The organism is Saccharopolyspora sp. NPDC050389 (assembly GCF_040655595.1).
Taxonomy (GTDB): Bacteria; Actinomycetota; Actinomycetes; order Mycobacteriales; family Pseudonocardiaceae; genus Saccharopolyspora.
Genome location: NZ_JBFAKG010000009.1, coordinates 54995 through 110569, shown reverse-complemented (window position 1 = coordinate 110569; position 55575 = coordinate 54995). Strand labels below are relative to the sequence as shown.

Here is a 55575-nt window from a genome sequence, read left to right as displayed (position 1 = left end):
GTCGGCGCGCGGGGACCGCAGCACCGACCAGGTCTCCAGCGCCGTCCACGCCACCGGCGTGTGGCTGTAGTAGGTGTTGTCGGCGATGCCGCTGATGGTCAGCCGCTGCGTGCCCGCCAGCACGGTCTGCCCGACGGCCAGGTCGTTGTCTTCTGCGAGTTCGCGGCTGATGACCAGCGTGCCGGGCGCGACCGGGGCGGGCGCGAGGCCATCGGCGGAGCGCACGCCGAAGATGGTGGCCGCCGCGCCGCCGGTGGTGGTTTCCAGGCGGGTCTGGGTGATGCCCAGCGGCGCGGCGCGCTGCACGCCGGGCGCGCCGCGGTAGGCGTCGAGCTGGGCCTGGGTGACCGAGGAGTCGGCGAAGGACTGCTCGGGGGCTTCGGCGCTGGTGGTGCCGAAGGCGATGTGGGTGGCGGGCAGCTGCGCGATCGCCGAGGTGGACTGGTGGGCCAGGCCCGCGGTCAGTCCCGACAGCAACACGATCAACAGCGTGATCAGCCCGACCACCGAGCCCATGAGCGCGAACCGCCCCTTGGCGAAGCGGATGTCGCGGATGGCGAGGAACACGGTGCTCTGCTTTCCGGTCGTGGTGGATTCCGGCATCCAGCCTCGCCGCGATCGGGCCCGCCGCCATCGCCGCGCGGATTGATTCCGCACCGCCACGGGGTGCAGCCCGATCTCAACCGAACGATCGATGCCGCGCCCCGGCGGCGATGTCTAGAAAGGACCCTGGCGAGCGCCGTCCGCGCCCGTCCACGCGCAGGCCTTAAGGTGTCCACAGTGTCCGAAACGTCGTTGCCCGCCGGCCCCGGCCCGGTGGCGATCCTGCGGTTGATGCGGCTGGTGTTCCACGCGGGATTCCTGCTGTTGCTGGGCATCGCCACCGCACGGGTGTTCCTCACCCATCCCGCCGGCCCGACCGGCTGGCTGGCGGTGGGCGGCGCGGTGCTGCTGACCGCCGTGTACGCGGCGGGCGCGGTGGTGCGCCATGCCCTGCACCGGCGGTGGCTGGCGATGACGTGGCTGGCGGCGGTCACCGCGGTGTGGGCGGGCCTGCTGGTGGTCAGCCCGGACTTCTCGTGGCTGGCGTTCCCGCTGTTCTTCCTGCACCTGCACCTGCTTCGGGGCCGGCACGCGCTGGTCGCGGTCGTGGTGGTCACCGCCCTGGTCGTGACGGCCCAGGGCCGGCACGCCGGGGCCTGGAGCGTGGGCATGGTGCTGGGCCCGATCATCGGGGCCGGGGTGGCGGTGGTGATCACCTGGGGCTACTCGGCGATCTACGCCGAGAGCCAGCGCCGGCAAGCCCTGATCGACGACCTGACCCGCACCCGCGCGGAGCTGGCGTCCTCGCAGCACCAGGCCGGGGTGGCCGCCGAGCGGGAACGGCTGGCCAGGGAAATCCACGACACCCTCGCCCAGGGCCTGTCGAGCATCGTGCTGCTGCTGCGCGCGGCGGACTCGGCGCTGCCACCGCAGGCGGACAAGGCCCGCGCCCGCATCACCGAGGCGCAACGCACCGCGGCGGACAACCTCGACGAGGCCCGCCGCTTCGTGCGCGACCTGCGGCCACCGTCGCTGACCGGCACGGGACTGCCGCAGGCGCTGCGGCGGTTGTGCGAGGACACCGCGAGGGAATCAGGCATTCACTGCCGCTTCCAGACCGATGGCGCGCTCGTGCGGCTGCCCTCCGGCTACGAGGTGGCGCTGCTGCGCGCGGCGCAGGCCAGCCTCGGCAACGTCGTCCGCCACGCTCACGCCGGCACTGCGGTGGTCACGCTCGGGTTCCTCGACACGGAGGTAACCCTCGACATCTACGACGACGGTGCCGGTTTCGACCCGGCCGCGGTCCGGCCCGCACCGGATGGCAGCGGATACGGGCTGATCGCGCTGCGGGAACGCATCGGCGCGCTGGGCGGGCGGCTCGCGGTGGAATCCGCGCCCGGCGACGGCACCGCGGTGGCCATCCGGCTGCCGCTGACCGACGAGGAGATCCGGTGATGGCCGAAGCGTTGCGCATCCTGCTCGTCGACGATCATCCGGTGGTCCGGCGCGGGCTGCGGGCGATGTTCGACGACCGCCCGGACATGACGGTGGTCGCCGAGGCCGCCGACGGGCAGGCCGCGCTGCAGGTGCTGGCCGGCACCGAGGTGGACATCGTGCTGATGGACCTGCAAATGCCCACCGGCATGGACGGCGTCACCGCCACCCGCCGCATCACCGCCGAGGGCGGCCCGCCGGTGCTGGTGCTGACCACTTACGACTCCGACGCCGACATCCTCACCGCCGTGGAAGCCGGCGCCACCGGCTACATGCTCAAAGACGCCCCGCCGGAGGAGCTGTGCCAGGCGGTGTGGCTGGCCGCCCAGGGCCAGACGGCGCTGGCACCCGGTGTGGCGGCGCGGCTGCTCGGTCATCTGCGCCGCCCGCAGCCCGCGCTGAGCCCGCGCGAGGTGGAGATCCTGCAGTTGCTGGCGCAGGGCCTGTCCAACCGGGCGCTGTCGAAGGCGCTGTTCATCAGCGAGGCGACCGTGAAGACGCACCTGGTGCACATCTACGACAAGCTCGGCGTGGACAACCGCACCGCGGCGATCACCACGGCGTTGCAGCGCGGCATCATCCGGCCCCGGTGACCGCCTCGACCAGGAACGCCGGCCGCCACCAGTACTCGGCCAGCCACCGGGTGGTGATCCCGGCGAACCCGGCCTCGCGCAGCAGTGCCTCCCAGTCGTCGATGGCCAGCTCGTAGTTGGTGGGTGCGGCGGTGCCGAACTTGCCGAGGATCACCGGCAGGATGAACCCGGCGCCGACGAGATCGCGGTCGTCGCCGTATTCGCGCAGGCCGCGCTCCAGCCGGGCCAGGCAGTCGCGGAACCACGCGGGTTCCCACACCGAGGCGACCTCGGGGACGTCGAATTCCACCAGCACGAACCGGTCGGTGTGCGCGGCGATCCAGCGCAGCACCCGGATCTTGTCGGCCTCGGGCAGGGATTGCAGCGCGAAGGTGGACTGCACCAGGTCCCAGCTCTGGGTGTGGGTGGCGGTGAAGTCCTGGGCGGTGCACGGCCAGGCGAGGTGCGGGATGCCGCGACGGGTCAGCTCGGCGGTGGTCTCGGCCAGCAGCGCGGTGCTGGGCTCGACGACCCCGACGGTGGGAAGGTGCTCGGTGAGCGCGGGCAGCAGCGCCAGGCCGTCGCCGGTGCCGATGTCGAGCAGCCGCTGGGGCCGGTGCCGCCGGTAGAGCTCGCGCAGCGCGGCGGAGGTGGCCTCGTAGAGGCCGATGTTGCCGCCGCCGCGGATGAACGCCCGGAATGCCGCGGGCGAGTCGTAGACGCTGGCGGCGTCGCCGTCCGCGGTGATAACCGACAGCAGCCGGGCCAGTTCGCTGTTCGGGTCGAGGGCGCGGGCTTGTTCGGCGGCGCGGTGCGCGGTGACGGGATCACCGCTGCTGTAGGCCCGGATCGCCGTGCACAGCGCGGATTCGACGTCGTTGAGGATGCGCTCGCCGTGGTGGATCTGGTGGATCAGGACGTGCTCCTTGTTCAGGTGGGACCGTCGAGGTAGGACTGTCCGCGCGAGGACAGCCGGAAGCCCGCTTCCAGGGGCTCGACGAGGCCGAGCTCGCGCAGCTGCCACACATCGGATTTGCAGCGGGACACCGGCCGCCCCTGCTCGGCGGCGAGTTCGGCGGCGCGAAGCCCGGGCCGCTGCCGCAACACCTCCAGGACGGCCCTGGTCCACGGCCCGCGCGGGGAGGAGACGTCCAACCGCGCCAGTCGCCGGTCGATCTCGGTGCGCTCGCGCGGGCGCAGCTCCACCGGTTCCGGCGTCAGCTCGGGCGCGGGACCGTCGTAGCTGAGGGCGAGGCGGTAGACCGCGCCGCGGCCGTGCTTGTCCAAAGAGGACCGGAGCCCGGCGGCGGAGGCGAAGCCGGCGCGGTGGGCGTCGGCGTCGGTGAGCTGGCCCGGATCGACCACGGTGACCTCGTCGACGCCGATCGTCCCGACCGCGGTGTGCAGCCGCGAGCCGGCCCTCGCCAGCGGGCTGGGCCAGCGCTGGAACGCCAGAGTGATCTCGCCGGCGGCCACGCCCCGCAGGATCCGGTTGCTCAACACCACGGCACCACGCTAGTACAGGTGCCGCGATCACCGATCCGGGCGAGATGTGGCGCCCACGATGATCACGAAACGGGGTCGTCAGCTTCCGCGCGCGTGCCGGCGCGGGGGAGAATCGGCACATGTTGCAGGTTTGCCTCAACGGCGCGCGCTCGCCGCGCGAGCACTTCCACCTGCCCGTGCGCCCCGAGGAACTGGCCAAGGCCGCGGCGGACAGCATCGCCGCCGGCGCCACCGACATCCACCTGCACCCCAAAACGCCCGACGGGACCGACAGCCTCGATCCGCACGCGGTCGCCGCCGCGTTGCGCGCGGTGCGGGCCGCGGCACCCGGCGTCAGAGTCGGCGTCACCACCGGCGCCTGGACCGCCCCGGATCCGGCCGACCGGATCCGGGCCATCCGGGCGTGGACGGTGCTGCCCGATCACGCCTCGGTGAACTGGCACGAACCCGGCGCGGACGACGTCGCGGCCGTGCTGCTGGAGCGCGGTGTCGGCATCGAGGCGGGCATCTACTCCGGCACCGACGGCGACCGCCAGTTCCTGCGTTCGCCGCACCGCGGCCGGGTGTTGCGGGTGCTGGCCGAGGTCACCGACCGGACCGCGCGTGGCGCGGCGGCGACCGCCGAAGCGCTGCTGGAGCGGCTGAGTCCGGCGGCGACACCGATCCTGCTGCACGGCGAGGCCGCCGGGGCGTGGCCGGTGCTGGCCGTCGCCGCCCGCCGCGGCCTCGCGACCCGCATCGGCCTGGAGGACACCCTGCTGCTGCCCGACGGGCAGGTCGCCGCCGACAACGCCGAACTGGTCGCCGCCGCGACCCGGATCCTCGCCAAGGAGATTCCATGACGACCGTCGACCACCAGCAGCTCGTCGCGCTCATGCCGTTCGCGGTGTCGCTGGGTGTGGAGATCGACTCCGCGAGTACCGAGGAGGTCCGGGGGCACCTGGGCTGGGCGCCGCAGCGTTGCACGGCGGGGGGAGTGCTGCACGGGGGAGCGGTCATGGCGCTGGCCGATTCGATCGGGGCGATCTGCGCGTTCCTGAACCTGCCCGAGGGTGCGCACACCGCCACGATCGAATCGAAGACGAACTTCTTCCGCGCACTGCGTGAAGGAGCGCTGCACGCGGTCAGCCGCCCGCTGCACGTGGGCCGCACGAACATCGCGGTGCAGACAGAGCTGCTGGACGACTCCGGGCGCCGCATCGGGCACACCACCCAGACCCAGGCCGTGCTCACCGCCTGATCCCGCGCCACCGGCCGGCAACTCGCGATCATATTTCCGCTCGGCTATATTGACGGAGTGGCAAGTACCTTTGAAGTCTTGGCCGAACCACACCGCCGGGACATCCTCGACCTGCTGCGCACCGGCGAACGAGCCGTCGGCGACCTCGTCGACCACCTCCCGCTGAGCCAGCCCACGGTGTCCAAGCACCTCAAGGTGCTGCGCGAGGCCGGGCTGGTCGAAGTCCGCCAGGACGCCCAGCGCCGCTGGTACCGGCTGCGTCCCGAGCCACTGGCCGAGATCGACGCCTGGCTGGCGCCCTACCGGCAGATGTGGCACGACCGGCTCGACGCCCTGCAACGCCACCTCGACACCATGCCCGACCCGGAGGACACCCAGTCATGAACACCGACACATCCGTCACGATGATCGGCGACCGCCCGGTCCTGCGCCTGCAACGCCTGCTGCACCACCCGCCGGAGAAGGTGTGGCGCGCCATCACCGATCCCGCCGAGCTGGCCCACTGGTTCCCGGCCCGTATCGACTTCGACCAGCCCGTCCCCGGCTCCCCGATGCGCTTCACCTTCGAGGGTGCCGACGACGCCGACGAAGGGGAGATCCTCGAGGCCGACCCGCCGAAGCTCTTCGCGTTCCGCTGGGACACCGACGTCATCCGCTGCGAACTGCTCCCGCGCCCCGAAGGCTGCCTGCTGGTGTTCAGCCACGTCCTGCGTGGCCCTGACAGCGACCGCCCGTCGATCGCCCGCCACGGCGCCGGCTGGGACGCCTGCCTCGACGGCCTGGCCACCCGGCTCACCGGCACGACCGCCGAATTCTCCATGCAGACCTGGTTCGAACGAGCCGAGGCCTACATCGAGCAGTTCGGGCTCGGCGAAGGAGAGCTGCACGAGACCGAGAACGGCTACGAGATCCGCTTCGAACGCGACTTCGTCCAACCGCCCCACGAGGTCTGGGCGCTGATCACCGGCGACAGCGACCCCACCGCTGGCGCCGAACCGCCACTACAGAGCACCCACGGCTACGGGCAGGCCGGCGCGCTCACCGCCGCCGAAGCCCCCAACGCCCTGGAATACACCTGGCAACCAGGCGGCACGGTGCGATTCCAGCTCCGCGACCAGCACCCGATCGGCACCCGCCTCACGCTCACCCACACCCTGCCCGCCGCGCAGGCCGCCGAACGGACCACCCTCCTGGCGGCGTGGCAGGTCTACTTCGAGATCGTGTTCGCGGCCCTGCACGGCGACATCCGCTGCCCCTGGCCCGCCGACCGCACCGAGCAGCTGCGCGAGCACTACGCGCAACGCCTCAGCCTGGACTGAATCGACGCGGACCAGTCCGAATGGCTCCGCGCACGGTTCCTTAGGATCATCGGGCCCGGCGAAAGCCGAGCACCCACACGGTTCGAAGGAGTACCCGCGATGATCTTCATCACCGCCAAGTTCCGCATCCGGCCCGAACACGCCGACCGGTGGCCGGAGATCGCCGCCGAGTTCACCCAGGCGACCCGCGCCGAACCCGGCTGCCTGTGGTTCGACTGGTCCCGCAGCCTCGACGACCCGAACGAATACGTCCTGGTCGAAGCCTTCCGCGACGACCAGGCGGGCGCCGCGCACGTCCAGTCCGAACACTTCAAGAAGGCCCAGCAAACGCTGCCGCCGCACCTCGCCGAAACCCCGCGGATCGTCAGCACGACCGTGGAACAGCAGGACTGGTCGCAGCTCGGCGAGATGGCCGTGCCCGCACAGGGCTGACCCACCTGGTGTCGTGCGTGCCCCGACGCACGCACGACACCAGAACCGTCATCGCGGCGATCCCGCCAGATCGACCAGCAGGGCGGCGACCAGATCGGGCCGGGACCAGTTGGGGCAGTGCCCGGCCGGCAACTCCACGATCTCGACGCCGTCCCACTCGACCGAGCCCGATACGAGCTCGGGCATCCGGTCGGCCGAGCCCCGCACGAAGGTCGCCGGCACCTCCCGCCACGCCGCCGCCCGCACGCCCTGCCCGCCGATCACCGGATTGCTGGGCCGCAGCAACGAAATCGCCTCCTCGGCTCGCCCCGGGGAGCAGTCGTGGAACAACGCCTCCCGCGCGGACTCCGCGGTCAGCTCCAGCAAGCCGTCCGCGCGCCACCGCACCGCCTCCCGCGCCCCGGGCTCAACAGTGGGCGGGGGAGCGAGATCAGCCAGGCTCTGCCCGGCATCGGGCATGGCGCCGGCGAGGTACACCAACTTCCACACCGCGGGATGTGCCGCCGCGGCCTCGGTGATCACCGCACCGCCGTAAGAGTGTCCGCACAACACCACCGGTTCGGTCGCCGCATCCAGGAGCTCCCGCACCTGAGCGGCATCATCGTGCAGATCACCGGCGGCATCGCGAATGCCACCGTGCCCGCTGGGCAGATCCGCGACCACGCACTCGATCCCCGAGTCCGTCAGGTCCGCGACGACATCGCGCCACGACCACGGCCCCAGAAAACTGCCGTGCACCAGCACCACCGCCGCCATATCCGGAGCCTAGGCCGCGAGGCGGCCATCCTTTGACATGCAGCCGGTTGGCTGCCTATATTCAGGCAGCCAACCGGCTGCATTTTGGTAGGTGAAGATGGACGAGGTGTTCAAAGCACTCGCCGACCCCAACCGTCGCCAACTGCTGGACAACCTGAACGCCCACAACGGCCAAACCCTGCGCGAACTGTGCAGCGGCCTGGCCATGGCCCGGCAATCAGTGAGCAAGCACCTCGCAGTGCTGGAAGCCGCCAACCTGGTCACCGCCGTGCGACGCGGCCGGGAAAAGCTGCACTACCTCAACGCCGAACCGATCAACGCCATCGCCGACCGCTGGATCAACCAGTACGACCGACAACGCGTCCACGCACTCGCGGACCTGAAAACCGCATTGGAGCAACAACCCATGAACAACCCGGAATTCGTCTACACGACCTACATCAACACCACGCCACAACGACTCTGGCAAGCCCTAACCGCCCCCGCCTTCACTCGCCGCTACTGGGGCCTGGCCTTCGACACCGACTGGCAGGCCGGCTCCACCATGACCTGGCACGAACGCGGCAGCACGATCACCGACCCCGCCCAGGTCGTCCTCGAAGCCGAACCCCACCGCAAGCTCTCCTACACCTGGCACACCTTCACCCCGCAATGGGCCGAAGGCAGCGGCATCGACGACGAAACACTCACCAAGATCGCCGCCGAACCCCGCTCGAAGGTGACCTTCGAGATCGAACAGGTCGACGACATCGTCAAACTGACCGTCGTGCACGACGGCTTCGAACCGGACAGCACCGTGCTGGGCATGATCACCCAAGGCTGGCCCGCCCTGCTCTCCGGCCTCAAAACCCTGCTGGAAACCGGCGAAGCACTACCCGAACCCGCCGCGCACAACGACTAGCAACACCGCCACGGCCTCACGCATCGAACCGCAACGGCGTCAACTGCTCGATGTCATGACGCCGCCGCAACTCCGCCACCGCCGCATCATCCACGCCACCCGGAGCCTCCAGGATCTCCAACAACTCCTCGAAATACCGCTCGTGGTGCGACGGCGGCGAAGACTGGAAGAACATCCGCGCCGCGACATCACCACGATTGGCGAACGCATGCGGACAACCCGGCGGCACGAACATGACACTGCCCGGGCCGGCACGACAAACCCGCTGCCCCGATTCGCCCTCCCACTCCGACCAGCGATCCCCACCGCGCACGACCGGCTCGAACGCCAACAACTCCAGCTCGCCCTCCAGCACGTAGAACAACTCCTCGCTGTGGGCATGCACATGCGCACCCACATCGAAACCCGGCGGCACCACGACCTCGAAACTCGACGCCGCCACCGAATGCGCCCCGGTGACCTTGAACGTCACGTCCTGCGCACCCGTCACGATCCGCCTCCCGTGACCGGGCGGAACGACCAAACCCTCCATCAGCGCTGAACCTTCCCGAATCACCAGGTCACCGGCAGATCAACCGGACCACGGATCATGACGTCCTGCCGCCACCGAACCCCCTCCGGCGGCACCGCCAACCGAAGCCGGGGGAGCCGATCCAACAAGGTGCCCAGCAGCACCTGCGACTCCATCCGCGCCAACAACGGCCCCACGCAGTAATGCGGGCCATGCCCGAACGCCACATGCGGAATCTCCGCACGATCCAGATCGACCCGCTCCGGATCCGGGAAGACCTCCGCATCCCAGTTCGCCGTCACGTACGAGATGTGCACGACATCGCCGGCCCGAATCCGAACACCCCGGATCACCACATCCTCGGTGGCAACACGCGGCTGCCCGACACCACGCTTGTGCGGGATGAAACGCAACAGCTCCTCCACCGCATGCGGAACCAGCCCCGGATCGGCCACCAACCGATCCCGCAAACCCGGCTCCGTCAACAGCACGTACACCATGTTCGAACTGTTGTAGCGGACCGCGTGCCACCCGTTCAGCGACACCAGCACGATCAACGCGCCCAGTTCCTCATCATCGATCTCGCCACGATCACGCGCTTCGCCCAGCACCGTCACCAGATCATCACCCGACGACATGCGACGCCGCGCCACCAATTTGTGGAAGTACGCGTACAACTCAGATTTGATCCGGCCGTTGCGAGCCACCTCCGACTCGTCCCGCGCCATGCTGAACAACGTCTCCGCACACCACATCAACCACGGCCGGTCGGCCTCCGGAACACCCACGACCTCACCGATCATCGTCATCGGAAAAGGCGCCACCACGTGCTCCACCAGATCGGCCGGTGACCCCGCGCTCACCAACGCAGCAATCCGCTCGGCCACCACCTGCTCCGCACGAACCCGCAACCGCTCCACGTTGCGCTGCGCGAAAACCTTCGCCGCCACCCGCCGGATCCGCGCATGACCAGGCGGATCCGCATAGCTCACCGCCCGATCCAACGGGATGATGTGCTTGGTCATCCGAGGAAACGGCTGCCCCGCGATCGCAGCCCGGCTGAACCTCGGATCCGAGGTGACGAACTTGACGTCCTCATACCGCGTCACCAACCACGCCTCACCCGAACCGAACCGCATCCGGATCCGCGCCACCGGCTCATCCCGCAGGAACTCCGCAAGATCCGGATCGAACCCCACCCCGGCAATGTTCGGCGGCTCGTAGCACCGCACCGGACACCGATCCGACATCAGCGACCTCCCAACGGACGCACAACCGCCACCTGCTCAACCCGAGGGCGCACGATCGCCGGCTCCGGCCCCGAGACCCAACTGCCAACCGCCATCTCCGCACTGATGCCAGGCCCGAAACCGGCGATCAGCCCACGCGCCCGATCAGGCAGCGAACCCTCGTCGAACATCCGCAGCAACGCATCGAGCACCACACCGCTGGCGATGTTCCCGTACTCCGTTAGCGTCGCCCGGCTGTACCGGAACGCCACCGGCGGCACCCCCAAGAACTTCGTGAGGTCATCGAGAATCCGCGGCCCACCAGCATGGATGACGTAGAAGTCCAGCCCCGAGACATCCCACCGATGACGATCCGCCAACTCACGCAGCGCCGGCGCCAGCGGCTCCATCGTCGTCGGCACCCGCTTGTCCAGCCGGAAGTGGAAACCGGTGGCCTTGACCTGGTAGGAAATCCAGTCCTCGGTGTTCGGGATCATCGCCGCGGCATTGCGCTCCAGCAGAACCCCACTGCCGCCGGAGCCCCGCACCACAGCAGCGGCGACGGCATCGCCGAACAACCCGTTCGACAACAACGAACCGATGTCGTGGTCGTCGGGCTGATAGCACAGCGAGCAGAACTCGCAGGCCACGATCAACGCGTTCAAGTCCGGATAGGCGGTGCAGAAGTCGTGGGCGCGGTTGATCGCCGCACCACCGGCAGCGCACCCGAGCTGCGCGATCGGCAGCTGCCGCGTGTCGTGGCGGAACCCCATCGAGTTGATCAGCCACGACGTCATCGACGGCATCATGAACCCGGTGCACGAGACGTACACCAGCAGGTCGATGTCCTCCGCGCGCAGCCCGGAATTGGCCAGCGCCCGAGCGACGACGGCCGGCACGCGTTGCTTGGCCTGCTCCTCGTAGATCCTGTTGCGCACCTCGAAACCCGGGTGCTGCAGCGTTTCGGAGATGGGCCGGATGAGGTGGCGCTTGCGGACCCCGGTGTTGCTGATCAACCGCAGGGCGAGGGGGAGTTGCGGGTGATCGGCGTGAACTCGACGGGCGTGTTCGAGAGTTTCCTCCACGGTGATGACGTGTTCGGGAACCGCGACCGCCGGTCTGCACAGAACTGCCACCAATGCCTCCAGATGTACGAGCGCACGAACCAACCTGCTGTGAAGCGAATTGATTCGGCACTCATCATCCGGTGCGCCAGAGGGCATGGCGACCCGGCGGAGGGCCGTTTCCCCCGGCATAGCCACTGAAGGGAGGACACGACGGTGCCGCGTGACCAACTCACGCGAAAGTTGTTCGCAGCTAACGAGATTCCGGACGATGCAGCCCGATTGAACCCAAGCGCAAGGGGAGTAGGACAATTCCGGCACACGGGCCACCAGTCCGTCGCGATGTCGCGATGCGTCTAGCTCTCCAACGCGGCCGCGAGCCCGTCGAGGACGATCGCCAGACCCTGCTGGAACTCGTCGGCAGGGCGCACACCCCGCGCCGCCTCTTAACGAAGCGGCGACCTATCGATGGATGAGGATGGCCGACTACTTCCTGGACCAGCCCGCGTTCGATGCTTACGACGCCGTCGCGCTGGTCAGCGACACCAGCGGGAGCGAACGGACTCGCAAGTAACGCTATGCCGGCTCGCCCAGCGGCTTTTCGGCGACCACGTCGGTCTTGGACGGGTGCAGAGGGGGACAGGTGATCGATCCTGTTTCAGGCGATCCGGTGCAGATTCTTCGCCGATGCGACCGGCGAACCAGGTTCGCGGTGTGCGGCCATAACGTGCCCTCCACAGCAAGAGTCGTTTCCATCGCCCTGGAAACCGGCGTAGATGAACGCCGCGGACTCGGCGCACCTTTGGGTGGTGCTGACCCGACCGGGCTGCGGTCGGGTCCGGGGAACTGGTGGTGTCCTGTGCCAGCCAAAGTGGGGGATCCGACCTAGGCTCCGCCAGGTTCGTTGGCAAGGGGTGCTCGATACCGTGCCAACATAACTGGCGGAGACTTTGCTGGCCCAGTTGAGGGCGGTTTGGTCTGGTGGTCTGGTGGCGGGCGAGGACGGGATGTACTACGGGCCGTCGAGGTCGCGGGTGAAGTCGCTGGCGTACCGCATCGCGACGCGCTGCAGTGTGCCGTATTCGCTGGCTGCGTGTGGGCTGAGCACGGTGGTTCTGAGCCTGAGCCTGAGCCTGAGCCTGAGCCTGAGCCTGAGCCTGAGCCTGGGACCTTGTTCTGGATGGAGGCGCGCGCGGCGCATGCGTGTCCAGGCTGGGCTCGGGTGCCGACAGGTCGGGGCTGCCGGCACCCGGGCGGAGACCGCAAGTGTTAGTTGGCGGTGCTGTGATGGGTGTCTGGCACCTGGTTCATCCAGGACACCGCGTCGTCGCGGAAACTCTGATTGACCGGGATGAGGTCGGCCCCGTCGGGCTCGTCCAGAGCGGGGACGTTGACGCCCATCCAGCTATCGCCGTAGTCGAAGGCCGCGATGTGGGTGCCGCAGGTGGGACAGAATCCGCGCTTGGTCTCACCCGGGAAGGTGTCGTACCAGGTTGGCTCGCCGCCCTCGCCGGTCCACTCGAAGATGTCGAGGGGGGAAGGCCACCCACGTCATCATCGGGCAGCCGCCCCGCTTCTGGCAGTCCTTGCAGCTGCACGTGTGGGGGTAGTCCGGCTCGCCCTTCGCGGTGAACCGGATCCGCCCGCAGTGGCAGCCGCCGGTGCGGGCGGCAGCGACGATATCGGGGGTGGCGTTCATCAGTTCATCTCCCGTGCACGGTAAGCCAGTTGAGCCCACCAGTCTGTCATTCCCTCGGTGATCGTCAGGGAGCCGTCGAGGGCCTGCGGGAGGTCGATGTGGAAGAGTTCACGCTCCTTGATGAATCGGGCCAGGCCCTCGATGTGGGCGGGCCTCGTGTTCGTCGTCGAGATGGAGCTCGTAGTAGTGCAGGTGCTTGAGTTCGCTGCCGCTGACATATGCACAGGCGATCAGGCTGGGCATATGCGAGCCGACCATTCACTGATGGAGGTCGGCCAGCAACGCGGTCTCGGGTGCTGCGACGGCGGATTGCCAAGCCTCCGTCAACTACGTTGGCAATACACCAGATTGGCTGGCACAGGACAGGTGGTGGGTGGCTCGGGTCCGTCGCCGAACGAGTTACTTAACATAATGTACATTATCGGCGTTTTATCGACCTGCGGAGATGGCAGGCAGAAGGGCCTGTTGTCGAGTTCTCGCGCCTTGTCGAATCCGACTTCGACGACGTGCATGCCGACGAGCCGGACGGCGCGCCTGGCGATACGACGCCTGGCGGCTGGGCGGCCCGCTGGCTGATGTCGCGTTCGGCGCCAAGCCAGACATCAGCCTTTGGAGCCGCGTCGCGCGCCAAGTCGGCGGTCGACTTGGCGCGCTGAGTCGATCAGACGATGCGACGGTGGTCAGCTTGGGGCGCTCGAAGCCGTCGTGCGGCTCGTCAAGCTTGGCGGGCTGGCCCGATGAGGCAGCTTGCCGATGACGAAGCCTCTCGGTTGCCTATCGGGCTTGCTTCTCCATGTCCCGCCACTCCACCTATTAACGTCACAGTGACGAAAGAAGGTTGATGGAGCGGGACGCTGATCTGCGGCATCGATCAAAGCCAACCCGCCACATCATGATCCACATGGCACACGGTGGGCTGACCATGATCCGCCGAGCCTGCTGCGCGAAATGACCTGGCCGGAACGGCGCAGGTCATCGGCAGACGCATGGTGCACCGATGTGGGACCGTGGACTCGAATGCGTCGTGAAGGTGGTTGATCAACACGGGCGGGCGGTCCTCAATCCCCCGAGGAGAACCCGACCCACTCCCGGAGGTACTTCTCCATTTGATGGATAATCAACATTATCCATCAAATAGGCAAAGCTGATCAGATCCAAGGGCCTCCTTTGCGTTGCTCGGCGCGTTGGTACTCCGTGCACCTAGGTTCGTGGGTGGCGCACTCCCACTTCTTCTGGGAATCACCAAGTCTGCGTTGCCGTCTGCTGGGCATATTCCTCTCCCCTGCAACCCGCCGGGCTACGGTCCCCTCCCCTGATCGCCGTTTTCGCACTGCTGGTCGTTCTGGGCGCCCTACGACCAGCAACGCAACGGCAGTTCCCGAACTCGATCCAGCGCACGAGTCGTCAGATGATCGCTGCCAGCGCCGTCACAGTCCGAGCCCGGTGGCGAGGAACGGCCAGGACGTGTGCAGCTCGCGCTCCCAGTACTGCCAGCCATGGGTTTCGTTGCCGTAGTAGTTCACGGTGACCGGAATGCCGTGCAGCCAAAGCATGTCGGTGAACGTGCGCGAGGAGACCAACGCGGTCATCTCGATCGGATCTCCCGATGTGAGCGGATCCAGCGGGCCTTGCCGGCCGTTTCCTGCCGAGACGTAGAGCGCGGTGCCACGCAGGTCTTCGAGATGGTCGAACGGGTTGCTCGCGCTCCACACGTCGTGGTTCCAGCGGTCCGAGCCCCACAGGTCGAAGGGGCCGAAGCCCTCGCGTACCAGGATGCCCTGGATCCATTGGGCCACGCCCGGCGCGAGCGTGTTGGGCAGACCGCTGTAGGACGCGGCCGCCCTGAACATGCCCTCGTGTCGGAACGCGTAGGCCATCGCGCCGTACCCGCCGATGGACAGCCCGGCCACCGCGCGGGTCTGGCCGGCCCGGTAGTTGCGCTCGACGATCTGGCGCACCTCGACGGTGTGGAAGGTGTCCCAGTCCGGCTTGCCCGCCTGCCAGGCCGAGTAGAACCCGGCCTGTCCCCCGGACGGCATGATCACCATGACGTCCTTGTCCGCGGTGAACTGCGCGACGTCGGTGTTCGCCGCCCAGCCCAGGTAGTCCGGGCTGGGCGGGTTGTCCTGGTCGGAGCAGCAGCCGTGCAGCAGCCAGAGCTGCGGGAACAGCCGGGTGGGCTGACTGGTGTAGTTCGCGGGCAGCAACAGCCGCACCGACGCGGTGGTGCCCAGCGCGGGTGAGTCGATCACCAGGTCGATCGTGCGGTCGTCCACCTGGGTCTCGCTGATCACGCGGGCACCGTCGTCGGCGGTGCGGGTTGCAGTGGCCGACGCTGGAGCCAACGTGAGCGAGATCGACAGCATCGCGCCGACCACGGCCAGCGCGACACTCCGGGATCTCCTGCGAAGCGCGTGCTTCATCGAGGGTGTCTCCAGATCTGCGGGGCATGGTCCGGCCCGCCACGTTCGGCGCGGACGAGGTGCAACGCAGCTGCCAGCCGTGCGGCGAGCGTCGTGACGTGCGGTGGGTCGATCATGGAGACGTGGTCGCCGGGCATGCGGACCGCACGCAGATCCGTGCACAGTTCGTCCCAGCCCAGCGCGTCGTCGGTGCGCCGGTAGCGCGGGTCCAGCGAGGCGGTCAGCGGGTACGGCAGTTCGGCGCGCAGCAGCAGCACCGGGCCCGCCCACTAACGCGGCTGGTACCGCTCGGCCAATCGTGCGTCCACATAGGACGTGTATTGGTGGTGCAGCACGGCGTCGCCGATCCCGGGCACGGCTGCGCGCACCCGGTCCAGCACGATCCGGATCTGCTCGTCCTCGCCCACCGCGGCCAGTTCGGACAGCGGCAGGTCCAGCGTTGCGCCGTAGGTCCGTTCGATGTGCTCGGCGAACCGGCCGAACCGGTGGAGCAGCGCCTCGGCGCCGTCCGGTGTGTCCGATGTGGATAACGGGAGGATGGTGTCTATGAGGAACACGAGCTCCACCTGCTCGCCGCGGGCGGTGAGCACCTGCGCGACCTCGTAGGCCAGGTATCCACCGAACGACCAGCCGCCCAGCGCGTACGGCCCCACCGGCTGGTGTTCGCGGACCAGTTCGGCGTAGTGCTCCGCCTTGGCCTCCACGGTGTCGAGGTGGTCGACGCGTTCGTAGCCCAGGCACGGGCGGCCACCAGGCAGCTCGGCAACCAGCGGCTGGTACACGCTGGTGGGCCCACCCGCCGGGTGGAACAGGTGCAGCGGTTGCCCGTCGCCGGCGCGAAGCGTGCGCACAGTGCCTTCCGGGGAGTCCTCGAACGTCACGCGCACCAGGTCGGCCATGGCCGCGATCGTCGGAGTGGCGAACAGGTCGGTGGGCACCTCGCCCAGCCGCTCGGCCACGGCCGCGCGCACCTGATCGGCGTGCTCGGGCTTGCCGCCCAGCTCGGCGAACTCCTGGTGCACCCCCACTTCTCTGACGTCCAGCACGTCCTTCCAGACCAGTGCGAGCCATCGTTCGGTCGCGTCGCGTGGCCCGATCACGGCGGAGGGCTCCGATGGAGTGGCGTCGATGCCCAGGTCAACGGCTAGTGCGGCGGCCGCTTCGGCCGTGCTGGCCCCGCGCAGCAGTAGCGCGGCGGACGGTTGGGCACCGAAGTCGCGTTGCACGGTCGTGCGCAGCCGCATGGCCATCAGCGAGTCCAGGCCGAGCCCGGTGAGCGGTGCGTGTGCGTCCACGTGGTCGGGTGGGGTGCCCAGCAGTTCGGCGATGCGGGCGAGAAGCTGGTCCTGGACGGCGGCGAGCGCGTCGGCGGCGGGCAGCGTGCGCAGGGCGGCCAGTCCGGCCCAGCCTTTGGCCGGGGCGGGCCGGGTGGCCAGAGCTGGGAAGAGCTCGGTGGCGTGGCCGAGGTGCCTTGGGCAACTCCGGCCCATGCCCGTCCGTCGGCCAGTACTGCGCCCAGCGCGTCCAGTGCGGTGGCGGGTTCTACCGATGCCAGTGCGGCGTTGACCCTGTTCTCGGGGCCTTCGGCGCGGGTCCATGCGGCCCAGTTGATCGTGGTGGCGGGCAGTCCCGCGGCTCGCCGTCGGGCCACCAGTGCGTCCAGCCAGGCGTTGGCGGTGGCGTACGCGGCTTGGCCGGGCGAGCCGACCAGTCCGGCCAACGACGATTGCGCAAGCCACCAGTCCAGCGGTAATCCGGCCGTGGCTTGGTGCAGCTGCCATCCGCCGAGCACCTTGGGCCGCCACGCGCGAGCCAGCTCGTTCGCGCCCATCTCGGCGACCGTGCGGTCGGCGAGCACGCCGGCGCCGTGGACCACTCCGCGCAGCGGCATGCCGCCGTGCTGGGCGTGCTCGACGAGTTGGTCGGCCACGCCGGGCTCGGCCAGGTCGCCCAGCAGCACGTCCACCTCGACGCCTCGGGCGCGCAGGCCGTCGAGCACACGGGAGGCGGACTCGGTGGGTTCGGTGCGGCCGGAGAGCACGAGGCGGGTCGCGCCGTGCCCGGCCAGCCAGCTCGCGACCAGTAGGCCCAGTTCGCCCAGGCCACCGGTGATCAGGTAGGCGCCCGCGCGGACCGGCACCGCGCCGTCTGTCACTGTCACGCGGGCCAGCCGGGCGGTACGCCGTTGCCCGCCGCGCCAGGCGACCTCGTCGTCGGGCTGGTCGGCGCGGACCTCGGTGGCCAACTCGGTGCCCGAGGCCTCGGGATCCAGGTCGACCTGGGTGGCGTGCAGCTCGGGGTGTTCGAAGGCCAGCACTCGCACCAGGGCGCGCAGGCACGCCAGTCCCGGTTCCCCGGACTCCCCTTCCTCCACGGCGTGCGCACCTCTGCTGACCAACCACAACCGAGGTGGCGATGCCTGTTCAGCCAGCTCGGACGCCAGGCTGATGACGCGCAGCAGTAGGCGTTGGGCGCGATCCGGATCCGCGTAGCGGTCTGCGGGACCGGTTAGCAACACCACCCCGTTCGCTGGGCCGGCGGGGTCGGTGCGCACGGTGTCCCCTGCCGCGGTTAAGGCGGCGGTCAGGTCGGGTTCGTCCTCGTCGGACACCAGCACCCATGTGCGCGGATCGCGCGCGACGACCTCCGGTAGCGGGGCGGGCACCCAACGCGGCTCCAGGACGGTGGGCCTGGCTCGCAGTCGAGTGGCGCGCACACCTGCGAACTCCACCAGCACGGTGTCGTCGTCGGCGAGCAGCTGCACGTTCGCGGTCACGGTGTCCGATGTGGACTCCGTGACCGTGGCGGCGCATCGCGTGCCGCGCGCGGGATCGCCCAGCACGCGCACGGATCCGATCACGGAGTCCACGTACCGGCCGGGTGCGGTGTCGGTGCTGGCTGCGGCCAGGACGTGCAGGCACGCGTCCGCCAGTGCTGGATGCAGCACGTAGGCCGGGTGCGGACGGGCCTGTTCGGGCAGTGTGAGTGCGGCCGACGCTGAACCTTCGGCGGCGTGGGCCGTGCTCACTCCCCGGAACGCCGGTCCGTAGGCGTGCCCGGCGGCGGTGAACCGCGCGTGCACGTCGATTTCCGGCCCTGCGATCCGGCCCAATGGCGCGGGCGCGGGTGCGCCGTCAGGGATCAGGGTGGCGCTGGCGTGTTCGACCCACGCGTCGCCTTCGCGCGCCAGCACGGCCACCCGGTCGCCGGTGAGGCTGGTGGTGAGCGTGGCCGGAGCGGAGAGGTCCGACAGCGCGTCCAGACTCAGGTTCCGCACGGCTTTGCGGCCTCCCCCGGCAGCCAGCGCCAGTTCGAGGTAGTCGGTCGCGGGAAAGATCGGGGTGCCCTCCAGGGCGTGGTCGGTCAACCACGGCAGGGTTTCGGTGGACACCTCGGCCTGCCACAGGTGACGGCCGTCGTCGGGCACCTCGACGTGGTCGCCCAGCAGCGGGTGCCTTCGGTCGTCGCGGGGTGCGGAGGCGGTCACCCAGTGCTGGGTGTGCTGCCAGCGTGGGCCAGGCAGGTCCACGACCGGCGCTTGCGGATACCGCTCGCGGAGCGCGGTGGGATGCCCGGCGGCGTGCAGCGCGGCCAGCGCAGGCAGGCAGCCTTCGGCCTCGGCTTGGCGGCGCATGCTGGCCAGCGCGAGCACGTCTGCCCCGGCGGCGTGCGCGGTCTGCTCGATGGCGGCGACTGCCACCGGGTGCGGTGCGATCTCCAGGAATACGCGGTGTCCCCGGGGCAGGGCGGCGGTCACCGCTTGGGTGAAGCGGACTGGGCGGCGCAGGTTGTCCGCCCAGTAGTCCGGGCCGAATTTGGGCTCGGTGAACGGTTCGTCCAGCACGCTGGAAAACACCCGCACCGAGGGCGGTGCGGGTGCCAGCGTGCTGATCGCGGCGCGGAATTCGGCGAGCCCCGGGTCCACCGCGGCCGAGTGGCCGGCCGCGCCCAATGGGAGCAGGCGGGTGAACCGACCGCTACTGGACGCGAACGCCACGAGGTCGGCGACCGGTCCGGGCGGGTCGGTGACCGTGCATTGCGTGGGTGATCCGTGCACGGCGACTTCCACGCCGGGGAATCGTGGGGCGAGGTCGGCCAGTTCCTCCACCGACATCTCCACCACTGCCATCGCGCTGGTGTCGGCGGTGTCGATTCCGGCCAGCAGCCGGGCGCGCTCGCGCATCACCAGCAGGCCCTGATCGACGTCCAGCGCACCTGCCACGACAGCAGCGGCGATCTCGCCCATCGAGTGCCCGATCACCGCTGCTCGGTCGCGGTCGTGACAGCCCGATTCGGGAATGTGAAAGAAGAATCCGGGAGTGCGCTAGTCCTCAGTGGACACTTTTGCGCATCGGGTGCGGGCCTTTCCCGGCAGAACGCGCGCGGCCAGCAGTGCGGCCCCGGTCGTCACCACGGCGGCCACCACCAGCGCTCTGGTGTATCCGGCCACCATCGGACCGGCCGCCATGAGCGTGCCGACGAGGGCGACTCCCAGCGCGCCGGAAAGCTCGCGCGAGGCGGATAGCATTCCGGAGGCGGTTCCGGTGAGACGCTCCGGCACGACCTCCAGCGCGTACGTGGTCAGAGGTGCGGTGAACGCCGACCCGAACCCGATCACGGCCAGCGCGGACACCCGGGGCAGGAGCGCGGGAACGTCGCCCGCCACCGCCAGCACCGCCAATCCGCCGGTCACCAGCACCAGCCCGAACGTCACCGCCGGGCCCGGGCCAACCGCCACCACTGCCCTGCTCACCAGTGGGGTGGCGACGACCAGCGCGAGTGCCACGGTCAGCAGTGGCAGCGCGGCGGCGCTGGGGCCTGCCCGCAGCAACTGCTGGTGCACAACAGGTGTGAAGAACGCGACCCCGGTGACCCCGATGCCCCACAGGAGTTGTACGAGCAGGCCACCGCGCAGCGCTCGCGTTCTGAGCAGTGTCCGCGCGGATCTGCCGAGCGGCGGCGCCGTCTCCCCCAGCCTGGCCGGAAGCGCCGCGGTGAGCAGCACGACGGCCAGCACGAGCGGCACCGCCGACCAGAACACCCACCGCCAGTGCAGGTACTCGCTCAGCACTCCACCCAGCACCGGCCCGGCTGCCAGCGCGCCGGCCAGCGCTACGAGCCACACCGCTGCTCCCGCCGGTCGGCGTGCCGGGGGCAGTGCGGTGCGCACTAGAGTGAGCGCGGCGGGCACGATCGCAGCGGCGGCTACGCCTTGGGCCACGCGCCCGGTGATCAGCGGGGTTCCGGCCGAGGCGAACCCGCTCAACAAGGCGCCCGGGCCGAAGATGGCGCTGCCCCAGCGCAGGACGGCGCGTTCTCCGAGCCGGTCGATCAGCGGTCCGGCGGGCAACAACAGCACGGCGAACGGCAGCACGTATCCCAGCCCGAGCCACGACACCTGTTCAATGCCCAGGTTCAGTTCCGCGGCGACCAATCCGGCAGCCGCGGCGACGATCGTGTTGTCCACCGATGCCGTGAACGCAACCACCGCGATCAGCGCCAGTACCGGCGCGGCAGCGCCTTCCGGGTTCTTCCGCGCGTCCCGGTCGGCTACCTGCCGGTGGGCGGGGGAAACGATGGCGGGCGAATGCCGACTCCGTCCGCCGCCGACGGGTTCCGCTGGGCGATCGCCGGGGAAACCGCGCGGCCGGTGGCCCCTTCCGGTGCCGCGAGCTCGGCGCGAGATCGATCGCAGTCGCAGTCATTTCCACTCCACTCCGCATCGAGTCGGGCGGCACAGCCCCGTGGGACTGCGTTGTTGCGACGGTACGGACGGCCGCGGCGAGCTGGTGTCCAAGTTCCTGGACACCCACGGGACCGAGGGCTGGGCGATCGAGAGTCTGGTGGGTGTCCGTCCACATGAGACGCGCTCGTGCGGCGCGGCGGTCGGAGTTCGCCGGCGGGCCATGTCGCGGGTTGGTGCGTGGTGGCTCGGGAAGCCTCGAAGACGGAAATGGTGCGGAAGCCGCAAACCAGGCCGGCGCGCGAATGAAGTTCTGACGCATGTGCGGTGATGGCGCGTTTCGGGTCGGTAACCACCTCGTCGACCCATTGCATCGGCAACTACGCACGGGCTAGCTTGTACGCGATGCGAGCGTATGTACGTAGAGCGTACATGCGGAGTCTTCGCGAAAGGAGCCCAGGTGGCCGGAAGCGGAGCGAGACCGAGGCCGCGACGCCTCGCCGCTGTGGTGGTGACCCTGGCGCTGACCGCCACCACGGTCGGTGCATGCACGGCCGGGGGCCGGGCGGGCGCCACGGCGGGCAACGGGCGGAACATCGTCGTCGCCTACAACAACAAGATCAATTCGCTGGATCCGATCAACGTCGAATACCAGCAGGCCAATGTGGTGCTGCAGGGCCTCTACGACACGTTGGTCACCTACGACGCCGACCAGCGCCTGGTCGGCCGGCTCGCGTCGGGCTTCGTGCTGTCCCCCGACGCCACCTCGGTCGAGATCACGTTGCGCGACGGCGTCGCGTTCCACGACGGAACCCCGCTGACCGCGGCCGACGTCGCGTACACATTGGACCGGACCGCGCGGCTGGGCCGCGGCGCGGCGACCTACCTGACCGGGTACGCGGGCACCGAGGTCCGCGACGACAAGCACCTGACCATCCGGCTTTCCAAACCGAACTCGCTGATCCTGGGCGGGCTCAGCAAGATCTACATCCTCAACTCCGCACTGGTGCGGCGCAACGAGGGAACCGACGACGCGCAGAGCTGGCTGTCCGCCAACGACGCGGGCAGCGGCCCGTTCCGGCTCACCGAGGCGCGGCAGGGCGACACCTTCGGCATCCACCGCCACCCCGGCTACTGGGAGTTCGACCCGGCCCGCCCCGAGGAGCTCTCGTTCCGGCTGATCAACGAGAGCGCCACGCAACGCGACGAGCTGCGCGCGGGCAACCTGGACGTGGCCACCACCCTGACCGCGACCGACGCGGCCAGCCTCACCGGCATCGATGGGATCACGGTCCGCACCTCCCCGACCAACCTGGAATCGGTGGTGGTGTTCAACATGGTCGACGGGCCGACCACGAATCCCGCGGTGCGCAAGGCGATTCAGCTGGCCTACGACTACCAGGGCGCGTTGCGGGCCTTCCGCGGCGGCGCGGGAACCGTCGCCGCCGGGCCGTTGCCCAACACGATGTCGTGCCGCCCGAACCTGCCACCGGCGCATCGCGACCTCGCTGAGGCGCGGCGGATCCTCGACCAGGCGGGCATCGGCAAGCTGACGCTGACCATGAGCTTCCAGCCGTCGTCGACGGTGTGGAAGCAGGAGGCGACGCTGCTGCAGTCGAACCTGGCCGAGATCGGGGTGACGCTCAACCTCGAACCGATCGCCTTCGCCGACTACCTGAGCCGGTTGTCGGACCGGTCGAAGATCCCGCAGATGATGCTGCTGGAGGAGTTCGCCCAGTTCCCCGATCCGGGCGCGCTGCTGGTCCGGGGCTACCACTCCGAGTCGGTCGGCACGAACCGCTCCGGCTACGCCGATCCCGCGCTGGACGCGCTGCTGCGGCAGGCCCTGGCCAGCCCCGCCGCCGAGCAGGCCTGCCCGAGCTACCTGCGGGCGCAGGAGCTGATCGACCGCCAGGCGATCGCCCTGCCCATGTACACGTTGGACAAGTCGATCGGCTTCGCGAACCGGGTGTCCGGGGTGCGTCCGGCCACGGTCGGGTCCGGGGTGTCGGTGCCGGATCTGCGGCTGTCCGCGGGAGGCGCCCGATGAGCCGATCACGACAGGCGATCTGGTTCCTGGTGCGCCGGCTGGGCACCGCGCTGCTGACGGTGCTCGGGCTGGTCACGCTCGTGTTCGCGATGATCAAGCTGATCCCGGGCGACGAGGCGCAGGTGGCGGCCGGTGACGGCGCCACGCCGGCGCAGGTCGAGCGCACCCGCGCGCAGCTCGGTCTCGACGCCCCGGCGATCGTGCAGTACTTCCGCTACCTGGGCCGGCTCGTGCACGGCGATCTCGGCACGTCCACGGCGACCCGGCATCCGGTGCTCACCGATGTGCTCTCGGTGCTGCCCGCGACGGCCGAGCTGGTGGTGCTCGCGCTGCTGCTGGCGCTGCTGGTGGCCTTGCCCGCCGCCACGTTCGCGGCGCTGCGGCACGGGGCGGCCACCGACGCGGTCAGCCGGATCCTGGTCGTCATCACCGCCGGGCTGCCGACCTTCTGGCTGGGTCTGCTGCTGCAATGGCTGCTGGGCACCAAGCTGGAGATGCTGCCGATCTCCGGCCGGTTCTCCGCGGGCGTCGAAGTCCCGACACGCACGGGCATGGCCATGCCCGACGCACTGCTCGCCGGTGACCTCTACGCGTTCTACGACGCGCTCCAGCACTTCGTGCTGCCCGCCTCGGTGCTCGCCGTCCCGGTCGCCGCGCAGCTGTTCCGGTTGCTGCGCGCGGAACTGCTGACCGTGCTCTCCCGTGAACACATCACCGTCGCCAGAGCCAAGGGCGTGCCGATGCGACGGCTGGTGCGCGGCCACGCGGTGCCGAACGCGATGGGCCCGGTGCTCACGCTCACCGGCATCGAGGTCGGCATCCTGGTCGGCTCGGCCGTGCTGGTCGAATCGATCTTCGGGCTCTCCGGTGTCGGCGCCTACCTGCAGAACGCCGTGGAACAGCGGGACATCTTCGCGGTGCTGGGCACGGTGACGGCGATCGGTGTGCTGGTCGTGCTCGCCAACCTCGTGACCGACATAGTGCAGCTCGCCCGGGATCCGCGGCTGCGCTCGACCCGGATGGGCGGGTGAGGACCGTGCCGCATCCCATTCAAACCCCTCGGCTGATCCGGTCGACCAGGCGGAGCACGCTCGACGCGATCGTGATCGCGCTGGTCTGCCTGGTCGTGGCGACGGCGCTGCTGGGGCCGCTGCTCGCGCCCGAGTCGGTGTTCCGCTCGAACGTGTTGGAAGCCCTGCAGCCGCCCAGCGCCGCGCACTGGTTCGGCACCGACGACCAGGGCAGGGACGTGCTCTGGCGGCTGGTGGCCGGGGCCCGCGAAACGCTGCTGGCCGCGATGCTCGTGGTGGCGTGCTATTCGGCGATCGGTTGCCTGGTGGCGGTGCTGGCCACCGTCGGCGGCCGGTGGCTGGACGAGGTGCTGATGCGGGTCACCGACGTCGCGTTGGCACTGCCCGGGATGGTCGTGGCCCTCGGTTTCGCCGCCGCGATGGGGCCGAGCCTCAAGAGCGCGATCATCGCGATGATCCTGGCCGGCTGGCCGATGACCGCGCGGCTGCTGCGCGGCGTGATGCACGAGACGATGGCGATGCCGTTCGTCGCCGGGGCCCGCGTGCTCGGGGTTTCGCGGACCCGGCTGATGCTGCGCCACGTCCTGCCGAACTCGCTGGATGCGCTGCTGGTCAAGTGGGCCGGGGACATCGGTTTCACCGTCCTGCTGCTGGCCGGGCTGTCGTTCATCGGCGTCGGCGCCCAGCCGCCCAGCGCCGAGTGGGGCGCCATGATCTCGGGCGCGAAGGGCTACATCGCCACCGCCTGGTGGGTGGCTCTCGCCCCCGGCCTGGCCATCGCCGTCACCGCCGCGGCCTTCGGGCTGCTCGGCGATCTGCTGCAAGTCCGCCGCAATCCCGCGCTGAGGAAGAAATGAGGTCCGCGATGGTCGCGACCCCGCTGCTGGACATCCGCGGGCTGACGGTCGAGGTCGACGGGCCCGCGGGGCCGGTGACGCTGGTGGATTCCTTCGATCTCGGTATAGCCGCCGGTGACCGGGTGGCGCTGGTCGGCGAGTCCGGTTCCGGCAAGTCCGTCATGGCCCGGTCGGTGCTCCGGCTGGATCCCGATGTGGCGTTGTCCGGTTCGATCCGCCTCGGCGGCACCGAACTGCTGTCGTGCGGGGAGGCCGAGTTGACCCGGGTGCGGGGCGGCCGGGTCGGCATGGTGTTCCAGGATCCGATGGGCGCGCTGAACCCGCTGCAGACGATCGGCCGGCAGATCGCCGAACCGCTGCTGCTGAAGGGAGTCCCGCGGCGGACCGCGCTGAACCGGGCCCGGGACCTGCTCGACGAGCTCGGCGTCGATCGGGCCGCGGAGCGGCTGCGGGCCTACCCGCACGAGTTCTCCGGCGGGATGCGCCAACGCGTGGTGCTCGCGATGGCCTTGATCGGCGAGCCCGAGCTGCTGATCGCCGACGAGCCGACCACCGCGCTGGACGTGCGGGTGCAGCAGCAGGTGCTGGCGCTGCTGGATGACGTGTGCCGGCGCCGCGGCCTGGCGGTCCTGCTCATCACCCACGACCTGGGTTTGGTCGCGGGCTTCGCCGAGCGGGTCGTCGTGATGTACGCGGGCCGCAAGGTCGAGGAACGACCGGTGCGACCGCTCTACGCGCAGCCCGCCCATCCCTACACCTCGGGTCTGCTGAAAGCGGTGCCGCGGATCGATCGTGAGACGCAGCGGCTGGCGTCCATCCCGGGCGTCCCGCCCACGCCCTCGGCTCGCCCCGCTGGCTGCGCGTTCCACCCCCGCTGCGAGGTGCGCGTGGACCGGTGCAGCACCGAGATCCCGCTGCAGCGCACCTTGGAACAAGGTGTCGCCGCCTGCCACCTGCTCGGCGATGATGCGGAGGCCCGCCGATGAGCCTGCTCGACGTACGCGCGGTGACCAAGGACTTCCGCGGCACGCGCGCCCTGGACGCCGTCGACCTGGCCGTGGGCGAGGGCGAAACGGTCGGACTGGTCGGCGAATCCGGGTCCGGGAAGTCCACCTTGCTGAGGTGCGTGCTGCGGCTGGAACGCCCGGACAGCGGCGAGATCCGCTACGACGGCATCGACGTGATCCGCGCGGACCGGGCGCAGCGCAAGAGGTTTCGCCGGGAAGTGCAGATGGTGTTCCAGGATCCGCACGCCAGCCTCAACCCGCGGATGACCGTCGAACAGCTGGTTTCCGAAGGCATGCTCGTGCACGGGCTGGAGCGGTCCCGGGCCGGCCGCCGGGACCGCGTGGTGCAGCTGCTGTCGATGGTCGGGCTGGATCCCGCGGACATGGGCCGCCGCCCCGGCTCGTTCTCCGGCGGGCAGCGGCAGCGCATCGCCATCGCGCGGGCGCTGGCGGTGCGACCGCGGCTGCTGGTGTGCGACGAACCGGTGTCCGCCCTGGACGTTTCGGTGCAGGCGCAGGTGATCAACCTGCTCGCGGACATGCAGGCGGAGCTGGGGCTGACGGTGCTGTTCATCGCGCACGACCTCGCCGTGGTCGGCCACCTCTGCACCCGGATCGCGGTCATCTCGCGCGGCGAGATCGTCGAATCCGGGCCGCGCGAGCAGGTTTTCGGCGAGCCGCGCCACGAGTACGCCCGCGCACTGCTGGACGCGGTGCCCATTCCCGATCCCACGATCGCACGATGAGAGGACGCCGGATGCGAATCGGAGTAGACGGCCGAAAGATCCCCGAGAGCGCCAAGCGCGGGCCGGTCGCCAGCCTCGACCACGGCCACGAGCTCGGCATGGCCGGGCTGTTCTTCCGGACCGTGCTGGACATGAGCCCGACCCTCGACCCCGGCGAGCTCGCCGCGATCCGGCAGCGCGCCGACGAACTCGGCATGTACCTGGAGACCGGGCTCGGCAAGGTCAACCCCTACGCGCTCGCCGAAGCACCGGAGCTGCGCGCGATCGGCGACGGGGACGTGCTGCTGGGATTCCGGCGCATGATGGAGGCCTGCGCGGCGATCGGCTGCCGGGAGCTGTGGGTGGCGACGGCCAACTACAAGCCGGCGTATCGCGGCCGGTGGGCCTACGACCGCTTCCGCACGGACGTGACCTGGGACGAGCAGCTCGCCGCCACCGACCGGTTCCTGCACCGGCTCGCGCCGATCGCGCGGGATCTCGGCATCCACCTGAACCTGGAGACGCACGAGGAGATCACCACCTTCGAGCTGGTGCGGCTGGTGGAATCGGTCGGCGCCGACGTCACGGGAATCGTCTTCGACACGGCGAACGTCCTGCAACGCGTGGAGCATCCGGTGTGGGCGGCGCGGCGGGTCGCGCCGTACGTCCGCCAGACGCACATCAAGGACGCCCTGATCGCGCACGAGTCCGGTGAGCTCGCCTACCAGATGCGCCCGTGCGGCTCCGGCGTGGTGGACTTCGCCGCGCTGCTGCCGATCCTCGCCGCGGCCAACCCGGCCGTGCACCTGACGATCGAGAACGACGAGTCGCTGGACGACCGGCCGCGGCCGCGCAAGCCCATCCTCATCGAGATCTACTCCCCGGAATTCCTTGCCGGGCACCCGGACCTGACGGTCGAGGAGATGGCCGCCTACCTGGAGATGGTGCACGGCTACGAGCGGCGGATCCTCCGCGGCGAGTTGCCCACCCGTCAGGCCTACGCCGAACAACCTTACGGCTACGCCGAAACCGTGGCCTACATCCAGCGCAGCGCCGAGCACCTGCGATCGGTGTGCCAGGCCGCGGACCTGCCGGTGACCGCGTGATGATCGCCGCGCGGCGGCGCGTGGAGATCTGCGCGCGCGACCTGCCGGGCGCCCCGGCGGATCCGGCCGAGGCGGTCGGCAAGGCCCGCGAACTGGGCTTCGGCGGTGTCCACTTCCCCTCGGTGACAGCGATTTCCGCGCGGCATGAGGCTCGGCAGCTGGCGGAGTTCGCGGAATTCGCCGCCGAGCAGCAGGTCAACGTGTCACTGGCGGTGGGCATGCTCAACGCCTACCGCCTGGAGCGGGCCGCCGAGCTGCTCGCGGCGGGATCGGGCGATCTGCTGCGCGGATTCGACCGGACGCTGGCCTCGGCAGCCGCGCTCGGCGTGCACGAGCTGACCGTGATCGTGGGCACCGAGGCGGACCGCTTCGACCCCGCCATCCCCTGGCCGGAACAGCTGCGCGCCACCGGTGATCTGCTGGCACGCCTCGCGCCTGTGTTGCGCGACGCGGGCAGCAGGCTGCTGATCAAGACGCACGAGGAGATCACCACCTTCGAAATCGTCCGGCTCGTGGAGGCCGTCGGCCCGGACGTGCTGGGCGTCGCCTTCGACCCGGTGAACGTGCTGATCCGGCTGGAAGATCCGGTCGCCGCGGCCCGCCGCGTCGCGCCGCACACCCGCGCGATCCACCTCGACGACGCCTGGCTGTGCCAGACCCCGCGCGGCCTGGCACGCCGGATGTGCCCGCTGGGGCGGGGAATCCTCGACTGGCCGCCCCAGCTGCCGGAGGACACCCGGCTGGTCCTGGACTTCCACCGCGCAGAGCTGGAGCTGCCGTACTTCGACCAGACCTGGCTCGCCGCGCAACCCGACGCGACCTGCGCCGAACTCGCGGCGCTCGCAGCCCACGCCGCGGCCGACCGCGAGCCGGTCTCCGACCTCGGCGTTCGCCTCACGGCCGCACTCGACGCGCTGCCCCGATGACACCCGACCGGGAGAATCGCATGCCCAATCCCGACAAGACGCACCGCCGCGAGGGCAGCCACTGGGTCAGCCCGGTGAACTTCGACCCCGAGGTGCAGGGCCAGTTCCACTGGCCCCAGCCGTTCGCGCTGATCGACAGCACGTTGCGCAAGACGTTGTTCACCGCCGGCGCCACCACCACGATCGACGGTTTCCTGCGCATCGCCGAAGCGCTCGCCGACGCGGGCGTCGAGGACGAGAGCCTCAACATCAACTGGGGCGGCGGCAGCGCCCCGATCCCGCGCGAACTCGAACTCTGCCGGGCCATCGCGGGCCGCGACTTCGGTTTCCGGCTCAACGTCTACGCGGACACGCTGCTGTCGGACGGGGTGAACCGGCAGCCGGTCACGGCACGCGAAACGGCCCAGCTGCTGGCCGATCTCGGCGTTCGCGTGCTGGCACCGGGCATCGTGCAGGCGCCGTCGAAAGAGGCCCAGCGACGCCAGCTGGACGAGCTCGCCGACTTCTTCGAGCTGGCCCGCGAACTCGGGATGGACGTCACGATCACCCTCGCGCACGTGGGCAGGCGCGACTGGGACAGCCTCGTCGAGGTCTCCAACGTCGCGATCGCGCTCGGCGCGCGGCGGATCGACCTGATGGACTCCACCAGCAGCCTCGCGCCGGAGGCCATGAAGGTGTTCATCGCCCGCTACCGCGCCGCCCTGGTGCGCGACGTCCCGGTGACCATGCACGTGCACGACGACTTCGGCCTGGCCACGGCCGGGGCCATCGCCGCCGCCACCGCCGGGGCCTCCCCGGACGTCTCGGTCGCCGGGGTCTCCTACCGCGCCGGTTTCGCGCCGCTGGAGGAAGTGGTCACCAGCCTCGAATTCCTCTACGGCGTGGACACCGGCATCCGGCTGGACCGGCTCCAGCCGCTGGCCGACCTCGTCGCCGCCGAGATGGGGTTGCCGATCCCGCCGCTGAAACCGCTGGTCGGCGAGTACGCGTTCCTCCGGCACATGCCCGGTGACGTGCTGTCCTGCCTGCGCCAGGGAACCGACGCGTTCCCGCCGGTCTCCGCGTGCGTCGACCCGTCGGTCATCGGTTCCCGGATGAGCTGGGTCTGGGACAGCCTGAGCACCGACGCGATGGCCCGGGAACTCGGCAGATCGCTGGGCGAGACGCTCACCGACGAGGAAGTCCGTGCGGTGCACGCCGCCCTGGACTCGGCCGTGGAGCGGATCACCACCTACCCGCGCTGGCTCACCTCGGCCGAAGCCACCAACCTCTGCCGGCAGACCCTGTCCGGACTGCGATCGGCGAACGACCAATGAGCAGTATCGCGATCCTCAACGCATTGCCCGCCGATGCCGCCCGTGAAGCGCTGCACGCGTGCTGCCCGTCGGCGCGCTGGTCACGGGAAATGGCCGCCCGGCGCCCCTTTTCCTCCGCATCGGCGCTGATCGCCGCGGGCACGAGCCTGCTCGACGGCATGGCCGACGCCGAGCTAGTGGAGGTGATCTCCCGGCACGATCCGATCGGGGCCGACGCCGGCGACGGCCGGCTGACCAGTCGCTGGTCCCGCCGGGAGCAGTCGGGAGTGCTCGGTGAGGGTGTCGCGATCCGCGCCGAGTTCGCCGAGCTGAACCGGCAGTACCGGGAGCGCTTCGGCTACGTCTACCTGGTCTGCGCCACCGGGCGATCCGCCGCCGACATCAGGGACGACCTCGTCCACCGGCTGCACCAAGACGAGGCGGTCGAGCTGCGGACCGCTCGTGCGGAGCTGCGCAAGATCGTCGAGCTGCGGCTCGGCCGAATCCTCGAGGCGGTACGCTGAGCGTGCACATTGCACACGATGCGCCCGCGCGGGAGGTATTGGTGGACGAGCAGGACCAGGCGGCACCGTACTTCGTCACCGCCGTGGAGCGGGGAATGGCCGTCCTGCAGGCCTTCACCGCCGCTCGCCCCGAGCTGAACTTCACCGAGGCCGGCGAGCTGACCGGGCTGAGCCGCGCCACCACCCGGCGGCTGATGCTGACCCTGCGCGACCTCGGCTTCCTGACCTCCGAGGACGCGCGGACGTTCCGGCTCGCCCCCAAGGTGCTGCAACTCGGCTACAGCTACCTCTCCGGCATGCCGCTGCGCGACATCGCCCGGCCGCACCTGGAAACGCTCTCCGGTCAACTCGGCGAGACCGCCGGGCTCGCGGTGCTGGACGGCACGGAGATCCTCTACGTCGCGATAGCGATGTGCCCGCGGCTGACCGCGGTCCGGATCAACCTCGGCACCCGCTTCCCCGCGCCCGCGACCGCCGCCGGCCGGGCCCTGCTCGCCAACCTGCCGCCCGCCGCGCTGGACAAGGCCCTCGCCGAAACGACGCTGGACCGCGCCGCGGGCACCACGTCCGAGCGGGTGTTCCGCGATCGCCTGGCCGAAATCCGCGACCGGGGCTGGGCGCTGGCCGACAGCGAGCTCGACGACGAACTCCGCGGCGCCGCCGCCCCGGTCGCCGACCAGGACGGTCGCGTCACGGCGGCGGTGAGCGTCTCGCTGCACAGCGGCCGCCAGACCGCAGAGGCCATGCAGCGCGACGTGATCCCGCAGGTGACCCGCACGGCCGAGCTGATCCACGCCGACCTGACCGGAACCCCCCGAACCAGGCCCTGACGCTATTGCGGCTGCGCTATTGCGGGTCCAGCTCGGCGATGGTCCGGGTCAGCCAGTCGCGGTCCGCCCTGCTGGTCGCGCCGGCGAGGGTGAGCATTCCCCGGCGGAAGCGGTCGGGCATGTCGGCGGCGCGCAGCGGCCGGCCCTGGTCGTAGAAGTAGCTCGCCGGCTGGTCCATGAAGGCCAGTCGGCGGCGCAGCACCTGGGCCTGGTCGGCCGGGCTCGGCAGGAAGCGCAGGAACGCCAGCAGGATCAGGAACGAGTTGCGGTCGGTGATCTCGACCTCGGCCGGTTCGCGCAGCCGGCGCAGTAGTTCCGCCCGGCCGCCGTCGGTGAGGGTGAGGACGTTGCGCGGGGTGGCACCGGTGCCGCGTTCGGTGTGCTTCGTGAGGTACCCGGCGGCCTGCAGGCGATTGAGCGCCGGGTACAGCGCGCCGTCGCTGAGCGGGCGGATGTGCCCACTCAGACCGGAGATGCGTTGCCGCAGGTCGTAGGCGTGCAGGGGTTCCTCGTAGAGGAAGCCGAGGATGCACAACGTCAGCACGGGCCCGCCCTTCCTTGTGTCGATCGCCATGGTAATACCTCTAATCGAGAGCACTCGATTAGAGTGCCAGCGATCGAGCGAAAGGATCACGAGATGCCGACGGACCAGTCAGCGACGACGGAGTACCTGACCACGCCCGAGGGCCACCGGCTGTCCTATGTGGATTTCGGTGGCCCCGGCCGCCCCGTCCTCGCACTGCACGGCGCTTACGGGCGCGGCCGCGCCTTCCACGGGCTGGCCGAGCGCCTTGGCCCGCGGTACCGGGTGATCGCGGTGGACCAGCGCGGGCATGGACTGTCCGATCATCCACGCGACTACGGACGCGAGGCATTCATCGGCGATGCCGCGTCGGTGATCGAGCAGCTGGGCCTCGCGTCGGCGGTGGTGCTCGGGCACTCCCTGGGAGGGATCAACGCCTACCAGCTGGCCGCGCGCAGGCCGGAGCTGGTCGCGGCGGCGGCCGTGGTGGATGTCGGGGCCGAGATCTCCGTTCCCGAGGACACCGCGATCGCCGGCCTGCCGCAGCGCTTCGCCAGCCTGCAGGCGCTGCGCGAGGGCATTTGGCGTGCCATCGCACCGTTTGGCGTGGTCGAGCATTTCGACGAGAGCGCCGTCGAGGACGAGCATGGCTGGCGCTTCCTGTGGGACGCGGCGGATATGGCGCAGGTCAAGCGCGGCGCGTGCGGTGCATGGTGGGACGACTGGGCCGGGGGCGAGCAGCCGCTGCTGCTGATCCGGGGCGAGGACAGTCCGCTGATCCCGCCGGCGCACGGCGCGGACATGGTCCGACGGCGGGCCAACACCGAGCTGGTGACCATCGAGGGCGCGGGCCACGACCTGTACCTCAGTCATCCCGACCAGTTCGCCGCGGCGGTGCGGCGGTTCCTCGACGAACTCGGACGCTGATCACCGCCTGCCCGTCCCTTTCTGCCAGGCGGACGCTTCCTTTGCTCGGCTCGGCCGGGCGTCAAGAGCGCGTAAACAAGCCACCCCTGCCGCTTGCCCTCCCCGTGCGACAGGCGTAGCTTCTGCATTCATGACCGGATGAGTCAATTTGGTCAAACGTGTACGAGATGGTGGAGGCTTGGGTGGCGGATGGTGCTCGGGATCGTTCCCTCGAACGCATGCGGCGCGGGCAGCGCATTCTGGATGCCGCTGCCGAGCTGATCCTGCGCTGGGGTTACGACAAGACCACTTTGGACGACGTCGCCCGGTTGGCCGGGGTCTCGAAAGGGACGATCCACCTGCACTGGAAGAACCGGGAGCGGCTGTTCCTGGTTCTGCTGCGGCGGGAACGGGTCGGGCTGCTGACTGAGGTCCGGCGGCATGTGGTCGAGTCGCCGGAGGCGCCGTCGCTGCACAGCCTGCTGCGGCACACCGCGCTGGTCTACCAGCGGCATCCCCTGCTCATGGCCGCGCTGACGCGTGACATGGACGTGATCGGCAAGCTGGCGCGCACCGAGAAGGCCGCTCAGGCCGGGGAAGCTTTGCGGAGCGACTTCGTGCGGTACCTGGAGGTGCTGCACGGGCGGGGCCTGATCCGGACCGACCTGGGGCTGGCCGAGCTGGTGCAGCTGGTCAGCTCGATCTTCCTCGGGTTCTTCCTGGCGCCGCCGTTGGTTCCGGCGGAGTTCGCGGTCTCCGAGGAGGTGCGCGCGCAGTTGCTGGCCGAGGCGGTGTGCCGGGCGTTGGCGGCCGGGCGGGAGTCCACTTCGGAGGATGCGCAAGACCTCGCGGTGGCCACGGTGTCGTACCTGGACGAGTCGTTGAGCAACGCGGAAGCGAAGTATCGGGCCCTGCTGGGTTCTGGGGAATGAGGGGTGTGCCGGTGTCTGTTGTGGTGCCGTTGGATGCTGTCGGCGCGGACTTGGCGCTGGTCGGCGGTAAGGGCGCGTCGCTGGCGCGGCTGGCGGGCGCGGGGTTGCCCGTGCCGCCGGGGTTTGACGTCACGACGGTGGCGTACCGGGATTTCGTGGCCGCCGGCGGTTTGCAGGAACGGATCCTGGCGGCCGTGGCCGAGGTCGATCCGGACCGGCCGGAGACCGCGCAGGCGGCGTCCGACCGGATCCAGCGGTGGTTCGCCGAGTCGCCGGTGCCCGCGGTGATCGCGGAGGCCGTCGGCGAGGCGTATGCCGGGATGGGCGACGAGGTGCCGGTGGCGGTGCGGTCGTCGGCGACCGCCGAGGACCTGCCGGACATGTCGTTCGCGGGTCAGCAGGACACGTTCCTCAACATCCGCGGTGAGGCGGCGGTGCTGGATGCGGTGCGGCGCTGCTGGGCGTCGTTGTGGACCGCGCGGGCGATCGACTACCGGCTGCGCAACGGGGTGGCCGCCGACGACGTGGCGTTGGCGGTCGTGGTGCAGGAGCTGGTGCCCGCGGAGGCCGCCGGGGTGTTGTTCACCCGGGATCCGGTGACCGGAGCCGGCGAGGACGTCCTGGTGAACGCGGCGTGGGGGTTGGGCGAGTCGATCGTGGGCGGTCAGGTCACGCCGGACACCTATGTGGTGGCGCGTGACGGCCAGGTGCGCGAGCAGGTCGTCAGCGACAAAGCGGTGATGACGGTGCGCACCACCGAAGGCACCCGGGAGGAGCCGGTGCCCGCGGAGCGTCGCGACGTCGCGGTCCTCTCCACTGCCCAGGCCGGCGAGCTGTCGGCGTTGGGGGTGCGGATCGAGGAGTTGTACGGGTGCCCGATGGATGTGGAGTGGGCCGCTCGGGACGGGCGGTTCTGGGTCGTGCAGGCGCGGCCGATCACGGGGTTGCGGGACCGGCCGGTGGAGACGTGGAACGACAGCCTCGGCGGGGATTACCTGTGGACGTGCGCGAATCTGGGTGAGGCGATCCCGAGCGTGATGACGCCGTGCACCTGGTCGCTGGTGGAGATCTTCATGTCGGAGACGATGGCGCTGTCGCGGGTGGGGCCGCACCGGTTGTCGGGCAACATCGGCGGCCGGTTCTACCTGAATCTGAGCTTGACGTTCGCGGTGGGCAACGCGCTGGGGCTGGGTTCGCTGGTGCGCTCCGCCAGCGAGCAGGCTTTCGGGCGCATTCCCGAGGATGTGAAGGTTCCGGCGCTGCCGATGTCGCGGTGGCGGGTGGTGCGGTCGGCGGCGTCGAGCGCATTGCCGTTCTTGCGGCGGGTGGCGGCGTATCAGCGGCGGTTGCCGGAATTGCTGGCGTCCTCGCCTGATCGGTGTGCGCGGTTGCACGAGCGGATCGCCGCGGTCGGTGGCGCCGAGGAGTTGCGGGCGTTGTGGCGTTCAGATGTCGAGCCGCTGCTGCGGGACTCCAGCCGGATGCTGGCGGCCGGGGCGCGGTTGGACGGTGCCGGTCTGGTGCGGATTCGGCCGCGGCTGCTGAAGCTCGTCGGCGAAGCGGATGCGAATGCGCTGCTCACCGGGCTCAGCGCCGGCGGGGATGCGTTGGCGAGCCTGGGGCCGGTGATGGGGCTGGGTGAGCTGGCGCGCGGGGACATCGACCGGGAGACGTTCGCACGGTCGTGGGGGCATCGGTGCCCGGACGAGTTCGAGGTGTACGCGCCTCGGCCCGCCGAGGATCCGGAGTGGATCGACCGGCAGCTGGCGGGCTTGCGTTCGGCGGCGGATCCGGCGGAGCTGCTAGCACGGCAGGAACGCGCGCGGGATGCGGCGTGGGCGCGGCTGCGGTCGCGTCATCCGGGCAAGGAACGGCGGTTGCGGCGCCGGATCACCGGGGCCGCGCGGGCGGCTCGGGGCCGCGAGGCGGCGCGTTCGGAGTTGATCCGGGCGTTCTGGGTGCTGCGGGCTTTCGTGTTGCGCGCCGGTGAGCTGACCGGGGCTGGCGAGGACCTGTTCTTCTTGCGGATCGAGGAGGTCCTCGCGCTGCTGGGAGGGTCGCGGGAACCGTTGGGGGCGGTTGCGGATCGGCGGCAGACCTACCGGGCGTATGCGGCGCTGGGGCCGTATCCGACGTTGGTCCGGGGGCATTTCGATCCGGTGCGGTGGTCGGCTCGGCCGGACCGGCGGATGGATGTGTTCGACGAGTCGGTGGCGTTGGCGCCGGTGTCGGATTCGGTGCGCGGTTTCGCGGGTGCGGCCGGTGTCGTGGAGGGGACGGCGCGGGTGCTGGCGTCGGTCGACGAGGGCGAAACGTTGCGGCCGGGCGAGGTTCTGGTGACGACGGTGACGAACGTGGGGTGGACGCCGTTGTTCCCGCGGGCCGCGGCGGTGGTCACGGATGTGGGGGCACCGCTGTCGCATGCGGCGATCGTGGCGCGGGAGCTGGGGATTCCGGCCGTGGTGGGCTGCGGCAATGCCACGACGCGGCTGCGCAGTGGTGATCGGGTGCGGGTGGACGGGGCCGCGGGGACGGTCGAGGTCCTGGCCGCTGATTCCTGACGGGGCGCCCGGTGGACCGGTGGGTTCAGGGGCGCCAGCGGGCGATGTAGCCGGGGCGGTCGGCGTAGGGCAGGCCGAGGAGCGCTCGGGTGGGGCAGCCACGTTCGTCTTCGGGCGGGTAGCTCTCCCCCAGCTCGTCGCAGGGGCCGCCGCCGGTGCCGCAGTGGTGGTGGGTGGCCAGCAGGCGGGACTTCAGCTCGCATTCCCGGAATCCCCGGATCGGGGTGATCAGGCAGGCGTGGGCGGCGCCGGTTTCGGCGTCTTGCCTGGCCACGCGCAGCAGTTCCAGGTCGATGTCGAGCTGGCGGCGCAGGAATTGGACGAACCGGTCCATCTGGCGCACTCCCGTTGTCCGCGGTGTTCGTCGGTCACAGACAGGGACGCGGTGGCGGTTCGGTCGTGACGGCGTTCGACCGGCGTGATCTTGTCATCCGGCGGCGTGGTGGCTGGTTGACCGGTTGTTGGCGGGTTGTCGCCAAGAATTCCCCGGTCCGGTTACCGCTGCGTACGGTTCGGGCGGGCTCGGCCCTGATCGTGATCGTTCGTCCGGTTTTGGGAGTGGCTATGGCTTTGCGCGATGTTCGGGTGGCCCGTCGGGTGTTGCTGGCCGGTGGGCTGGCGGTCTCGGCGGTCGGCGTGTGCGGGATGCCGGCGGTGGCCGGCGGGTCGCGGCGGTCGGCCGCGCCGGAGATCGCTTCGACGGCGGATTGGCAGGCGCGGGAGCCCACTTCGCCGGTGGATGTGCTCGACAGCAAGCCGGTCAAGATCGTCGTGCATCACACGGCCTCGCCCAACGTCGACGACACCTCGCAGGAGGCGGCGTTCGCGCTGGCCCGGCAGATCCAGGACTTCCACATGGATTCCAACGGGTGGAAGGACACCGGGCAGAACTTCACCAACTCCCGTGGCGGCTGGCTGATGGAGGGCCGCCACCGGAGCCTGGAGGTGCTGACCGCCGGTGATCAGCACGTGCAGGGTGCGCATGCGGGCGCGGAGAACCCGGTGTCGCTGGGCATCGAGAACGAGGGCACCTACACCGACGCCACGGTGCCGGAGGACCTGTGGGATTCGCTGGTGCAGCTGTGCGCCTACATGGTCGCGCAGTACGGCATCGAGCCCGGTGAGATCTACGGGCACCGCGACTTCATGGCCACGGAGTGCCCCGGTGATGTCCTGTATGGACGATTACCGGAGCTGCGTGAGGCCGTTGGCGCGGCCACCGGCCGGGCTGTCGTGCAGCCCGCGGTGTGGCCGCTGCTGCGCCCGGAGGCGGCGGGCCCGTCGGTGACGGCGTTGCAGCTTCTGCTGCGGGCGCAAGGGGCTTCGGTGCCGGTGGATGGCGTGTTCGGCCCGCAGACGCAGGCAGCGGCGGGCGGGATCGTCGCGGCCAGCGGCGCAGCAGGAGCTTCCTGCTATGCGACGCGGCTGCCGGAGCCGGGCCTGTTCGGCGGTTCGGCTTGGGCCGGGCTGACACCGGCGCTCGGTCCAGGTGCCGGCGGTGACGCGGTGCGGGCGGCGCAGGTGCTGCTGACGTCTCGCGGCCGGTACGTGGCCGCGGATGCACGTTTCGGCGACCGGATGGCCGCGGTGGTGCGGGAGTTCCAGGTGTCGAGCGGCCTGGCGGCCACGGGCGTGCTGGACCAGCGGACCTGGCAGCGCTTGCTGGGCTGATCGCGGGAATGCCGGCTGCACCTGATCAGCTGGTATCAGGTGCAGCCGACTCGTGTGTCAGAGCAGGACCGCGCAGCCCCGGTGGCGCAGCTCGTCGAGCCAGCAGGGGTGGTGGTCGAGTTTCGTCCAGCGCAGGTCGAGCTTCGTCAGGTTCGGCAGGGCCGCCAGGCCTTCGGGCAGTTCGCGCAGCGCGGTGGCGCGCAGGTCGAGGTGAGTCAGCCCGGTCAGGGCGGCGATGGAGTCCGGCAGGCGTTGCAGCGGGTTGTTGCGCAGCTCCAGGTGTTGCAGCTGCCCCGGTAGCGATTCCGGTAGCTCGGTGGTGCGGGCGGTCGCCGAGGCGGCGATCCGCACGGCAGTGCAGACGAAGGACAACCCGGCCGACCTGATCAACGTGGCGTTGGAGGAGCTGGTCCGAGCCCGCTGCGAGCTGCCGGGCTACACGACGCTGGACGCGATGGCCGCCACGATCCGCACGGAGGTCAACTCCGGGTTCTTCGAGATGGTTGCGGCCCGGCCGGCCTGGGCCGAGCGGGCTCGGCTGGATCGGGTGCTGGTGGTGGACCCGGCCACGCGGCGCAGCGAGTTCGATCGGATGAAGACTCCGGCGCAGTCAGCCACGCTGGGCAAGTTCAAGCAGCGGCTGGCGCATCTGCAGGAGCTGGACGCGATCGGCCCGACCGAGGTGTGGCTGGAGAGAGTGCCGCCGGGGAAGGTCGTGCACTTCGCCGGTGCGGCGCGGACGGCTGACGTCGACGACATGCGTAAAACCGGCGACGCGAAGCGGGTGACGTTGCGATCACCCCACCGGAGACGACCGAGGCCGGCGGCACCGTCGCGGGTGATGCCGGGGTGGACGGCGAGGTCGCGGAGCGGGCAGTGGCTCAGGATTCTGCTCTGTAGCGGGCGGCGATTGTGGCGGCGCGGTTGCGAAGAGATGTGCGCAACCATTGCGGGGCCAGGGCTTCCGCGCTGGTCGCGAGCTGCCAGAGCGCCCATTCTGCGTGTCTGGAATCTTGAAAGGCCACCCCCAGCCGCAGCCAGCCGTCTGGGTCCGTCTCTTCGGAATGGATGGCCAGCACGGTGCTTACCAGGTCCTCGCGCCGTGCCGGGTCAATTCGTGCCAGCACGGTGACCTGGTCGTCGCCGTTGCGGAACTGGAAGCTGCGTTCCTGCCAGACCTGGTCCAGGTCGACCTGGTCGGGTCGCTGTGCAGGTTCTTCGAGTTCTTCGGCGGCCAAGATCCGCGAAAGTCGATAGGTGCGATCGGCGCCAGCGTGAGTGGCCAGCAGATAGCCCGTGTCGCGCACGGTGACCAGGCCGATCGGGTCGACCGTGCGCCATTTCGGGGGTCGATCCACTGCGGCATAGCGGATGCGCAGTTTATGTCCGGCCAGCACGGCGCGCCGGACCTCGATCATCGTCTTGTCGGGCAGCTCGTCGGTCACCAGACGGCGCGAGAGCAGGTCCGTGTGGGGGTCGATGAGCAACCGCTCGGTCATGCCGGCTGCGGTGTCCCGATAGCTTTCCGGCAGCGCGTCGATCACCTTGAGCATTGCCGAAGCGAGCGCGGACCCGAATCCGAATGCCTGCGCGCCGCGCCGCGATCCGGCGACCAGCAGTGCGAGTGCTTCATCGTCGCTCAGCCCGGTGAGCTCGGTCCGGAATCCGGGCAGTAAGGCGAACCCTCCGTGCCTGCCGCGCTTGGCATAGACCGGGACACCAGCCACGGACAGCGCCTCGATGTCCCGTAGAACAGTGCGGGTGGACACCTCCAGCTCCCGGGCAAGCACGCTGGCAGACAGATGTCCACGCTGGCGTAACAGCAGCACCAGGGAGACCAGTCGGTCGGCGCGCATAGAGGAAATTCTACCAATAATCACGACAGAGGGTGTCGTGATTTGCTGGGAGCTTGACTTGGCGACCATCGGACAGCCCGATCGGTCACTTCACGAAGGAGCGTTGAGTGGGGTCTCAGGTCAATCCGTGCATTATGTTCAACGGCAACGCGCGGCAGGCGCTCGAGTTCTACCGGGAGGTCTTCGGTGGCGAGCTAGAGGTGGGAACGGTCGCGGACTTCGGCTCACCGGGCTCACCTAACGCTGACAAGGTCATGCATGCTCGTCTCGACACGGCCGCCGGCTACACGCTGATGGCATGGGACTATCCGGATGACAGGCCCGGCCACCCGCCCTACCAGCCGGGCAACAACGTCGCGGTCTTCATCGGTGGCGACGGCGAACTCCGCGACTACTTCGAGAAGCTGTCTGTCGGTGGAACCGTAACGCTGCCTCTGGAAAAGCAGGTATGGGGCGACGAGGCGGGCTCGCTCGTGGACCAGTTCGGGATCAGCTGGATGCTCAATCTCACAGCCCAGCAGCACTGATCGACCACCGAGTCGCCGGCCATGGACGGCGAGCTGAACGCCAGACTGCACCGGATCGGGCAGCATCCCCTTCCGTGCGAAGTTCCAGTTGCGGGTCCGGGACCGCGCAATGGTCGAACTACGCGGACTCGCGACCGTGCGCAGACACGCAGAAGAACTGGTCGGTGACAGGCTTGCCCCGCCGGGGCACGCAACGACACAAACCGAGCAGCATGCCGCAGAACGGTTTGACCAGCGGCTACACCCGCCCACGGCCCCTTCCTGGCGTATTCGGTTCCCACCCCCAGGACGTCGAGGTTGCCCAGTGCGGCGGGCACGTGGCGTAGCCGGTTGTTGCTGAGGTAGAGGTAGTCGCGCAGTTGTGGCAGCTCGCCGAGTGCGGTGGGGATCTCCCGTAGCTGGTTGTGGCCGAGGTCGAGCATGCGCAGCCGAGTCAGGGCGCGCACCGCTTCGGGTAGTTCCGCGAGGTTGTTCTCGGCGAGGTTGAGGGCGCGCAGGGCGGTCTGCCACAGGGCGTCGGGCAGTGCGGTGAGGTGGTTGCGGCCGACGCTGAGGTGGCGCAGTGCTGGCCCGAATTCGCTTGGTAGCTCGGTGAGTTCGTTGTCGTAGAGCAGCAGGGTGTGCAGTTGCGGCAGCGTGGTGACCGATGCGGGTAGCCGGGTGATGGCGTTGTGGTCGAGGTCGATGCGGCGCAGTCGCCGCATGCGTGCGACCTCGTCGGGGATCGCGGTCAGCCCGGCGCCCGCGGCGTGCAGGGCGCCGGGCTGGCGGAATGCGTCGTCGGGAAGGTTCACGCCCCGGCCGGGCGGGCGAAGCGCAGGGTGCGGATTTCGAAGGGCCGCAGCCGCAGGTCGAACGCGTCAGTGGTGGGGTCGGGTTCAGCGAGCGGCCGTTCGAGCAGGTCGGTACGAGTGACCGAGGCGGCGGGGAAGGAGATGGCCAGCCGGGTGCGGGCGCGGCCGCCGCGCGATTCGTACAGGCGCACCACGAGGTCTCCGCTGCGGTCGTCGGCGAGTTTGACTGCTTCGATGACGACGGCGTCGTTGTCCACCGCCACCAACGGCGCGACGGGGCGCGAGCCGCTGACGGTGCGTTCGGGCAGGTTGATCCGGTAGCCCTCACCGACGGCGTCGCCGATGCCGGCCCCGACGACCAGTGCGTAGCGCAGATGGTGGCGGCCGTGGTGGTCGGTGTCGGGATCCGGGAAACGGGGCGCGCGCAGCAGGGACAGCCGCACGGTGGTGGTCGTGCCGCCGCCGGGACGGGTGTCGCGGGTGACGTCGTGCCCGTAGGTGGAGTCGTTGACCAGGGCGTGGCCGTAGCCGGGCTCGGTGACGTGCAGGAAGCGGTGGGCGCAGATCTCGAACTTGGCGGCGTCCCACGACGTGTTGGTGTGGGTGGGGCGCATGACGTGCCCGAACTGGGTTTCGGCGGCGGAACGGTCGGCGTGCACGTCCAGCGGGAAGGCGGCCTTGAGCAGTTTCTCGGTTTCGTGCCAATCGATGTCGGTGTCGATGTCGACGCGGCGGGTGTCGGCGGCGAGGCTGATGCGCTGCACCACTGTGGACCGGCCGAAGCGGCGGCGGACGCGGACGGTGCCGGTATCGGCGTCGAGATCCAGCTCGTCGAGGTCGGTGAGGTCCTGCGTGTGGTGGCGGTAGAAGGCGTCGAGGTCCCAGGCGTCCCAGGCGTTGGGGTGGTCGGCGTGCAGCTGCAGCAGGTTCGCCGGGCCGGCCAGTGCCTCGCGTTCGGCGGCGTGGTCGTAGGCGGAGGTCAGCAGTCCGCGGCGGTCGATGGTGACGCGCAGCAGACCGTTGTCGAGGGTGATGCTGCCGTCGGGATGGCGGGTGGCGGTCGCCGCAGCGATGGTGTTCGCGGCGGCCGCGCCGAGGGCGGGGACGCCGTTGCGGGCGTGCGGGGCGGCGTTGAAGGTCAGCCGCCCGGCGGGCTCACCGGCCAGGGCGTGCAGCGCGCCGGTGATGATCGCTTCGAGTTCGGTGGCGATGCGGGCGTAGGCGGCTTCCGCCTCGCGGTGCACCCAGGAGATCGAGGAGCCGGGCAGGATGTCGTGGAACTGGTGCAGCAGCACCTGCTTCCACAGCCGGTCCAGTGCTTCGTGCGGATAGTCGCGGCCGGTGGCGATGGCGGCGGTGGCGCACCACAGTTCGGCTTCGCGCAGCAGGTGTTCGCTGCGGCGGTTGCCCTGTTTCGTCTTGGCCTGCGAGGTGTAGGTGCCGCGGTGCATCTCCAGGTACAGCTCACCGGACCAGACCGCGGGCCGGGCGTGGTCGGCTTCGGCGGCGGTGAAGAACTCCTCGGGGGTTTCCAGGCGGACTTGCGGGGAGCCTTCGAGGTCGGCGGTGCGGTAGGCGCGGGCGAGCATCTCGCGGGTGGGTCCTCCCCCGCCGTCACCGTGCCCGAAGGGCAGCAGGGAGCGGGTGGCGTAGCCGTGTTCGGCGAAGTTGTTCGTGGCGTGGGCGAGTTCGGCGCCGCTGATCTCGGAGTTGTAGGTGTCGGCGGGCGGGAAGTGGGTGAACACCCGGGTGCCGTCGATGCCTTCCCACCAGAAGGTGTGGTGCGGGAACTTGTTGGTCTGGTTCCAGGAGATCTTCTGGGTGAGGAACCACCGCGAGCCGGACTGGGCGACGAGCTGGGGCAGGGCGGCGCTGTAGCCGAAGGAGTCGGGCAGCCACACCTCGCGGGTTTCGATGCCGAACTCCTCGAGGTAGAAGCGTTTGCCGTGGACGAACTGGCGGGCCATGGCCTCGCCGCCGGGCATGTTGGTGTCGGCTTCCACCCACATCCCGCCGACCGGCACGAACTGACCGGTGTGGACGAAGGTGCGGACGCGGTCGTACAGCTGCTGGTGATGCTCCTTGATCCAGGCCAGCTGCTGGGCCTGCGACATGGCGAAGTGGAAGTCGGGATGCTCGGCCATCAGGGCGGTGACGTTGGCGACGGTGCGGGCGACCTTGCGGACGGTTTCGCGCAGCGGCCACAGCCAAGCGGAGTCGATGTGGGCGTGGCCGATGGCGGAGATCACGTGGGCGCTGGGATGCGCGGGCCGGGCGAGGGCGTCGGCGAGTTCGGCGCGGGCTGCGGGTGCGGTGCCGGTGATGTCGTGCAGGTCGAGGCGGTCGAGCATGCGTTCCAGGGCGCGGAGGATTTCGTGGCGGCGCGGGGAATCCGCGGGAAGTTGCCGCATGAGCTGGTCGAGGACCTCGGCGTCCTGGACCAGTTGCCACACGGGTTCGTCGAGCACCGCGAGTTCGGCGCGCCGCAGCCGGTACAGCGGCGGGGTTCGGGTGGTGGGCTTGGTGCCGAGGTCGGTGGGCTGGAAGCCGTTGTCGCCGAGGATGATCGGGTTAGCGGCGGCTTCGACGTACCAGGTTCGGTGCCCGCCTGCGGAGTTGCGGCCGGCGGGCAGGTGGGTGTTGCGGGGGTTGAGCCCTTTGATGGGGGTGCCGTCGGCGCTGTAGGCGAGGCCTTCGCACTGGAATCCGGGGCGGTCGGCGTCGAAGCCGAGGTCGACCACGACTTCGACGGGGCGGCCGTCCCACTGCGGCGGGATGGTCGCGGCCAGGCGGAACCAGCTGGTGCCCCAGGCGGGCCCCCAGGCTTCGCCGATGGCGGCGGGCGCGTAGTCGGCGCGCAGGGCCTCGGATACCGGAACGGGTTCGCCGGGTGCGTGCCAGACGGCGATTTCGCAGGGCAGCGTTTCGGCGTAGTAGGCGGGACGCAGGCGTTCGGCCAGCACCCGGTCGAGGCGCTGTTCGACGATGCGGCGGTCGTCGTGCATGTGCTCCCCCGATGCGCTCGGTGTGATCGTGATCATGCTGGCACATCTGAGCGACGGGTGGGCAGCTGCGATTCGGGTGGTGGCGCGGTTGCTGACCCACAAGTAGGGCCGCATCCTGCGGGTGTCCACCCCATCGGCGCGGAAAGGCGACGTCATGGCGACCTGCGAAGTCTGCGGCAACGACTACTGGATGACCTTCGAGGTGCACACCGTGGGCGGCGGGGTGCACACCTTCGACTGCTTCGAATGCGCGGTGCAGCGGCTCGCGCCGCAGTGCGAGCACTGCGGGACCCGGATTCTCGGGCACGGCGTGGAGGCCAGCGGCCGGTTCTTCTGCTGTGCGCACTGCGCGCGGAAGTCGGATATGGCCATGGCCGGGGAGCTGCGCGACACCGTCGGCGCGCATCCCGGCTGATGGTCCGCCCGGGGCATGCACGCAGCGTCCGCAAAGCCCCACGGAACTGCCCCTATCGATGGATACGCACACTATCTGAATCTTCGTTACCAATACGTTATGAATTGCTAGAAACACGTGAGCTACCTGCGACGACATGGCGAGTGAGACGGCTTTTTCCCGTCCGGTTAGCGCCGGTTGTCGCGACCCGGGTTTGACAACGGGACGAAGCACCGTCGACTCATCCCCTCGAAGTTAGTGGAGGACGCCCCGATGGCAGGTCTGGTTCGCTGGCTGGGCGGAATGGCGCGCGAGATGCAGCGGGCCCGCACGGTGATGCGGAACCCTGCGTCGAGCAGCCAAGCCCGGCGCTGACGTTCGTCAGTACCCAACCCTGCCCGGCCCGTCGGCCGGGCGCGGTCGAGGCATCGGTCCGGCGGCAATGCGCCGCGACGCAACACCGGGGCAACCAACAACCGGGCGACTGATGCCAGAAACCTGCTGGAGACACTGGTGTCGTGGCCTGCCGGCCACGGCACCAGTGCGTTTCCCGGCCACTGCCGGCCTCGGACGCGGTCAGAGCACCCAGTCCACGACCGGCCCCATCGATCGCGTGAAGCTCGACCGCGGCATCAGCCGCATCGCCGCGTTCCGTGCCGCGACCGGCACGGGCGACGACCAGTGCGCGAGTTCGCCGATGCGCCGCGACCGGCGGACGATCATCTGCGCCCGTGGCCTGCGCAGCCGGTCGTATTCGGCCAGCCCCGCCGGCCCGGCGCCGTCCACGGCCGAGGCGAGCACCACCGCGTCTTCCAGCGCCTGGCACGCTCCTTGCCCCAGGTTCGGGGTCATGGCATGCGCGGCGTCGCCGACCAGCGCGACCTTTCCCGCGACGTAGGTGTCGAGGTCCGGTAGCTCGTATGTGTCGTGGTGCAGCACGTCGGTCTCCTGCGCCGCGGCGAGCAGCGCCGGGATCGGGTCGTGCCAGCCCCGGAAGCGCTCGCGGAGTTCGGCCAGCCCGCCGCCGTTGCCTTGTGGAGCGTTGACCATGGCGTAGCAGTAGATGCGCCCATCGGGCAGCGGCGAATACCCGAAACGTTCGCCCCTGCCCCAGGTTTCGGCCGCCTCGCCGACCGGTCCGGTGGCCACGATCATCCGCCACGTGCTGTAACCGGCGTAGCGCGGCGCGGGCCGCGGGCCCCAGATCGAGCGCCGCGTGGTGCTGCCGATGCCGTCCGCGCCGACGACCAGATCCGCGACGGCGGTGCCGTCGCTGTGCACCACGGTCCCGTCGCGGCGGACCTCCCGCACCGTGACGCCGGGCCGCAGCGCCTCGGCCGGGACCGCCGCGCGCAGCACCTCCAGCAGGTCGGCGCGGTGCAGCATGACCCACTGCCCGTAGCGGCGTCGCAGTTCGGCTCCGTCGTTGCGCGACAGCCAGCGCCCGGTGACGTCCTTGATTCCCACCGGGGCCTGGTCGAGCGCCCGACGCCGGACCTCCTCGCCCAGCCCGAGGCCGTCCAGGGCCCGCAAAGCGTTGGGCAGCATGGCCAAACCCGCGCCGACTCCGGTGAACTCGGCGGCCCGTTCCAGGACCTCGACCTGCCAGCCGATGCGGTCCAGTGCCACCGCGGCGGCCAGGCCGCCGATGCCGCCTCCAGCGACGATTGCTTTCACGCCGGCCTCCCGCGCAGGGCATCGAAGTGCATCCAGTTCATGTCAGCGCTCCTCCCGCCGGCCGCGCCGCAGGTGGGCCCTGCGCGACGACCACCACCACACGGCGGTCAGGACCAGGAACGCGATCGCCGGCGGCGTCCACCATCGGACTTCCACGAGACTCCTTAATGACTCTAAGTTAATTTAGAGACATTAAGTAAACATAGATGCCCTAGGGTGTCAATGACGGGAACGAGGAGGTCGACGCATGCCACCGCAGACCACGAGCCGACGGGACCGGCTCCGGCAGGCCACCCTGGGCGAGATCCACGAGGCGGTGCGCACGCTGCTGACGACGAAGGGCTCGGCCGCGGTGACGATCAACGCGGTCGCCCGCGAGGTGGGGATGACCGGCCCCGCCCTCTACCACTATTTCGCCGGCCACGACGAGCTGGTCGGCGCGACGGCGGCGGGTTTCTGCCGCGAACTGACCGAGTCGATGCTCGCCGCCCGCGACGCCCACGCCGCCGATGCGCACGCCCGGCGGCTGCTGGCCACCTGTCGCGCCATGCGGGACTGGGCGGTGGCGCACCCCGCCGAGTTCGGCTGGATCTTCGCCAGCCCCCTCGCGCCGCCCAACCGGCAGCCCGAATCCGCCCGCCAGGCCGCCGGGCAACGCTTCGAGCAGGTCTTCCTGGACCAGGTCTCCGACGTGTGGCAGGCCCGGCCGTTCCCGGTGCCCGAGCTCGCCGGGCTCGATCCGTCCCTGCGCGAGCAGCTGGCCGCGTACTCCGATTCGCTGGAGCGACGCCTGCCTCTGGAGGCCGCGCACGTGTTCCTGTCGTGGTGGATCCGGCTCTACGGCCTGCTGTGCATGGAGGTCCTGAACCAGCTGGACTTCGCCTTCTCCGACCTGCGCCCGGTCTTCGAGGAGTGCCTGCGCGAGATGTGCGCCGCGCTCGGCCTGGATTACGAGCCCGCCGGCTGAGTCCGGCGTCAGTCGCGGGGCCGCAGGCCCGCGAGGGCGATGTCGATGAAGCGGCGCCAGTCGCCGATGGCCGCGCGGCTGACCGTCGCCAGCGCGCCGACGATCATGTACAGGTCGGCCACGGTCACCTCGGCGGCCAGGGTGCCGTCGGCCTTGCCGCGTTCGATCAGGGTTTCCCCGAAGGCCAGCAGCCGGGTGCTCACCTCGCCTTGCGGTGCCATGGAGCCCAGGACGGCTTCGATGACGCCCGACAGGCCGCGTTCGTTCTCGTGGACTTCACCGATGTGGCACAGGAAAGCGGCGAGGGCCTGGCGGGTGTCGGGGTCGGGCAGGCACTGCGCCTCACCGAAGGTCAGGATCGCGGCGAAGCGCTGTTCGGCGACGGCTTCGACGAGCGCCTGCCGGGTGGGGAAATGCCGGTAGACGGTGCCGACGCCGACCCCGGCCGCGCGGGCGACCTCGGCCATCTGCGCCTGCTCGCCGCGCTCGGCGAGCAGGTCCCGGGCCACGTTCAGCACCTGGGCGCGGTTGCGTTCGGCATCGGCGCGCGGCTTGCCGGCAGGCGACATTGACACTCCAACGATCTCACGTAGCCTCAAAAACGGAATCGGATTCCGAATCCGCTTACCGGGAGGTTACTCCATGTCCCACGACCGTTTCATCTTCCTGAACCCCGGCGCGTCCCGTCCGACGCGGGTGCCGCTGCCGCCGTGGATGACCGTCAAGGCCGGGGCCGCCGACACGGGAGGACGACTGTCGCTGCTGGAGAACAACGGCGACGGCAGCATTCCCGCGCATGTGCACGAGACGTTCGATGAGTTCGTCTACGTCCTCGGCGGCGAGCTCGGCATCGACTTCGGCGGCCGCACCCACCGGCTGACCGCCGGGATGTGCGCCCTGCTCCCCCGCAGTGTCACCCACGCCATGCGCAACCTCTCCGAGACGCCGGTGCACGCGCTGCAGCTGTCGGCTCCCGGCGGCTGGGAGCGCTACATCGAGGACGTCAGCGAGGCCGGGCAGACCCTGATGCGCGACGACGGGAGCCGGGACTGGGCGAAGATCAACGAGATCGGCGCGCGGCACGGCATGCACTACCATCTCGGCGACATCGGCGCGGACGGCGGGGATGAGGGGCGGTTCTTTGTCCTGGAGGCCGGCCAGGCGCGGCCGGGTCGTGTGCGGGTCCCGCCGGCGTTCGCCGTCAAGGCACGCAGCGGCGACACCGGCGGCGCGTTCTCGCTGCTGGAGGTCGTCGTCGCCCAGGAGATCCCCCGGCACGTCCACCACGAGGCCGACGAGTGCATCTACGTGCTCGACGGGGCCCTCACCGTCGAGTTCGACGGACGGATCCACACCGCGACCCGGGGCGAGTTCGTGCTCCTGCCGCACGGTGTTCCGCACGCCCTGCGGCCGGGATCCACACCGCCGCCGCGCGTGTTGCAGATCTCCTCGCCCGGCGGGTGGGAGTGCTTCGTCGAGGACCTGATCGAGGCCCGGGCTCAGGTGAGCGCCGCCGGCCGGCTGGATCCGGCCCGGCTCAACGCCATCGCCGCGAAGTACCGGATCACCTACGAAGAATGAGGTCCGGGGCGTCCGATGTGGACTGCCGGGCGGTGGCCGAACCTGGGCCGGTGGTGCTGCTGTAGTGTTGCCGCATCGTGCGCGACCGAGGAGGTGAGACCCATTACCGCTGTTGCAGGTCGGGTGCTCCCCTTCCGCCGCCGTGACCGGCGTTGCTGAGAGCGCTCGTGGTCACCGAAAGGCACTTCTCATTTCTGTGTTCTCATCATCGTTTTCCGCTGTTGTGAGCAGTCTGCGCGCTGCTGGTTGTGTGTTCGCCGAGGAGGAGGCGCGGCTGCTGCTGTTGGCGGCCGCCGGCCCGGCCGAGCTTTCCGGCATGGTGCAGCGCCGTGTCGATGGCCTGCCGCTGGAGCAGGTGCTGGGCTGGGCGGAGTTCTGCGGGCTGCGCATCGCCGTGGATCCCGGTGTGTTCGTGCCTCGGCGCCGCACCGAGTTCCTCGTCGAGCAGGCCGCTTCCCTGGCCGAGCCGGGCTCGGTGGTGGTCGATCTCTGCTGCGGTTCGGGTGCGGTCGGTGCCGCGGTGGCCGCGAGGCTGCCGGTGGAGTTGTACGCCGCGGACGTCGATCCGGCCGCGGTGCGCTGCGCGCGCCGCAACATCGCCGATGCCGGTGAGGTTTTCGAAGGTGATCTCTACCGGCCGTTGCCCACCGGCCTGTGTGGCCGCGTGGAGGTGCTGGTGGTCAACGCGCCCTACGTGCCCACCGGCGAGGTGGATCTGATGCCGCCGGAGGCGCGCCTGCATGAGCCGCAGGTGGCGTTGGACGGTGGCGCCGATGGCCTGGACATCCAGCGCCGGGTGGCAGACGAAGCGCCGGGATGGCTTGTGCCGGGAGGGCACCTGCTGATCGAGACCAGTCGCCGCCAGGCTCCGCGCACCGCGGAGCTTTTCGAGCGTGCCGGGCTGCTGTCGCAGGTCGTGAGCTGCGACGAGCTCGATGGGACGGTCGTCGTGGGAACCAAACCCGGCGCCTAGCGCCGACCACCGTTGCCGCCACCGCAGCCGGTGGCGGCAACGGTGACCAGCCGGTCATCGCTTCTCCGCCGCGGGTGTTGCTTCGGCCGGGATCTGCAGTCGGCGCAGCGGTGTGCTGGTCAGTGCGAGCCCGATGACGCAGGCGACGCAGAGCAGCCCGCCGGAGATCGCCGCGAATGCCGCCGATGTCGCCGCGGCGACCAGTCCGCCCCGGAAGTTGCCGATGTCCGGGCCGGAGACGCCGATGATGTGGTCGACGGCGCTGACCCGGCCGCGGTGGGAGTCGGGAGTCGCCAGCTGCACGATCGCTCCTCGCGTGATCACCGAGATGGTGTCGGCCGCTCCCGCCATTGCCAGGCATCCCAGGGCCAGCCACAGCGGCTGCGCCAGCCCGAACCCGGTCAGCCCCAGGCCCCACACTCCGGCGGCTGCCAGCATGACCGCGCCCGGTCGCCGGGCTCGCGTCACCATGCCGGACGCGGCGCCGGCGGCGATCCCGCCGACGGCGATCGCGGACATGAACAGGCCCAGGGTTTCCGGCCGTCCGCCGAAGCGTTCCGAGTTGATCAGCGGGAACAGCGCGAGCGGCATGGCCGTGACGGTCGCCAGGAGGTCGCTGAGCAGCGCGCCGCGCAGCACCGGCCGGCCGGCGATGAAGCGCCAGCCTTCCCAGATCGCGCGCGCCCCGGGACGCGTGGTGTCGCCGAGTGGCCGCATGGCCGGCAGCCGCAGCACGCTGTAGAGCGCGGCGGCGAAGGTCAGCGCGTCGAGCAGGTAGCAGGCGCCCGCACCCCATCGCGCCAGGAGCACGCCTGCGACGGCAGGACCGAGGAGCATGGCCGCCTGGAAGGTGAGGTTGGTCAGGGCGATGCCGGCGCTCACCTGGTCGGCGGGCAGCAGGCGCACGACGAACGTCCGGCGGGCGGGCGCGCCCAAGCCGCTGCCCGTGGCGTGCAGTGCGGCAAGTCCGAGCAGCCCCCACATCGAGGTGGCGCCGACGACGGCCTGGACTGCGAGCAGCCCGACGGACACCAGCTGGACGATCGTGGTGAGCAGCACCAGAAGCCGGCGGTCGAGGGCGTCGGCGAGGGATCCGCCGAGCAGCCCGAAGAGGATCATCGGCGCGGCCTGTGCGAGGCCGATCGCGCCCACCGCGACGGGGCTGCTGGTCAGCTTCCACATCTGGTAGAGCACCGCGACCACCGTCAGCTGCCCGCCCAGGGCGGACAGTGCGTTTCCGCACCACAGCCGGCGGAAGGCGGCGCTGGAGCGCAGCGGCCGGACGTCGAGGAGCCGGTCGGCGAGGCTCACGGCTGCTGGTGCAGGTGGTGGGTGATGCGGTCGTAGAAGGAGCGCTGCGACAGCGCCGCCTGCACGTCCTGGACCGCCCGGCTGAGCGGGTAGGGCAGCTCGGCTTCCAGGTCCCGCAGCGCCTGTTCGGAGGCTCGCCATTCCGCTTCCAGCAGCGGCAGGACCTCTTGGGCGCGCTTGGCCAGCGTCACCTGGCGGGTTCGCGCATCGGCGCCCGCGATGCTGCGCACCAGTCCTTCGCGGCGCATGGCGCTGACCGTCTGGCTCATCGCCGAGTGGGTCACCTCGAGGGCGTCGGCGAGTTCCCGGATGGTCATGGCGCCGCGGTGGCCGAGGCGGATCAGCGGCCCGACGAACCGGGGGCGGATGCCCGGCAGCTCGCGTTCGGCGTAGAGGCGGGCGATTTCGTCGTCCATCGCGGAAAGTAGCCGGCGCAGGGGCTGCCAGGCGCTTGCTTCTTCGGTGGGATCGGAATCCCGGGGCCGGGAGTCGCGTGACGAGCTCACTCGCGAACTGTAACAGTGCTTGTGTAAGTGCTGTTGTAGTTGGCGCTGACGTCGTCAGGGTCGTGGTCGACACTGCGGATGCCGGAGCAACAGAGTCTCGAACCCACCAGGAGGGCCCGGCTGTGACCGTGAAGATCGACTTCAAGCGGAATCTCGGCTGCTACCAGGCAAAGCTGGACACGCCGCAGGTGGTGGAGGTGCCTGATCTCCAGTATCTGATGCTCGACGGCCACGGTGACCCGAACACCGCCGCCTTCGCGGAAGCGGTCTCGGCGCTCTACCCGGTCGCCTACGCGCTCAAGTTCGCCAGCCGAACGAACCTCGGCCGGGACTACGTGGTGATGCCGCTGGAGGGGCTGTGGTGGGCCGATGACATGGAGGTTTTCACCAGCGCACGGGACAAGGCGCAGTGGGAATGGACTCTGATGATCATGGTGCCGGACTGGATCACCGATGGGATGTTCGCCGCGGCTGCCGACCGGGTTGGTTCGAAAGCCCGTCCGGCGCGACTCGATGAGGTGCGTTTGCAGACCCACTCGGAAGGGCTATGTGTCCAGGCGCTCCACATAGGCTCCTACGACGACGAGAGCGAGCTGCTTCGGCGGATGCACCACGAATTCGTTCCTGCCCAGGGCTTCACGATGGTCGGGAAGCACCACGAGATCTACCTCAGCGATGCACGCAAAGTCGAGCCGGGCAAACGGCGGACGATCCTTCGCCAGCCCGTGACAGCCGACTGACGCGGATCGTCGCTTCCGGGCGCGGCTTCTTCGGCCGGCGCTGTGCAGGAGTTCGCGCAGGTCCTTGCCGACGCCGGGCTTGTCCGCGGCGGTGGTGGCCGAACAGGGTGGGGATATCGTGGGCGGGTGAGCACCACCTTCGATCTTGATCAGCAACGCGGTGCGCCGCGGGACCGGCGTCGCGCGGAGCTGCGCGAGTTCCTGCGCAGCCGCCGGGAGCGGTTGACGCCGTCGGAGGTGGGGCTGCCCGAGGCGGGGCGGCGGCGGACGCCGGGGTTGCGGCGTGAGGAAGTCGCGGTCCTGGCCGGGGTCGGGGTGTCCTGGTACACGTGGCTGGAGCAGGGCCGCGACATCAAGGTCTCCGACGACGTGCTCGACGCGGTCGCCCGCGCTCTGCGGCTCGACGAGGTCGAGCGCACGCACCTGTACCGGTTGGCCGGGCTCAACCCGCCGCAGCGGCAGGCCGCGCCGTCGGTTCCGGCGTCACCGCAGATGCAGCGGCTGCTGGATGCCTGGGCCCCGCGGCCGGGTTACATCCGCGACCGGCATTGGAACTTCACCGCCGTCAACGACGCGGCGCGGCGGGTGTTCGGGTACGGCGAGACCGATCACAACTGCCTGGTCTCGTACTTCACCAACGCCCGCTATCGCGTGTTGCACCAGCATTGGGAGGAGATCGCGCCGGCGGTGGCGGCCGGATTCCGCGCTGATGCCGCCCGCTATCCCGACGATCCCGAGTTCGACCGCATCGCGGCGGATCTGGCGCAGGTCAGTGCGGAGTTCGCCGAGCTGTGGGCGCGCCACGACGCGGCCGAGCATTCCACCGCGGTGAAGGCGGTCGAGCATCCCGAGGCCGGGCTGCTGGTCTTCGACGCCACCCTGTTCCCGGTACCCGAGCACCCAGGCCACCACCTGATCCTGCACAACCCGCGCCCCGGTACCGACACCGCGCAACGGCTGGAGCGGCTGCTGCGGTCGTAGCGTGGTGGTGGCACACCCACCATGAACCGACACTGCTTCTCCGCGCGCCGCGCCCGCAGGATCATTGTCATGAGCAACGCGCAGATGAAAGCAGTCACCATCCCCGAGTTCGGTCCCGCCGATGTGCTGCGGCTGGACACCGTTGCGGTTCCCGAGCCCGGCCCCGGCCAGGTGTCCATCGACGTGGCCTACGCGGGAGCGAACTTCGCCGAGGTCCTTTACCGGCAGGGCGTGGTGGACGTGCCGCTGCCGTTCGTGCCCGGTATCGAGGTGTCCGGCCGGATCCGCGCGCTCGGCCCCGGCGTGGAGGGTTTCTCGGTCGGTCAGCCGGTCGCGGCACTCACCATCGTCGACAGCGGCGGCTACGCCGAGGTGGTGACCACCTCCGCTGGTCTGGTCGCACCGTTGGACGGCCACGACCTGGGACTGGAGCTGGCGGCGGCGCTGCCGTCCAACAGCACCACCGCGTTCCTGGTGCTCGATCGGGTTGCCCGCATCGAGCCGGGTGAGAGCGTGCTGGTGCACGCCGCTGCCGGTGGTGTCGGCAGTCAGCTCGGCCAGGCCGCGCGTCTGCTGGGCGCGGGCCGGGTGGTGGGCACGGTCGGCAGCCCGGCCAAGGTCGAGGCCGCGAAGGCGTTCGGCTACGACGAGGTGATCTTGCGGGAGGACGTCGCCGGCGCGGGTGAGTTCGACATCGTCGTCGACATGGTCGGTGGCCCGACGCGCCGCGCCAGTCTGGACCGGCTCGCCCCGATGGGCCGCATGGTGGTGATGGGAAACGCTTCCGGTGCCGAGGACGTCGGGATGTCGGCCAACGAACTGTGGTTCACCAACAAGACCGTCTCCGGGTTCAACCTGGCCGCCTATGCCGCCGCCCATGCCTCTGACGCCGGAAGGGCACTGCGCCGCGCGGTGGAGGCCGCCGTCGGCGGCAAGCTTCGCACGCAGGTCGAAGTTCTTCCGCTGGAGCGTGCCGTCGAGGCGCACCGGCGTATCGAATCGGGCTCTACCACGGGCAAACTGGTCCTCCAGGTCGCACGCGTCTAGCCCTTTTCGACGGAAAAAAGCGGGCCGCCCCTGTCCGGGGGGCGGCCCGCTTTGGTGTCAGGCCAGGGCTTCGCGGTGTTTGGCGGCCAGGGCGACGTAGTGCTCGGCGGAGAGCTTCAGGCGGGCCTGCTCTTCCTCGGTGAGTTCGCGGCGGACCTTGCCCGGGGTTCCGGCGACCATCGAGCCCGGCGGGATCTCGGTGCCTTCCAGCACCACGGCGCCGGCCGCGATCAGCGACCCGGCTGCGATGCGGGCGCCGTTGAGCACCACCGCGCCCATGCCGATCAGGCAGTCGTCTTCCACGGTGCAGCCGTGCAGGACCGCTTTGTGGCCGACGGTGACGCCGGTGCCGATCTCGGCCGGGAAGCCGGGGTCGGCGTGCACGACGCAGCCGTCCTGGATGTTGCTGCGGGTGCCGACGCTGATGTTCTCCTGGTCGCCGCGCAGCACGGCGTTGTACCAGACGCTCGCGCCGGCGGCCAGGCGCACGCGGCCGATGAGCGCGGCGCCGGGCGCGACGAACGCGTCGGCGTCGAGCTGCGGGGTGATCCCGTCGATGGTCAGCGTGTGCGAGGGGCCTGAACTCACTGTTTCTCCTGTTTCTCCCGCTGCCGCCGCAACCACTGCAGCGCCACGTCGGTGTGTCCGTCCACTTTGGTCTCGATGCCGTCGAGGAAGGTGCGGTCGCCGTGCTCGGCGAGTTCGGTGAGCACCGCCTCGGGGTCGCCGGCCTCGATGATCGTAAGCAGCCGCTGGTGGCGGGCCACGTCGCCGGCGAGGCTCTCGCGGCCTTGGCGGGCTTTCCGGTTCAGCGCCATGGACAGCATCACCTGCAGTTGCAGCGATCGGTAGGCGTCTTCGAGGCGCTGGTGCCCGGACAGCCCGACGACCGACAGGTGG

General features: G+C 70.1%; 56 protein-coding genes and 2 pseudogenes (2 of these 58 only partly in view). 32 read left to right on the top strand and 26 right to left on the bottom strand.

Features of this window, described 5'->3' with window-relative positions; translation table 11 throughout:
• Positions 1-603 carry the 5' portion of an ABC transporter permease gene (locus AB0I53_RS08460; protein ID WP_358598486.1) on the bottom strand. Its footprint begins 504 nt before the window's first position, so the window shows 603 of its 1107 coding nt (coding positions 1-603); the start codon lies at positions 601-603; its stop codon lies off the left edge, out of view.
• 177 nt (positions 604-780) lie between these two features.
• Here AB0I53_RS08460 and AB0I53_RS08455 point away from each other — a divergent pair, with 177 nt between their 5' ends.
• Together AB0I53_RS08455 and AB0I53_RS08450 are read left to right on the top strand one after the other, a co-directional pair.
• Positions 781-1998, top strand: coding sequence for a sensor histidine kinase (locus AB0I53_RS08455; RefSeq protein ID WP_358598483.1), 1218 nt, complete (start codon positions 781-783; stop codon positions 1996-1998).
• Complete coding sequence (locus AB0I53_RS08450) at positions 1998-2630, top strand: response regulator transcription factor (RefSeq protein ID WP_358598480.1); 633 nt, start codon at positions 1998-2000, stop codon at positions 2628-2630. Before AB0I53_RS08455 ends, AB0I53_RS08450 begins: the two co-directional genes overlap by 1 nt.
• Here the strand turns inward: AB0I53_RS08450 and AB0I53_RS08445 are convergent.
• On the bottom strand, positions 2614-3633 hold the full coding sequence (locus AB0I53_RS08445; RefSeq protein WP_358598477.1) for a methyltransferase domain-containing protein: 1020 nt from the start codon (positions 3631-3633) through the stop codon (positions 2614-2616). The genes AB0I53_RS08450 and AB0I53_RS08445 overlap by 17 nt on opposite strands.
• Complete coding sequence (locus tag AB0I53_RS08440; protein WP_358598474.1) at positions 3540-4115, bottom strand: hypothetical protein; 576 nt, start codon at positions 4113-4115, stop codon at positions 3540-3542. The genes AB0I53_RS08445 and AB0I53_RS08440 overlap by 94 nt, the downstream gene beginning before the upstream one ends.
• A gap of 119 nt (positions 4116-4234) precedes the next feature.
• On the opposite strand from AB0I53_RS08440, the gene AB0I53_RS08435 reads away from it, so the two are divergent.
• From AB0I53_RS08435 to AB0I53_RS08415, 5 genes are all read left to right on the top strand, one after another.
• Positions 4235-4957 carry a 3-keto-5-aminohexanoate cleavage protein gene (locus AB0I53_RS08435; RefSeq protein ID WP_358598471.1) on the top strand — a complete coding sequence of 241 codons (723 nt, stop codon included), beginning with the start codon at positions 4235-4237 and terminating at the stop codon, positions 4955-4957.
• Positions 4954-5355 (top strand): PaaI family thioesterase, encoded by a 402-nt coding sequence (locus AB0I53_RS08430; protein ID WP_358598468.1) that lies wholly within the window; start codon positions 4954-4956, stop codon positions 5353-5355. Before AB0I53_RS08435 ends, AB0I53_RS08430 begins: the two co-directional genes overlap by 4 nt.
• Positions 5356-5412: 57 nt before the next feature.
• Complete coding sequence (locus AB0I53_RS08425; protein ID WP_358598465.1) at positions 5413-5739, top strand: metalloregulator ArsR/SmtB family transcription factor; 327 nt, start codon at positions 5413-5415, stop codon at positions 5737-5739.
• Positions 5736-6674 carry an SRPBCC family protein gene (locus tag AB0I53_RS08420; protein WP_358598462.1) on the top strand — a complete coding sequence of 313 codons (939 nt, stop codon included), beginning with the start codon at positions 5736-5738 and terminating at the stop codon, positions 6672-6674. Before AB0I53_RS08425 ends, AB0I53_RS08420 begins: the two co-directional genes overlap by 4 nt.
• Before the next feature lie 99 nt (positions 6675-6773).
• Positions 6774-7106, top strand: coding sequence for a putative quinol monooxygenase (locus tag AB0I53_RS08415; protein ID WP_358598459.1), 333 nt, complete (start codon positions 6774-6776; stop codon positions 7104-7106).
• Between the two features lie 48 nt (positions 7107-7154).
• Here the strand turns inward: AB0I53_RS08415 and AB0I53_RS08410 are convergent, their stop codons facing one another.
• On the bottom strand, positions 7155-7862 hold the full coding sequence (locus tag AB0I53_RS08410) for an alpha/beta hydrolase (RefSeq protein WP_358598456.1): 708 nt from the start codon (positions 7860-7862) through the stop codon (positions 7155-7157).
• 97 nt (positions 7863-7959) lie between these two features.
• On the opposite strand from AB0I53_RS08410, the gene AB0I53_RS08405 reads away from it, so the two are divergent.
• Positions 7960-8763 (top strand): metalloregulator ArsR/SmtB family transcription factor, encoded by an 804-nt coding sequence (locus AB0I53_RS08405; RefSeq protein ID WP_358598453.1) that lies wholly within the window; start codon positions 7960-7962, stop codon positions 8761-8763.
• A 16-nt stretch (positions 8764-8779) separates the two neighbouring features.
• Here the strand turns inward: AB0I53_RS08405 and AB0I53_RS08400 are convergent, their stop codons facing one another.
• The 9 genes from AB0I53_RS08400 to AB0I53_RS08360 all read right to left on the bottom strand — a co-directional run bounded on the left by AB0I53_RS08400 (position 8780) and on the right by AB0I53_RS08360 (position 21177).
• Entirely contained in the window at positions 8780-9253 is a 474-nt protein-coding gene (locus AB0I53_RS08400; protein WP_358598450.1) for a cupin domain-containing protein, read from the bottom strand.
• Positions 9254-9315: 62 nt separating this feature from the next.
• Positions 9316-10524: a cytochrome P450 gene (locus AB0I53_RS08395; protein WP_358598448.1), complete on the bottom strand. Its 1209-nt coding sequence runs from the start codon at positions 10522-10524 to the stop codon at positions 9316-9318.
• Entirely contained in the window at positions 10524-11639 is a 1116-nt protein-coding gene (locus tag AB0I53_RS08390; protein ID WP_358598445.1) for a type III polyketide synthase, read from the bottom strand. Before AB0I53_RS08390 ends, AB0I53_RS08395 begins: the two co-directional genes overlap by 1 nt.
• Positions 11640-12836: 1197 nt before the next feature.
• The gene (locus AB0I53_RS08385; protein WP_358598442.1) at positions 12837-12968 is read right to left on the bottom strand and encodes a hypothetical protein; all 132 of its coding nucleotides are present in this window, start codon (positions 12966-12968) and stop codon (positions 12837-12839) included.
• A 1725-nt stretch (positions 12969-14693) separates the two neighbouring features.
• Complete coding sequence (locus AB0I53_RS08380; RefSeq protein ID WP_358598677.1) at positions 14694-15632, bottom strand: alpha/beta hydrolase family protein; 939 nt, start codon at positions 15630-15632, stop codon at positions 14694-14696.
• Between the two features lie 53 nt (positions 15633-15685).
• The gene (locus tag AB0I53_RS08375) at positions 15686-15946 is read right to left on the bottom strand and encodes a hypothetical protein (RefSeq protein ID WP_358598439.1); all 261 of its coding nucleotides are present in this window, start codon (positions 15944-15946) and stop codon (positions 15686-15688) included.
• A gap of 12 nt (positions 15947-15958) precedes the next feature.
• Positions 15959-16984, bottom strand: coding sequence for a thioesterase domain-containing protein (locus AB0I53_RS08370; protein WP_358598436.1), 1026 nt, complete (start codon positions 16982-16984; stop codon positions 15959-15961).
• On the bottom strand, positions 16939-19950 hold the full coding sequence (locus AB0I53_RS08365; RefSeq protein ID WP_358598433.1) for an SDR family NAD(P)-dependent oxidoreductase: 3012 nt from the start codon (positions 19948-19950) through the stop codon (positions 16939-16941). The genes AB0I53_RS08370 and AB0I53_RS08365 overlap by 46 nt, the downstream gene beginning before the upstream one ends.
• A 63-nt stretch (positions 19951-20013) precedes the next feature.
• Positions 20014-21177 carry an MFS transporter gene (locus tag AB0I53_RS08360; RefSeq protein WP_358598430.1) on the bottom strand — a complete coding sequence of 388 codons (1164 nt, stop codon included), beginning with the start codon at positions 21175-21177 and terminating at the stop codon, positions 20014-20016.
• Positions 21178-21832: 655 nt separating this feature from the next.
• Here AB0I53_RS08360 and AB0I53_RS08355 point away from each other — a divergent pair.
• From AB0I53_RS08355 to AB0I53_RS08310, 10 genes are read left to right on the top strand one after another with little or no spacing between them, the layout of a single operon-like run.
• Positions 21833-23422: an ABC transporter substrate-binding protein gene (locus AB0I53_RS08355; protein WP_358598427.1), complete on the top strand. Its 1590-nt coding sequence runs from the start codon at positions 21833-21835 to the stop codon at positions 23420-23422.
• The gene (locus AB0I53_RS08350; RefSeq protein ID WP_358598424.1) at positions 23419-24453 is read left to right on the top strand and encodes an ABC transporter permease; all 1035 of its coding nucleotides are present in this window, start codon (positions 23419-23421) and stop codon (positions 24451-24453) included. The genes AB0I53_RS08355 and AB0I53_RS08350 overlap by 4 nt, the downstream gene beginning before the upstream one ends.
• Before the next feature lie 5 nt (positions 24454-24458).
• The gene (locus tag AB0I53_RS08345) at positions 24459-25310 is read left to right on the top strand and encodes an ABC transporter permease (protein WP_358598421.1); all 852 of its coding nucleotides are present in this window, start codon (positions 24459-24461) and stop codon (positions 25308-25310) included.
• Positions 25311-25318: 8 nt separating this feature from the next.
• On the top strand, positions 25319-26296 hold the full coding sequence (locus AB0I53_RS08340) for an ABC transporter ATP-binding protein (protein ID WP_358598418.1): 978 nt from the start codon (positions 25319-25321) through the stop codon (positions 26294-26296).
• Positions 26293-27063, top strand: a complete 771-nt coding sequence (locus tag AB0I53_RS08335) for an ATP-binding cassette domain-containing protein (protein ID WP_358598415.1) — start codon at positions 26293-26295, stop codon at positions 27061-27063. Before AB0I53_RS08340 ends, AB0I53_RS08335 begins: the two co-directional genes overlap by 4 nt.
• Positions 27064-27074: 11 nt before the next feature.
• Complete coding sequence (locus tag AB0I53_RS08330) at positions 27075-28148, top strand: sugar phosphate isomerase/epimerase family protein (protein WP_358598413.1); 1074 nt, start codon at positions 27075-27077, stop codon at positions 28146-28148.
• Positions 28148-29074, top strand: coding sequence for a TIM barrel protein (locus AB0I53_RS08325; protein WP_358598674.1), 927 nt, complete (start codon positions 28148-28150; stop codon positions 29072-29074). Before AB0I53_RS08330 ends, AB0I53_RS08325 begins: the two co-directional genes overlap by 1 nt.
• A gap of 20 nt (positions 29075-29094) precedes the next feature.
• Positions 29095-30390, top strand: coding sequence for a hypothetical protein (locus AB0I53_RS08320; protein WP_358598410.1), 1296 nt, complete (start codon positions 29095-29097; stop codon positions 30388-30390).
• Positions 30387-30893, top strand: a complete 507-nt coding sequence (gene uraD / locus AB0I53_RS08315) for a 2-oxo-4-hydroxy-4-carboxy-5-ureidoimidazoline decarboxylase (protein ID WP_358598407.1) — start codon at positions 30387-30389, stop codon at positions 30891-30893. Before AB0I53_RS08320 ends, uraD begins: the two co-directional genes overlap by 4 nt.
• Before the next feature lie 41 nt (positions 30894-30934).
• On the top strand, positions 30935-31723 hold the full coding sequence (locus AB0I53_RS08310) for an IclR family transcriptional regulator C-terminal domain-containing protein (RefSeq protein ID WP_358598404.1): 789 nt from the start codon (positions 30935-30937) through the stop codon (positions 31721-31723).
• A 16-nt stretch (positions 31724-31739) separates the two neighbouring features.
• Here the strand turns inward: AB0I53_RS08310 and AB0I53_RS08305 are convergent, their stop codons facing one another.
• A complete protein-coding gene (locus AB0I53_RS08305; protein ID WP_358598401.1) occupies positions 31740-32297 on the bottom strand; it encodes a PadR family transcriptional regulator in 558 nt (185 codons plus the stop codon).
• A gap of 63 nt (positions 32298-32360) precedes the next feature.
• On the opposite strand from AB0I53_RS08305, the gene AB0I53_RS08300 reads away from it, so the two are divergent.
• The 3 genes from AB0I53_RS08300 to AB0I53_RS08290 all read left to right on the top strand — a co-directional run bounded on the left by AB0I53_RS08300 (position 32361) and on the right by AB0I53_RS08290 (position 36645).
• Positions 32361-33173, top strand: coding sequence for an alpha/beta hydrolase (locus tag AB0I53_RS08300; RefSeq protein WP_358598399.1), 813 nt, complete (start codon positions 32361-32363; stop codon positions 33171-33173).
• Positions 33174-33355: 182 nt separating this feature from the next.
• A complete protein-coding gene (locus tag AB0I53_RS08295) occupies positions 33356-34084 on the top strand; it encodes a TetR/AcrR family transcriptional regulator (RefSeq protein WP_358598396.1) in 729 nt (242 codons plus the stop codon).
• A gap of 11 nt (positions 34085-34095) precedes the next feature.
• Positions 34096-36645: a PEP/pyruvate-binding domain-containing protein gene (locus tag AB0I53_RS08290; RefSeq protein WP_358598393.1), complete on the top strand. Its 2550-nt coding sequence runs from the start codon at positions 34096-34098 to the stop codon at positions 36643-36645.
• A gap of 25 nt (positions 36646-36670) precedes the next feature.
• Here the strand turns inward: AB0I53_RS08290 and AB0I53_RS08285 are convergent, their stop codons facing one another.
• A complete protein-coding gene (locus tag AB0I53_RS08285) occupies positions 36671-36979 on the bottom strand; it encodes a DUF6221 family protein (RefSeq protein WP_358598390.1) in 309 nt (102 codons plus the stop codon).
• A 230-nt stretch (positions 36980-37209) separates the two neighbouring features.
• Here AB0I53_RS08285 and AB0I53_RS08280 point away from each other — a divergent pair, with 230 nt between their 5' ends.
• A complete protein-coding gene (locus tag AB0I53_RS08280; RefSeq protein WP_358598387.1) occupies positions 37210-38316 on the top strand; it encodes an N-acetylmuramoyl-L-alanine amidase in 1107 nt (368 codons plus the stop codon).
• 57 nt (positions 38317-38373) lie between these two features.
• Here AB0I53_RS08280 and AB0I53_RS08275 read toward each other — a convergent pair whose 3' ends face one another.
• Positions 38374-38595 carry a hypothetical protein gene (locus AB0I53_RS08275; protein ID WP_358598672.1) on the bottom strand — a complete coding sequence of 74 codons (222 nt, stop codon included), beginning with the start codon at positions 38593-38595 and terminating at the stop codon, positions 38374-38376.
• Between AB0I53_RS08275 and AB0I53_RS08270 the strand changes: the two are divergent.
• Positions 38552-38722 (top strand): annotated as a pseudogene (locus tag AB0I53_RS08270) (hypothetical protein); the annotation flags it as partial. The gene AB0I53_RS08275 and the pseudogene AB0I53_RS08270 overlap by 44 nt on opposite strands.
• 29 nt (positions 38723-38751) lie before the next feature.
• Here the strand turns inward: AB0I53_RS08270 and AB0I53_RS08265 are convergent.
• Both AB0I53_RS08265 and AB0I53_RS08260 read right to left on the bottom strand, forming a co-directional pair.
• Positions 38752-38934 carry a hypothetical protein gene (locus tag AB0I53_RS08265; RefSeq protein ID WP_358598384.1) on the bottom strand — a complete coding sequence of 61 codons (183 nt, stop codon included), beginning with the start codon at positions 38932-38934 and terminating at the stop codon, positions 38752-38754.
• Positions 38935-39197: 263 nt separating this feature from the next.
• Entirely contained in the window at positions 39198-40172 is a 975-nt protein-coding gene (locus AB0I53_RS08260; RefSeq protein WP_358598381.1) for a WYL domain-containing protein, read from the bottom strand.
• Positions 40173-40279: 107 nt separating this feature from the next.
• Between AB0I53_RS08260 and AB0I53_RS08255 the strand changes: the two genes are divergently transcribed.
• The gene (locus AB0I53_RS08255; RefSeq protein ID WP_358598378.1) at positions 40280-40699 is read left to right on the top strand and encodes a VOC family protein; all 420 of its coding nucleotides are present in this window, start codon (positions 40280-40282) and stop codon (positions 40697-40699) included.
• Between the two features lie 64 nt (positions 40700-40763).
• The gene (locus tag AB0I53_RS08250; RefSeq protein ID WP_358598669.1) at positions 40764-41039 is read left to right on the top strand and encodes a DUF4186 family protein; all 276 of its coding nucleotides are present in this window, start codon (positions 40764-40766) and stop codon (positions 41037-41039) included.
• Here the strand turns inward: AB0I53_RS08250 and AB0I53_RS08245 are convergent.
• Positions 41035-41403, bottom strand: a pseudogene (locus tag AB0I53_RS08245) (leucine-rich repeat domain-containing protein); the annotation flags it as partial. The gene AB0I53_RS08250 and the pseudogene AB0I53_RS08245 sit on opposite strands and share 5 nt — an antisense overlap.
• Positions 41404-41489: 86 nt before the next feature.
• Positions 41490-44534, bottom strand: a complete 3045-nt coding sequence (locus AB0I53_RS08240) for a glycoside hydrolase family 38 C-terminal domain-containing protein (RefSeq protein WP_358598376.1) — start codon at positions 44532-44534, stop codon at positions 41490-41492.
• A gap of 118 nt (positions 44535-44652) precedes the next feature.
• Here AB0I53_RS08240 and AB0I53_RS08235 point away from each other — a divergent pair, with 118 nt between their 5' ends.
• Positions 44653-44913, top strand: a complete 261-nt coding sequence (locus AB0I53_RS08235) for a Prokaryotic metallothionein (protein WP_358598373.1) — start codon at positions 44653-44655, stop codon at positions 44911-44913.
• A gap of 555 nt (positions 44914-45468) precedes the next feature.
• On the opposite strand, the gene AB0I53_RS08230 is transcribed toward AB0I53_RS08235, so the two are convergent.
• Positions 45469-46569 carry an FAD-dependent monooxygenase gene (locus tag AB0I53_RS08230; protein ID WP_358598370.1) on the bottom strand — a complete coding sequence of 367 codons (1101 nt, stop codon included), beginning with the start codon at positions 46567-46569 and terminating at the stop codon, positions 45469-45471.
• Positions 46570-46816: 247 nt separating this feature from the next.
• Between AB0I53_RS08230 and AB0I53_RS08225 the strand changes: the two genes are divergently transcribed.
• The gene (locus AB0I53_RS08225) at positions 46817-47536 is read left to right on the top strand and encodes a TetR/AcrR family transcriptional regulator (protein ID WP_358598367.1); all 720 of its coding nucleotides are present in this window, start codon (positions 46817-46819) and stop codon (positions 47534-47536) included.
• An 8-nt stretch (positions 47537-47544) separates the two neighbouring features.
• On the opposite strand, the gene AB0I53_RS08220 is transcribed toward AB0I53_RS08225, so the two are convergent.
• Positions 47545-48105: a helix-turn-helix domain-containing protein gene (locus AB0I53_RS08220; protein ID WP_358598364.1), complete on the bottom strand. Its 561-nt coding sequence runs from the start codon at positions 48103-48105 to the stop codon at positions 47545-47547.
• A gap of 73 nt (positions 48106-48178) precedes the next feature.
• Here AB0I53_RS08220 and AB0I53_RS08215 point away from each other — a divergent pair, with 73 nt between their 5' ends.
• Positions 48179-49117: a cupin domain-containing protein gene (locus AB0I53_RS08215; RefSeq protein ID WP_358598362.1), complete on the top strand. Its 939-nt coding sequence runs from the start codon at positions 48179-48181 to the stop codon at positions 49115-49117.
• A 223-nt stretch (positions 49118-49340) separates the two neighbouring features.
• Complete coding sequence (locus tag AB0I53_RS08210) at positions 49341-50090, top strand: putative protein N(5)-glutamine methyltransferase (RefSeq protein ID WP_358598359.1); 750 nt, start codon at positions 49341-49343, stop codon at positions 50088-50090.
• 54 nt (positions 50091-50144) lie between these two features.
• On the opposite strand, the gene AB0I53_RS08205 is transcribed toward AB0I53_RS08210, so the two are convergent.
• Positions 50145-51401 carry an MFS transporter gene (locus AB0I53_RS08205; RefSeq protein WP_358598356.1) on the bottom strand — a complete coding sequence of 419 codons (1257 nt, stop codon included), beginning with the start codon at positions 51399-51401 and terminating at the stop codon, positions 50145-50147.
• On the bottom strand, positions 51398-51817 hold the full coding sequence (locus AB0I53_RS08200; RefSeq protein WP_358598666.1) for a MarR family transcriptional regulator: 420 nt from the start codon (positions 51815-51817) through the stop codon (positions 51398-51400). The genes AB0I53_RS08205 and AB0I53_RS08200 overlap by 4 nt, the downstream gene beginning before the upstream one ends.
• 212 nt (positions 51818-52029) lie before the next feature.
• Between AB0I53_RS08200 and AB0I53_RS08195 the strand changes: the two genes are divergently transcribed.
• The 3 genes from AB0I53_RS08195 (at position 52030) to AB0I53_RS08185 (ending at position 54675) form a co-directional block, all read left to right on the top strand.
• Positions 52030-52647, top strand: coding sequence for a GyrI-like domain-containing protein (locus AB0I53_RS08195; protein WP_358598353.1), 618 nt, complete (start codon positions 52030-52032; stop codon positions 52645-52647).
• Between the two features lie 126 nt (positions 52648-52773).
• Positions 52774-53628, top strand: coding sequence for a helix-turn-helix transcriptional regulator (locus tag AB0I53_RS08190; protein ID WP_358598350.1), 855 nt, complete (start codon positions 52774-52776; stop codon positions 53626-53628).
• A gap of 69 nt (positions 53629-53697) precedes the next feature.
• Positions 53698-54675, top strand: coding sequence for a zinc-binding dehydrogenase (locus AB0I53_RS08185; protein ID WP_358598347.1), 978 nt, complete (start codon positions 53698-53700; stop codon positions 54673-54675).
• 57 nt (positions 54676-54732) lie between these two features.
• Here AB0I53_RS08185 and AB0I53_RS08180 read toward each other — a convergent pair whose 3' ends face one another.
• Both AB0I53_RS08180 and AB0I53_RS08175 read right to left on the bottom strand, forming a co-directional pair.
• A complete protein-coding gene (locus AB0I53_RS08180; protein WP_358598344.1) occupies positions 54733-55263 on the bottom strand; it encodes a gamma carbonic anhydrase family protein in 531 nt (176 codons plus the stop codon).
• Positions 55260-55575: the end of a GntR family transcriptional regulator gene (locus AB0I53_RS08175; protein ID WP_358598341.1), read on the bottom strand. 446 nt of this gene lie beyond the right edge of the window; only the last 316 of its 762 coding nucleotides appear in the window; its start codon lies off the right edge, out of view — the gene reads right to left on this strand; it ends in the stop codon at positions 55260-55262. The genes AB0I53_RS08180 and AB0I53_RS08175 overlap by 4 nt, the downstream gene beginning before the upstream one ends.

What these genes read in the sequence shown, in the direction of transcription:
- AB0I53_RS08325 (WP_358598674.1), top strand. Translation starts at nt 28,148, where the DNA reads ATGATCGCCGCGCGGCGGCGCGTGGAGATCTGCGCGCGCGACCTGCCG.
- AB0I53_RS08385 (WP_358598442.1), bottom strand. Translation starts at nt 12,968, where the DNA reads ATGGGCGTCAACGTCCCCGCTCTGGACGAGCCCGACGGGGCCGACCTC.
- AB0I53_RS08225 (WP_358598367.1), top strand. Translation starts at nt 46,817, where the DNA reads ATGCCACCGCAGACCACGAGCCGACGGGACCGGCTCCGGCAGGCCACC.
- AB0I53_RS08420 (WP_358598462.1), top strand. Translation starts at nt 5,736, where the DNA reads ATGAACACCGACACATCCGTCACGATGATCGGCGACCGCCCGGTCCTG.
- AB0I53_RS08320 (WP_358598410.1), top strand. Translation starts at nt 29,095, where the DNA reads ATGCCCAATCCCGACAAGACGCACCGCCGCGAGGGCAGCCACTGGGTC.
- uraD (WP_358598407.1), top strand. Translation starts at nt 30,387, where the DNA reads ATGAGCAGTATCGCGATCCTCAACGCATTGCCCGCCGATGCCGCCCGT.
- AB0I53_RS08410 (WP_358598456.1), bottom strand. Translation starts at nt 7,862, where the DNA reads ATGGCGGCGGTGGTGCTGGTGCACGGCAGTTTTCTGGGGCCGTGGTCG.
- AB0I53_RS08350 (WP_358598424.1), top strand. Translation starts at nt 23,419, where the DNA reads ATGAGCCGATCACGACAGGCGATCTGGTTCCTGGTGCGCCGGCTGGGC.
- AB0I53_RS08330 (WP_358598413.1), top strand. Translation starts at nt 27,075, where the DNA reads ATGCGAATCGGAGTAGACGGCCGAAAGATCCCCGAGAGCGCCAAGCGC.
- AB0I53_RS08185 (WP_358598347.1), top strand. Translation starts at nt 53,698, where the DNA reads ATGAGCAACGCGCAGATGAAAGCAGTCACCATCCCCGAGTTCGGTCCC.
- AB0I53_RS08215 (WP_358598362.1), top strand. Translation starts at nt 48,179, where the DNA reads ATGTCCCACGACCGTTTCATCTTCCTGAACCCCGGCGCGTCCCGTCCG.
- AB0I53_RS08240 (WP_358598376.1), bottom strand. Translation starts at nt 44,534, where the DNA reads ATGATCACGATCACACCGAGCGCATCGGGGGAGCACATGCACGACGAC.
- AB0I53_RS08235 (WP_358598373.1), top strand. Translation starts at nt 44,653, where the DNA reads ATGGCGACCTGCGAAGTCTGCGGCAACGACTACTGGATGACCTTCGAG.
- AB0I53_RS08405 (WP_358598453.1), top strand. Translation starts at nt 7,960, where the DNA reads ATGGACGAGGTGTTCAAAGCACTCGCCGACCCCAACCGTCGCCAACTG.
- AB0I53_RS08430 (WP_358598468.1), top strand. Translation starts at nt 4,954, where the DNA reads ATGACGACCGTCGACCACCAGCAGCTCGTCGCGCTCATGCCGTTCGCG.
- AB0I53_RS08300 (WP_358598399.1), top strand. Translation starts at nt 32,361, where the DNA reads ATGCCGACGGACCAGTCAGCGACGACGGAGTACCTGACCACGCCCGAG.
- AB0I53_RS08415 (WP_358598459.1), top strand. Translation starts at nt 6,774, where the DNA reads ATGATCTTCATCACCGCCAAGTTCCGCATCCGGCCCGAACACGCCGAC.
- AB0I53_RS08220 (WP_358598364.1), bottom strand. Translation starts at nt 48,105, where the DNA reads ATGTCGCCTGCCGGCAAGCCGCGCGCCGATGCCGAACGCAACCGCGCC.
- AB0I53_RS08285 (WP_358598390.1), bottom strand. Translation starts at nt 36,979, where the DNA reads ATGGACCGGTTCGTCCAATTCCTGCGCCGCCAGCTCGACATCGACCTG.
- AB0I53_RS08395 (WP_358598448.1), bottom strand. Translation starts at nt 10,524, where the DNA reads ATGTCGGATCGGTGTCCGGTGCGGTGCTACGAGCCGCCGAACATTGCC.
- AB0I53_RS08335 (WP_358598415.1), top strand. Translation starts at nt 26,293, where the DNA reads ATGAGCCTGCTCGACGTACGCGCGGTGACCAAGGACTTCCGCGGCACG.
- AB0I53_RS08200 (WP_358598666.1), bottom strand. Translation starts at nt 51,817, where the DNA reads ATGGACGACGAAATCGCCCGCCTCTACGCCGAACGCGAGCTGCCGGGC.
- AB0I53_RS08450 (WP_358598480.1), top strand. Translation starts at nt 1,998, where the DNA reads ATGGCCGAAGCGTTGCGCATCCTGCTCGTCGACGATCATCCGGTGGTC.
- AB0I53_RS08340 (WP_358598418.1), top strand. Translation starts at nt 25,319, where the DNA reads ATGGTCGCGACCCCGCTGCTGGACATCCGCGGGCTGACGGTCGAGGTC.
- AB0I53_RS08435 (WP_358598471.1), top strand. Translation starts at nt 4,235, where the DNA reads ATGTTGCAGGTTTGCCTCAACGGCGCGCGCTCGCCGCGCGAGCACTTC.
- AB0I53_RS08380 (WP_358598677.1), bottom strand. Translation starts at nt 15,632, where the DNA reads ATGCTGTCGATCTCGCTCACGTTGGCTCCAGCGTCGGCCACTGCAACC.
- AB0I53_RS08260 (WP_358598381.1), bottom strand. Translation starts at nt 40,172, where the DNA reads ATGCGCGCCGACCGACTGGTCTCCCTGGTGCTGCTGTTACGCCAGCGT.
- AB0I53_RS08280 (WP_358598387.1), top strand. Translation starts at nt 37,210, where the DNA reads ATGGCTTTGCGCGATGTTCGGGTGGCCCGTCGGGTGTTGCTGGCCGGT.
- AB0I53_RS08305 (WP_358598401.1), bottom strand. Translation starts at nt 32,297, where the DNA reads ATGGCGATCGACACAAGGAAGGGCGGGCCCGTGCTGACGTTGTGCATC.